The sequence below is a fragment of the Primorskyibacter flagellatus genome, from assembly GCF_048268605.1.
GTDB classification, from domain to species: Bacteria; Pseudomonadota; Alphaproteobacteria; order Rhodobacterales; family Rhodobacteraceae; genus Primorskyibacter; species Primorskyibacter flagellatus.
The window spans coordinates 625,594-681,491 of the sequence record NZ_JBLWVF010000001.1; the positions used below are offsets into that span (position 1 = coordinate 625,594).

Here is a 55,898-nt window from a genome sequence, read left to right on the forward strand (position 1 = left end):
CATTGCGCAGATTTGCTGACGCTGGCCGCCATGCAAAACGCCCCGCAGCGCAGGGCCACGGGGCGTTCAAATCGATTAGGTCGGGGCAGTTCAGGCTTTGGACAGCCGCTCTGCCACGTTATCCCAGTTTACAAGGTTCTCTAGGAAGTTGGACAGGTAAGCCGGACGCTTGTTGCGGAAGTCGATGTAGTAGGAATGCTCCCACACGTCACAGCCCAGAAGCGCTGTCTGGCCGAAGCAGACCGGATTCACGCCATTCTCTGTCTTGGTAACTTTCAGGCTGCCGTCACCATCGACGACCAGCCAAGCCCAGCCAGAGCCGAACTGACCTGCACCCGCAGCCGAGAAATCCTCTTTGAACTTCTCGACCGAGCCGAAAGCATCCTTGAGGCGCGATTCAAGCTCTCCGGGCATGTCACCCGAGCCTGGCCCCATCATTTCCCAGAACTGGGTGTGGTTCCAGTGCTGCGAAGCGTTGTTGAAGATACCGGACTGGGCGACGGCGTTGGCGTCATAGGTGCCCTTGATGATCTCTTCGAGAGATTTGTCCGCCCACTCGGTCCCGTCGATCAGCTTGTTGCCGTTGTCGACATAGGCCTTGTGGTGAATGTCGTGGTGATATTCCAGAGTCTCCTGCGACATGCCTTTGCTGGCAAGGGCGTCGTGGGCATATGGAAGATCGGGAAGTTCGAAAGCCATTTTGGGGTCCCCCTAAGTGTTGTGGCTGCTATATGATAACTGCGCATTCCGTTCAGTAAGGTCAACCCTTGGTGGGGCTTTCGGGTTCCATCCGATCCACGCCAAATCTTTAAAAAGGGACCGGGGCGCGCTGACTTACAGCGTTTGTCATATCTGTCAGTCGCCGTGAAGCCCAACCTCACTGCCGGTTGCTGCGGCGGTAGACAGCAAATCCATCATATAGGGGGCGACGGACCGGAAGCAGATCACCTCTGCGCGCGTGTCGGATCGCAACCAGAAGGCTGCCGCGACCTGTGCCAGCCGCGTGCGACGCAGCATACCGGGCCGAAACACGTCAGGCGACATGTCAACAGGCGCAAGCTTTGCCAGCACTTCGCGCAGGCCTGTGCCTTCCAGCGTGAACAAGGTGCGCGCGTCCGACACGTTCAGCGCAAGATGATGGGTGCCAGCCAAAGCGCTGTCCAACCGGGCGAGCGCACGGTCAGCCTCGGGGTATGGACACAGCAGCATTACCTCGTCCGGGGACATCCACAACAGGCCCTGGCGACCTTCCCAAAGCGCCTTGCGCTGTCCAGGCATCGGGACACCGGCAGCGTCGGACACGGCCCGCGTGAAGATGTCGGAATCGAAATCGCCCCGGATCTGGACCATGCCTTGCAGGCCCGCCTCTTCGACGGTGACAAATCCTTCATAGCGCGCGCGGCGCAATGCGCTGATCGGTTCAGACATTCTGCTTCTCCCCTTCAGGATCGTAGAACACCGGATCGACGATCCGGGCAGGCACGGTGAAGCCTTCGACATGGGTGAAATCGATCACCTCATCCATCCGCTCAGGCCCGTTCAGCACCAGCCCCATGGCGATGCCGCGGCCCAGCGTCGGTGAGAAATAGGTCGAGGTGACGCGGCCCTGCGTATTGCGCTGGTCATTGGCATTGGTGCCCCCTGCCACCGCATAAGCGCCCTCGGGCAGGACCGATCCATCCTCCGTCATCAAGCCCACCAGCTTCCAGCGCGCGGGATCGGTCATATGCGATCGGGCCTGCGCGCGCTTGCCCAGATAATCGTCCTTCTTCTTAGAGATGGCCCAGTTCAGCCCCAGATCCTGCGGGATTACCGTGCCGTCAGTCTCATCCCCGATCATGATGAACCCTTTTTCGGCGCGCAGAACATGCAGCGCTTCGGTGCCATAAGGTGTGATGTTCCATTCAGCGCCTTTGGCATAAAGCAGATCCCAAAGCGCGCGGCCATATCCGGCCGGCGTGGCGATCTCATAGGACAACTCGCCCGAAAAGCTGATCCGGAAGATCCGCACCGGGAAGCCACCAAGTGTGCCATCAGCCCAGGCCATGAAGGGCAGCGCCTCTTTCGAGACAGTCATGCCGCCGAGTTTCTCCAGCAGTTTCCGGGCATTGGGGCCGACCACGGCGATTTGGGCGTATTGTTCGGTCACGTTGGCGGTGTAGACCTGCCAGTCCCACCATTCAGTTTGCAGCCATTCTTCCATCTGGGCATGGATATGATCCGCGCCGCCCGTGGTGGTGTGGCACAGGAACGTGTCCTCATCCAGCCGCGCCACCACACCATCGTCGATCAGAAAGCCGTTTTCGCTGCACATCAGCCCGTAGCGGCATTTGCCGGGTTTCAGTGTCGACATCATATTGGTGTAGAGCATGTCGAGGAAACGCCCCGCATCCGGCCCCTTCACGATGATCTTTCCCAGCGTGGATGCGTCAAGCAAACCAAGGCTTTGGCGGACGGCGTTGACCTCCCGGATGACGGCCTGCGCATGATCTTCCTCGCCGCGCGGGTAGCAATAGGGGCGCCGCCAGTGGCCGACAGGTTCCCAATGCACGTCATGCCTTTCGTGCCACGCGTGGATCGGGGTCTGGCGGACAGGTTGAAACAGCGCGCCGCGTGCCTCGCCTGCAATGACGCCCATCGAGATCGGCGTATAAGGCGGGCGGAAGGTGGTGGTGCCAACCTGTGGAATGGCCTCACCCAATGCATTGGACAACGTCGCGAGGCCGTTGATGTTACTGAGTTTTCCCTGATCCGTTGCCATGCCCAACGTGGTGTAACGCTTGGTATGCTCAACACTTTCATAGCCTTCGCGCGCCGCCAGTTGCACATCCGAGACTTTGACGTCGTTCTGGTAATCCAGCCACGCCTTCATCCGCAGATCATAGCGCGCGCCCTGCGGCATCAGCCAGACAGGCTCCAGCGGTTTTTCCGGCACGTCTTCGGCATCCGGCGCGGATGTTTGTCCGGAAAAGCCGGCATTGTTTGCAGCGACAGCCCCTGTTTGTGCGGCGTCTTTCAACAGCGGGGCAAGCGCCATATGACCATCTGCGGCACCGGCGACGCTGACGAAGGACTTGCCGTCAGCCCCGGTCGGACCAGCATCTGCGCGCGGACGGAAGAAAGCCCCTGCCTCGTCCCAGTCCAGTTTGCCGCCGCAATGCGACCACAGGTGAACGACCGGGGACCAACCGCCGGACATGGCAACCGCGTCGCACTCGATCTCGTCCAGAATGGCACCCTCGCCCTGCTGGTTGCAGATTGCCACACCCGTCACGCGCTTGCCGCCCAGCACCTTGGCGATGGCGCGCCCCTGCTCGACGCGGATGCCAAGCGTCTGTGCCTCGGCCATCAGCGCGCCGCCGCCATACTTGCGCGCATCGATGATGGCGGGCACGTCCAGCCCGGCCTTTTTCAGGGCAATCGCAGTGCGATAGGCGTCATCGTTATTCGTGACGACCACGGTCCGGTCGCCGATGCTGACCCCCCAGTTGACCAGGAAATCGCGCACCGCCGATGCGAGCATCACACCCGGAATATCGTTGCCCGCGAACGAGATCGGGCGTTCGATGGCGCCCGTTGCGGTGACGATCTGCGCAGCACGGATGCGCCACAGACGATGGCGCGGACCGTCCAACTCGGGCGCATGATCGGTCAGCCGTTCGTAACCTAGCGCATAGCCATGATCGTAGACCCCTGCCCCCATGGTCCGGTTGCGCAGGGTGACATTCGGCATGGCGCGCAGCTCGTCCAGCACCGAATTGACCCATGCATCGGGCGTCTGGCCGTCAATCATGCCGCCATCGACCGGGGCGCGACCGCCCCAATGGGCGGTTTGTTCCAGCAGAAGGACCTTGGCACCGGTCTGACCCGCCGCCTTGGCCGCCATCAGGCCCGCGACACCGCCGCCGACCACCAGCACATCGGTGTAGTGGTAGAAATGCTCATAGCTGTCGGCGTCGCGCGCCTCGGCATCCGGTGCTTTGCCCAGACCGGCGGATTGGCGGATGAACGGTTCGTATACATGTTTCCAGAAGGCACGCGGATACATGAACATCTTGTAGTAGAAACCGGCGGGCAGCACCCGCGCCAGATGCGTGTTGATCGCGCCGATATCCATTTCAAGACTGGGCCAGTGGTTCTGACTGGTCGCTGTCAGCCCGTCGAAAAGCTCTGTCGTGGTGGCACGCTGATTGGGCTCAAACCGGTCGCCCTTGCCCAGATTGACCAGCGCGTTGGGTTCTTCCGCGCCAGAGGCCACGGGACCGCGCGGGCGGTGGTATTTGAACGACCGGCCCATCAGCAACTGATCATTGGCCAGAAGTGCCGAGGCCAGCGTATCCCCGGCATAGCCCGTCAGGCTCTTGCCGTTGAAGGTGAACTTGACGCGGTAGGTGCGGTCGGTCAGGCGTCCGCCGGTGGGAAGGCGTGTGCTCATGTCTCTGGCCCTGTCTTTGGTGGCGATGTCGGAGCGCTCCGCGCGGGAGTATTTTTGCCAAGAAGAAGCATCAGGAGAGATCTCTCCATGACCAGCCGGGTCGTTTGGCAGTGATCGCATCGAGGATGCCTTGCGGCGGCTCGGTCGTCTGCGCGGGGTATGTGCCGAACACCTCCATCGTCATGGTGCAGCGGGCGGCGTGGAACCACTTTCCGCAGCCGTGGGAGTGCCGCCAGCGTTCAAAATGCACCCCCTTGGGGTTTTCGCGGGTGAAGAGGTAGGACTCAAAACTGTCATCCGAGGAGTCCGGCCCGTACCGCGTCAGATGCGCCTCGCCGCCGGCATGGAGTTCGGTTTCCTCGGCGGTGACGCCGCAAGAGGGGCAGTGAAGGGTCAGCATTGCGCACATCCTAGTTTGAATGGAAGATCGCCAAATCCCCATACCATGGTTCCTATCGACAAGAGCGCCGCTTCAACGAGCCAAAATACCGCTTCCTCGGTGCTCATTTCGGAGCGGGCCGTCGAATAGCTGTTTTGGGCATGCGTTTGCGCCATGGCTTTTGCCTCCTCGGTTGAAAGTTCGGGCTTCTTCCTTCGGATTTTCATTTCGCCGAACCCGTTCACCAAAGCCTCGGAAAGCGCGATCCAACTCATTTGATTTCGATATATGATGCGCCATCTGAAAATCTGGACGATTGCAAGTAGGACGACCACGCTACCCGAGCGGGCAAACCAATCTTCGGCAGGACTAATCAGCGACGCGATCAATCCCACCAACAGGATAACGAGCATCAAAACGAGAGATTCCGCTGAAATCCGCGTGAGCTTTCGTGTAAACAGCCTGTCGCGTGCGCCTTTATCCATTTTTCGCCATTCCTACGATAGACATACCGGTCAATGCGCCACCCCTGCCGCCACCGACTCGTCAATGAAACGGCCTTCGCGGAAGCGGTTGAGGCCGAAGGCGTCCGTCAGCGGCGAGCGGCCGCGTGCCATCAGCTCTGCCATGGCCCAGCCGGATCCGGGGATCGCCTTGAAGCCGCCCGTGCCCCAGCCGCAATTGATGAAGCAGCCGCCAAGGGGCGTTTTCGACAGGATCGGCGAGCGGTCGCCGGTGATATCCACGATGCCGCCCCATTGGCGCAGCATTTTCAGGCGGGAGATCATCGGGAAGGTCTCGATCAGGGCGCGAACGGTTTCCTCGATATGGTGGAAGCTGCCGCGCTGGGTGTAGCTGTTGAACCCGTCGGTGCCGCCGCCGATGACCATCTCGCCCTTGTCGGACTGGCTGAGATAGCCGTGCACGGTGTTGGCCATGACGACCACATCCATGCAGGGTTTGATGGGTTCGCTGACCAGCGCCTGTAGGGCCACGCTTTCAATGGGCAGGCGGAAGCCCGCCATATCCGCCAGGGCGCCCGAATGGCCCGCGACGACGAGCCCGAGCTTGTCACAGGCAATGTCGCCTTGGGTGGTGGACACGCCCGTGACGCGCCCGTCTTCTGACTTAACGCCCGTGACCTCGCATTTCTGGATGATGTCCATGCCCATATCCGAACAAGCCCGCGCATAGCCCCAAGCCACCGCATCGTGGCGCGCCGTGCCAGCCCGTGCCTGCCAGAGCGCGCCAAGCACCGGGTAGCGCGGCCCGTCGATATTTATGATCGGCACCAGTTGCTTGACGCGGGCGGGCGATATGAACTCGGTCACAACGCCTTGCAGGGCATTGGCGTGTGCGGTGCGTTTGAAGCCGCGAACCTCGTGCTCGGTCTGGGCGAGCATCATCACGCCACGAGGCGAGAACATGACGTTGTAATTGAGGTCCTGGCTCATCGTCTCGTAGAGGCTGCGGGATTTTTCGTAGATCGCGGCAGAGGGATCTTGCAGGTAGTTCGACCGGATGATCGTGGTGTTGCGCCCGGTATTGCCGCCGCCCAGCCAGCCTTTTTCCAGTACCGCGACATTGGTGATGCCGAAATTCTTGCCAAGGTAATACGCGGTGGCAAGGCCATGCCCGCCTGCCCCCACGATCACCACATCGTAGCGCTTCTTCGGTGTGGCACGCCGCCAGGCGCGGTCCCAGCCTGTGTGGTCACGCAGGGCTTCTTTGGCGATGGCAAAGGCGGAATAGCGTTTCATGGGCGTCGAATCCGGCAATCTGTTCAAGTGTCCTGACTGAACCTTGGCCCGAACCGCCCCATGATCGCAACCGTCACGATCATGTGCAGTTGCGACATCGGCGCACCCCCGCGCGGTTTTGCCCTTTTGTGATGGCGCGCGGCGCTATACATGACCTGCATGATTGGCGCAGGAGCAAGCATGACGGTTTTCTGGTTCCTTACCGTGGCGTTGACCTGCGGCGTGGCCGCGCTTTTGACGCTGGCACTTGTGCGAGGACGCCGCGACACCGGCCCCGCCGAAGCGTTCGACCTGAAAGTCTATCGCGACCAGTTGGCCGAGATTGACAGGGACGCCGCCCGCGGCGTGATCGCGCCGGAAGATGCCGAACGGCTGCGCACCGAGGTGTCGCGGCGCATTCTGGCGGCGGACAGTCGCGTTCAGGAAGGGAAGGATGTTTCGCAGGTGCGCCGGGGCGGCATGGTTTTCCCGGCTGTTCTGACACTGGCGTTGCTTGGTGGCGGGATCGGGCTGTATTGGCAGTTGGGTGCGCCCGGTTACGGTGATCTTGGTCTTGAGCGCCGCAAGGAGATGGCCCGCGACGCCCGCGAAAGCCGCCCCTCGCAGGCAGAGGCGGAAGCAGAAATCGCCCGCGCCGGACCCGCCCCGCTGCTGGAAGAGCCGCCTGCTGAATATCTCGCACTGGTCAAGCGGTTGCGCGGTGCGGTGCAAGAGCGGCCCGATGATCTGCAAGGGCAGACGCTTTTGGCCGGTAGCGAGGCGGCGCTGGGCAACTATGTGGCTGCGTCCGAAGCACAGGCGCAGGTGGTTTCTCTGAGGGGCGAGGGTGCCACGGCGCGCGATTATGCAGACCTTGCCGATATGCGTATCCTTGCAGCAGGCGGCTATGTCTCGCCGGAAGCCGAGGACGCATTGAATGCCGCCCTGTCGCGCGATCCGGCCAATGGCGTCGCGCGCTACTATTACGGTTTGATGATGGCCCAGACCGGACGCCCGGATGCCGCCTTCCGTCTTTGGCAGGACCTGTTGCGTGACAGCACTGCGACCGATCCCTGGATCGTGCCGCTGCGCGCCCAGATCGAGGATATGGCGATGCGCGCGGGCGTTGACTATCAGCTGCCACCGCTTGTGGATGCGCCCGGCCCCAGCGCAGCCGATATAGACGCCGCGGGCGAGATGTCAGAGGCCGACCGGCAGGAAATGATCCGCGGCATGGTCGCGCGCCTGTCCAACCGGCTTGCCACAGAAGGCGGCCCGCCCGAGGACTGGGCGCGCCTGATCGGCGCGCACAGTGTGTTGGGCGATACCGCCCAGGCCCGCGCCATCCTGCAAAATGCCGAAGAGGTGTTCGTCGGCAACGCGGCGGCCCTGGAAACGATCCGGGCCGCCGCCCGCAGCGCGGGTATGCTGCCATGATCCGGCAATGCCCCGCCCTGCCCGACGTTGCGTTCAAGCGCGCCTATCTGCGTCTTGGCGTGGCGGCCATCCTCCCGCGCTGCGCGATGCGCGCGCAACAACCGCGCAAGGTGTCTTGATGATCTACGAAGAAACCAGCGATTTTGTCGCCGCCCTGCCCCGGCCCTGTCCGTTGATCGGCCTTGATTTCGGCACAAAGACCATCGGTGTTGCCGTCTCGGACGGGCTGATGTCCGTGGCCACACCGCTGGAGACGATCCGCCGCAAGAAATTTACCCTGGACGCCGCGCGCATTCAGGAAATCATCGCGCATCGCAACATCGGCGGGCTTGTGCTTGGCCTGCCGCGCAACATGGACGGCTCCGAAGGGCCGCGGTGCCAGTCGACACGCGCATTCGCGCGCAATCTGTCGCGACTTTGGGACGGACCGATTGCGTTTTGGGACGAGCGTCTATCCACCGTCGCCGCCGAAAGAGCGCTGTTGGAGGCGGATACGTCACGAAAACGTCGCGCCGAGGTCATAGATCATGTCGCGGCTTCATATATCCTGCAAGGGCTGCTTGACCGGGTTCGGCATCTCGCGGCGCAGTGAAAGGGCATGTTGTGAAAGACGATATCTGGAAGCGCGATGAGATCGCATCGCCCTGCGTTAATCTTTGCGTCGTTCACCCCGAGGTGCGCCTTTGCACGGGCTGCCTGCGCAGTATCGACGAAATCACCCGCTGGTCGAAAATGCCGGCGGAAGAACGGCAGCAGATCATGGACACCCTGCCCGCCCGCCGGTCCAAGCTGACCAAGCGCAGGGGCGGCCGTGCCGGACGGCTCGCGCGCAATGCCACCCCCCCATCACTGGCAGACTGAGGCGCTTTTCCTCTGGTGGCGCGCGGGGTCAGGTACCGCCGCGCAAACCGGAGACGACAATGCGACAAAGCAGCGTTGCGGCCGGACGCGCCGATCAGCCCGACTGATGTTCGAAAACACGGCGCGTTCACATAATCAAGGTTGTTCCTGCGCTGCCGCGCGTTTCGGATCCGCGATCACCCGCCTGTGCATCAAGCACCGCGCACAGTGCCTGTTCGATCAGCTCTGGCCCCGCCCCCAGCAGATGCGCCTGTTCCGACAGCACCCTTCGCCAGATGCGCGCTCCGGGACGTCCCGAAAACAGTCCCAGCATGTGGCGTGTGACCTGCGCCAGCTTCCCGCCCGACGCGATATGATCAGCTGCATAGGGCATCATCTGGCGCGCCACCCCGACCGGATCGGTGTCTGTTCCACTCCCAAATATCCGCCGATCAGCTTGCGTCAGGATCTCGGCCGGGGAATGATACGCGCTCCGTCCGATCATCACCCCGTCAAAGCCCTGCTCAAGGAACGCCTCGGCCTCATCCAGCGATCCGATGCCGCCATTCACCGACAGATGCAGCGCCGGAAACAGCCCCTTCATGCGCAACGGCAGCGCATAATCCAGCGGCGGCACGTCACGGTTCTGCTTCGGGCTGAGCCCCTGCAACCACGCCTTGCGCGCATGAATGGCAAAGCGCTGCACACCGGCCGCCGAAACGCGCGCCAGAAACTCCGGCAACACGGCTTCGGGATCCTGATCGTCCACGCCGATCCTGCATTTTACCGTCACTTCAACCGGGCTGGCCTCAATCATCGCGGCACAGCATTCCGCAACAAGGCCGGGATCTTTCATCAGCACCGCGCCGAACGTGCCTGATTGCACGCGGTCCGACGGGCAGCCGACATTGAGGTTGATCTCATCATAGCCCGCAGCCGCACCCAACCGGGCTGCCTCTGCCAACTCCACCGGGTCCGAGCCTCCCAGCTGCAACGCCACCGGATGCTCTTCAGCGTTAAAGGCAAGCAAATGCGTCGCCCCACCGCGAACCAACGCCGGAGCGGTAACCATCTCGGTGTAAAGCAGCGTGTCGCGGCTAAGCTTCCGATGCAGATAACGACAGTGACGGTCGGTCCAGTCCATCATCGGCGCGACCGCCAAAAGGGGCATATTGAAATTGTTGGTTTTTTTATATTTATCAGCCATTTATCGCTCAATCCTCAAGCCCGTTCCTGTCTTATTTGTTGTAAATCGCGCCCATTTCGGGTATGAATTACAACAAATGTTGTAACTTGGGCCAAATGTTGTAACCCCATGGGTACCATCATCAAGCGAAAGCGCAAAGACGGCACTGCCTCCTGGCTCGCCCAGATCGCCGTTCGGCGGGCTGGAAAAACCGTCTGGCGCGAAAACCGGACCTTCGAGCTGCGCTCGACCGCCGCGGCCTGGATCGAGAAGCGCGAGAAGGACCTCGCCAAGCCCGGCGCCCTCGACAACCTGCCCATCGGCGAGACCCGCCGCCGCGAAGTGACCCTCGGCGACGCCATCGACAAATATGTGGAAGACAGCGCGAAGGCAATCGGTCGGACCAAGGCGCAGGTGCTGAAAAGCATCAAGGAGTTCGACATCGCGAACAAGCTCTGTGCCCAGATCGACAGCGCCGACATCGTGGCCTTCGCCAAGGAGAAGCTGAATACCGGTGTCTCGCCGCAGACCGTGGCGAACTACCTTTCCCATCTCAGCGCGGTCTTCACATTGGCCGGCCCGGCCTGGAACTATCCGCTGGACGAGCGCGCGATGCGCAACGCGATGATCGTCGCTAAGAGGCTGGGCCTGACCCAGAAGAGCCGCCACCGCGACCGGCGGCCGACACTGGACGAGCTCGAGCAGTTGATGGCGCATTTCCTCGATCGCTCGATCCGCCGCCCCTCCTCTGTCCCGATGCATCGCGTCATCGCCTTTGCGATCTTCTCGACGCGGCGGCAGGAAGAGATCACCCGGATCAAATGGGCGGACCTCGACAAGGAGGGCAAACGGATCCTTGTGCGCGACATGAAGAACCCCGGCGAGAAGATTGGCAACGACGTCTGGTGCGACCTGCCCGATCCGGCGCTGGCGATCATCGAGGCGATGCCGAAACACGTGAGCCAGATTTTCCCCTACTCTACCGATGCGATCAGCGCGGCCTTTACACGGGCAACGCAGTTTCTGGGGATCGAGGATCTGCGCTTCCACGACCTGAGGCACGAAGGCGTCTCGCGTTTGTTCGAGATCGGCTACAACGTTCCACACGCGGCTGCTGTTTCCGGCCACCGATCATGGACGTCGCTCAAGCGCTACACCCACCTGCGCCAAACCGGCGACAAGTTCGCTGATTGGAGCTGGAATGCGGAAGTCACCACGCGGGATCCGAGGCAGCGCAAAAGAAACCCCACGCGGCCGGGTTCTACAGCCAAACTTCGAATAAAACGGGTTCGACACCCCGGAGATGACATATGAGCATCGTCCCTCAAATTTCTGTAATAAAATACAATTATTCGTCCGGATACTGCCGTCTATAGCGCTCATTCGGCGCGACCCACTGCTCCAGGAATTCCAGCGGATCGAGCGTTCCCACCATGGTCCACGCCAGATCAAGCCGAGAGGACAAGGCCTGGCGCCTATCGGTCTCGACGCCGGCAAGACGCTCCTCCGCCTCGCGAAAGAAGCTTTCAATCGACATGGCGGCGGACCATTTCTGGATCACTTCGGAAAGTTGTTCGCGGCTTTGGGCAAGGGCCTTGTCCGCGTTGCGTCGATCCTGTTCGCGCTTCCAGCGTTCCTGCTGTTCCTCCCATTCGCGTTGCTTGCGGATGGCCGCCGCCTCGGCTTCTGCAGTCTTGGACTTGAGGTCCGGCACGACGGCTTCCAGCTCCTTCACGATCCTCGGGAACATGGACGACAAGTTTCGCTTTGGCGTCTCTTGCCAGATCGCTGACCACTGCACGTCCCGTCGCGGTGCATACGCCACAAGCCGGAAGCGCCCGGACGGAACATCGTTCTCGGTCGTCCAGGAGTGGACCAGCTGGTGTGGTCTGGCGGCCTTCACGATCGCACTGTCGTCCCGCACATACTTGCCCTTAAAGTATCGGAGCGTGACCCGTTCGGACATTTCGACGAGCGCAAGACCGATGGGAACCTCGCCGATATAGGCGACGGTCGGGCGGTGCGGTGCCCAAATCCGTCCGCAGGAATAGCGCCCGTATTTCCGATCCTTCTCCGGAACCTCCCGCTCTTCGATCTGCCCCCGAAACAATGGTTGATCAGGCGGTGCGAAGGTCACGCGATACCCTTTCCGCTCGAACGCATCGTAGAGCCCATTCGCGAGGTCCAATGCGCGTAGCAGCTGCGCCTCGGACATCACGATGTCCGGCAGAAAGAGCTTGTAGGGTCGAAGAAACTCGTAGTCGTCAATCTTGCGCGTCTTGCGATAATGCGGCTCGACGCCGCGAAGGATCGGATGCCGGGCATCCTTGCGTTGCCTGCCACGACTAGGCGACGACAGCGAAGATCTGGCGGCTGGCGTCACGGGACGCGCGAGCGGCATATCCGCCGACCAGACAAGCTGATCGCCTGGCTTTGCTGGCGGGAGTGGAGGTCGTGGAGCGGCCTTTCCGACCGCCTTCTTCTGCCAATAGCCAGCGGGAGGCCGAGGCACAGCCAGAGACGTACAGACCCGGGCGAGATAGGAACCAGATACACCATACTCGGCCGCCAGGTGGCTGATGGGTGTCGACCAGACCTTTTGGTAAAGTTCTTCTCTCGTGACTTGTCTGGAGCGGGACACAGTGGTGGTGGTGTCGTCGGGCAACTCTTTATTCTCGTAAATTCGGCCCAATGGGACATTTGCTAATCAGCCCCATACGGTGCCGCCAACTCAGGTTACATCTGTCTGAAATACCGTCTATAATTCCGATATCCGAAGCTCAAGACGCGAAACATAATGATCACGATCGCAGACAAAATCATGAAGCGCATCCGCGCACGGGGTCGTGGAAAATGGGTGTGCGCTGCCCGAGACTTCCCTGATCTTGGCGGCCGGGCTGCGGTCGATCAGGCACTCTCGTGCCGTGCCAAGGCCGCAGACATGCGCCGTGCCTTGCCGAATGGCATCAAGAGCGACCTTGCCCGCAACAGTGCAAGCTTACCTGGCTTGGCCGTTCCCTTGGCCCGTAGCCTTATGGATCGCGGAGAGTTGGCAAGGTCATGACTGGGGGCTTCGAACGTTTTTTTCAGCCCCTGAATGTTGGGAATTTTGCCGACCAGCACATCCCCGTAGGATGCTGCACACAGATAAATAGTGAAGGGCCCTAATTTGAAGGATGAGAACGAATTCAAGGCGTGGCTGGAACAAGGGGGCGCACAAACCGAAGCGGGGCGAAACTCGCGGACCTATGCCGTTCGAACGATAGAGCGAAATCTCGCTGCACTTGGCATGCCCTATGAAAACCTAGAGGAAGCTTGGAAGGCCGATCAATTTTCGGGGCTCAGAGACCGTCTCAAAGCCATGCGTGACGATGCTCGTTCAGGGGGTGAAGACTATCGAATCCTGATGCCCGATTCAGAGAAGCCGCACAATCGGCTGTCGAATTGGAGCAGCTGGTTGGCGCAATACAGTCGGTTCATAGCGGGGGAGCCGCCGGGCGCAGCGAAGGATGCAGATCGCATTCGCCAGCACGTGCTGGAACAGTATATCGAACCGGCCCGTGAAGAAGGTGTATCCCATGTCGACGTGCTCGTTCGTGACGTCAACACGGCGCTCAATCTGAATGAAGGCTGGCCAAACATTTGTCAGGCTTTGGCGGGCAAGATTTTTCAGGACCTCGCACAGGTCAGCGCTCCGGAACGGATCGGGGCTGACCAAAGCTCGGCCACGGTGTTTCGTTTCAACTTGGAAACGACAAGCGTGAACCTTAGCGCACTTGAGAAGCTGCGAAGACGGTTCCTGGACCTGTGCCCAGATTTCGAAACCTTCGAAAACCCCGGCGAGGGTTGGGCGAAAGGTGAGAAGGCTTACAAACTGGCGGCAATCGAGCGGGTTCAAGAAGCGATTGCCACGGATACCCAAGATGAAACACTCGGGAAATCAGTGTTTGAGATCTTGAAGACCGCAGCGAAGGATGGGCCGTTCGTTCGCTGGCAAACGGAAGACGCCATCACAAAGAACGCTCCCGACACATCGGCGGATTTTTATGCCACGATAGGGAGGCTGCTTCGCACTGATGAACCAGCCGCCACCGCCCTCAACAAAGCATACGACAGTTTCGTTGACCTACGAGAGCGTGGGGCAACATCGCTGACATACGGTGAGCGCTTGAACATCGTGTTCTCATCCTTGGCGATGGTGCGTCCGACCGAAGCGGCACCGCTAAAGATCACCCGCATCAATGAAGCGTGGGAAGAGCTAACCGGCGAGAAACTCTTCGTGGAGTCGACTGCCAATATGCGTGTCGACTATGGGCGCTTCGCAAGTGTCTTCGCGGAGCTCTTTACTATCATGCGGGATAAGTGGGCATGGCGACCGCAAGACTGGCTCGACATTCAAGGGTTTCTTTGGATCGCGCTAGACAAGACCACTCAAAAACCATTTTCGAATGACCCTGACGTTGCTGGCGGTCAAATGACCGAAGGAGCCCGAAACATGCTTCCCGAAAATCTGATCCTGTTCGGCCCGCCTGGCACCGGAAAGACCTACCGTACGGCGGCCGAAGCCGTAGGGCTATGTGGGGAGGAAGTGCCGGAGGACCGCGACGTTCTCATGGCCGTCTACCAGGGCCTGCTGGCCGCGGGACGGATCGAATTCGTCACCTTCCACCAATCCATGGCCTATGAAGAGTTCGTCGAGGGCCGACAGCCGATGACCGGCGCGGATGATAGCGAGGACACATCCTCGGCCGGTTTCCGACTGGAGACGGTGCCCGGTATTTTCAGGCGCATCGCGAAACGTGCGGAGACCAGCCGTGGACATGTATCCGACGAGGAGATGGTACGTGTTGAAGGCCGCCAGGTCTTCAAGATGTCGATCGGCGAGGCGAACAACCCTGAGGACGCGCATCTCTTCGAGGAGGCGATCAAGGGCGGCTACGCCCTCCTTGGCTTCGAGGACATCGACTGGTCAGACGACAAGTTTGCGAACCGCGAAGCCATCATCGAAGCCTGCAAGGCGCAGGGCCACCACAACGCCAATGTGGATGCGCGGTCGGGTATGGTGCAGATGCCGTTCATTTTCCGGAACTGGGTCCGAGACGGTGACATCGTCATCGTCTCGAAAGGCAATGGCCTGCTTCGAGCCATAGGGGTGTTTAGCGGCGGCTATGAATTTGCCCCCCGCCCCGAAGGCGGGTATGCCCATCGCCGTGCTGTCCGCTGGCTCTGGATAGACCGTGAAGGGGTTCCGGTCGGCGAAATCTACTCCCGGAAATTCTCACAAAAGTCGATTTACGCGCTCTATGATGCCGAGCTCAACGTGCCGGCCCTGGAACGCTACATGAACAGCCAGCAGAACGAGGGGCCATCCGAACCCGAACCTTTCGTTCTGATCATCGACGAGATCAACCGCGCCAATATCTCCAAGGTGTTCGGCGAGTTGATCACTCTCTTGGAGCCGGACAAACGGCTCGGCCAACCGAACCAGCTGAAGGTGCGCCTTCCGTACTCCGGGGACGAGTTCGGTGTTCCGTCGAACCTGCATATTGTCGGGACGATGAACACGGCAGACCGCTCCATCGCCCTGCTCGATACGGCGCTGAGGCGGCGGTTCACATTCCGCGAAATCATGCCCAATCCGACAATTCTGACGGATGCTGCGGCCCGCACGGGGATCGATCTGCCGACCCTTCTGACGATCATCAATGAACGGATCGAGTACCTCTATGACCGTGACCACCAGATCGGTCATGCCTATTTCACCGGCTGCGACACCCGAGCGGATGTGGACGAGGTCATGCGGCACAAGGTGATCCCGCTGCTCGCCGAGTATTTCTTCGAAGACTGGGGCAAGATCGCCGCGGTGCTGGGCGATCTGGATACGCATGACGGGCCGATAGAGGGCGGCTTTCTGAATAGGTCCGTCCTGAAGGCACCGCCGGGGCTCGACAATGGCGAAGCGATGCCGCGCTTCCGGTGGGACGTGCGCGAAGACAGCTTCAATTACGCGCGGCTGCTCGGTTCATGATCCGCCGCACGCTCCGCGAATGGCAGCGCATCGGCTACGGGGATGACGACACGACCATCCCGCCCACCGAGGCTGATCGGATTGCCGCCGTTGCGGCGCGCTCGAGCTTCGCGGGTCGTGGCGGCGAAGGCGTGCTCGAACACGGCCGCAAAGGGTTGCGGGCGCGCGGCGTGGTCGGCGTGATTGCCGCCCCGGGCTGTCAGCTGGAGATCCTCCCGAAGATCGAGGGCCTGGGAGAACACGAGACCACAAACGAAGCCCTTCGCCGCCGCCTGATCCATATGCTGGCGGTTGTTCACGATCTGCGGATCGATGCAGGATCGTTGGCCCAGCTCGGATGGCAGAAGGACACCATTCTGGAGTTGTTGATCCGGCTGTTTTGTGCGCGCCTCATGGAAGCGGTGCGCATGGGACTGCCGCGCCGGTATGTGGATCACGCAGACGACCTCCCTGCCCTGCGCGGCAGGCTCGATGTCACCCGGCAGTTTTCACGCCATGCGGTGGCGCCGCAAAAGCTGGCCTGTCGCTATGATGACTTATCCTCTGACATTGCGCTCAACCAGGTGATGCGCGCCGCCGTGACCCGTTTGCAACGTGTGGCTCAGGCCCCCGACAATCAGCGTATCCTGCGCGAGTTGGGCTTCGCCTATGCGGACGTGACCGAGGTTCCTATCCCTGCGCTGCGATGGGAGCAAATCATACTGGATCGGACGAATCAGCGGTGGCGTGAGCTTCTTTCCTTCGCGCGGCTCCTGCTTGGGGATCGGCATCAGCAGACCAGTGCCGGGGCTACAGATGGTCATGCTCTCTTGTTCGAGATGAATGCCTTGTTCGAGCAATACGTTGCCAGACTGGTCACCCGTGCTCTGGCCGGAAGCGAATACCGTGTCGCAGCGCAGGGCGGGCACCGTGACTGCCTGTTCGAAGCGGGTGCGGGGCGGTTTCGGACCAAGCCGGACCTCATCATCCGGCAGGGGGATCGAACCGTCCTCGTCATCGACACGAAATGGAAACGGATGGCGCCGCACATCGACGACCCGAAGCAGGGTGTCAGTCAGGCCGATGTGTATCAATTGATGGCCTATAGCCAGCTCTACCGCTGCCCGGAGGTCATGCTGCTCTATCCGCACCACGGTGATTTGCCACCCGAGCCGATTTGTACCCGCTACGCAATCGCCAACGACGGCGCCGAAGAGACCCTCCAGGTTGCAACCCTGGATGTCACCGGCCCTGCACATACGCATATCGAAGCCTTGAAGCATCTGTTGGCGCGGACCTTGCCTGCCGCGGTCCCAGCCTGAGCGCTTGTCAGGCAAGATACGCGCGCGGCAGGGACGTCTGGTGCGACCTGCCCGACCCACCGCCGGAGATCACCAGGGCCACCAGACCTTTCATGTTAAATCGGACAGAAGTCCGTTTTGCGCATATTACGCCGGATTATATTCCGCCTTGTGGTGCATTTTGTTGACTTCCCATGTAAAGCGACCTAACACGGACAAAAGTACGGATACAGCAACACAAGGCGGAGTTTTCTCCGGTCAAAAATGTCATCATACCAGGTTCAGACCGCCCTGAAACGACTTGGCCATGACATCCGTGTGGCCAGGAAGAAGCGGCGCATGTCCGTCGCAGATTTCTGTGAGCGCCTGGGTGTGACCGACAAGACGCTTGCCAAACTCGAAATGGGCGATGGCGGTGTGCGGCTCGAGACAATGGCCATGGCACTCATGGTCCTTGGCGAGCTCCACCGACTCGGCGAAATTCTGGATCCGGCGAAAGACGATACCGGTCTGGTCCTCGATCAAGCCCGCCTGCCAGAGCGGATCGTCAATCGCCGCAGACCGTCCTCCGGCAGATCGGACACCACGCAAGAGAGGTCGGATGAGATCGATGACGAAGGGAGCGCTTTCTGATGGCCGTGGCGCGTGTCGCTCTCGGGGAAGGGCTGGTTCCGGTCGGCCGTCTGATCTTCGAGACGGATGGGCGGCGCGCGCATTCCACTTTCCTCTATGATCAGGACTGGATCGATAACCCGCGCGGCTTCGACCTCTGCCTGCAAATGCCGCGGGTGAACACGCCCTATCACGCCAGCACCGGCGGGCGCGACAGCCGGAAGCGTGATGTTATCGCCGGGCCCTTTGCGGATACGTCCCCGGACAGCTGGGGCCGCAAATTGATGCGTCGGGTTCTGGGCGAGGCAGCAACCGAGTTCGACTTCCTGACGGCATGCGACGATACCGCCCGCCAGGGCGCGCTGCGCCTGTTACAGGAAAACGGTGAGCCATTCCCGCGGATCGGAAGAGCCGTCCCGCGCCTTGCTGATATCGAGGACCTGCTCAAGATCGCGCAAAGGTTCGAACGAGACCCGGCAGGCGCGGAGCAGGATGCGCTGGATCTCGTAGGTGCCGCCGGTACGCCGGGCGGGGCGCGACCGAAAGCCAACGTGAGGGATGGGGAGCGGCTCTGGCTCGCCAAGTTCACCTCCATCAACGACACTTGGCCAGTGGAACGTCTCGAGGTGGCAACGATGAAGCTCGCCGGGCGTCTTGGTCTGCGTACACCGGAATGCAGGCTCGAGTTGCCCGGCAGCGCGCACCCTATCGGGCTCTTCCGCCGCTTTGATCGCCGAGGTGGCGGTCGGGTCCCCTATATCTCCGCGCGCACCGCCTTGGGCAAGCTTGGACATGCGAGCGGCTTCTACACGGATATTGCCGATACCATTCGCACCATTTCCGCCCGGCCCGGCGATGATCTGCGGGAAATCTGGCGCCGCATGGTGTTCGGGATCCTTGTCACCAACACGGATGACCACCTGAAGAACCACGGTTTCATCTATGCGGGTCAGAACCTGTGGCGTCTTTCACCGCTCTTCGATGTCAATCCGCAGCCCCGGCGGCATGCCCAGATGGAAACCGGGATCAGCCCGATCCATGGGCATGAGCCGGACATTGCTGCCGCAATCGACGCGGCTGAGTTTTTCGATATCAGTGCGCCGGAAGCCCGAGCCCTGGCCCGAGATATGGCACAAGTTGTCGGCAACACTTGGCGGGACGAATTGCGCCACCAGGGGCTTGCTGGCGCGGGGTTGAATGCCTGCGCTCCAGCCTTCGAACATGAACGGATGGATGCGGCACTCGGGCTGTAGCCCCTAGAATTTCTTGAGTCCCCTCGGATACATGGGCATCAAGACCGCTTGGAGGATGTGCCCGCCTTTTAATTGCAAGAGGACAACCCAAGAGGGCCATAAGCGCTTAACACTGCAAAATCGCTCTTTCTCTAATTGCGGCCGAAGCAATCAAGGAGGGTGTTCTTTGGCTCGGTTTCGGTCCTGACCTCCCCCGCGCCGCGCCTTCGCAAATCCGCGATCCGTTGCGATGAAGCGCTCGAGCATGGGAACCACCAGCTTCTTCGGTTCGATTGGTCCCTGCCCTGCTTCGCGCCCGAGGATTTCCCCATAGGCGATCAGGTCGCGATGGAGATCAGCTGGCAGTTCCACGGTCAGCTTCACCGGCTTGTCGTCCGGGATCGGTCCGAGTTTCAGCTTGGTCATGTCAGCCTCCGAACGGCGCGAAGACGAGATCGCGCGTCACGATCACGCGGACGGGGAAACCCGGGCGAATGTTGAGGGTCGGCGGGACCTCCAGCTGACGTTGAACGATGCGCTGACCGGCCTCGTTGATCGTGTCGAGGGCCCCGTCGCGGAGCGCGCGGGCAAGGCGGTCTTCCTCGTCGAGGGAAAGCTCCGCCCCGACGGCCAGCAAGGTGGAAAGTCCCGCGGCGTGCAGGATGCTGGCCCAGTGATTGTCGACGCGGTCCTCGAGACCGGCATAGCCCGCGGCATCTGCGCCGGGCTGCCGTTCGAGGACAAGAGAGCGCCCATCGGGGAAGATCAGCCGGGTCCAGACCAGGAGCACGCGACGCTGGCCGATGGTGACGCTGTCGTCATATGCGCCGATCAGTCGGGTTCCTTGCGGGATCAGGAGCAGGCTTCCCGTGGGGCTGTCATAGACGTTCTGGGTGACCTGCGCGGTGATCTGGCCCGGCAGATCGGAGCGAATGCCGGTGATCAGCGCGGCCGGGATGACGGAGCCGGCCTGCAGGAGATATGGCGAGGCCGGAGGTTGAACGCGGTCGGGTGCGACCGTTCGGCGGTCGGTCGGCGCGGTCAGGAAGGCCTGACGTGGATCGGTTTCTGGGGTCGTGGCCAAACCGCTCCCCGGTGCCGCAGGCGGCATCTGGAACCCGGTGGACGCGGGCGCCCCGGGGCGCGTCTGGAAGAAGAGATCGCTGACGCGGGCGGCCTCCAGTTCCGCAAGCCGCTGCTGATCCGCCGGGTCCATCGTCGGGGGCGCGAGGCTTGGAGCCGCGATGGGCTGGCCGCGTTGCTGCGCGTCGAGGATACCGCCGCCGAGATCGCCCGGCAGGGGCGGCCCGAGCCGCGGGATTGCGTCATAGCTGCCGGGCAGATCGCGGAGGCCATCGGCGGGCTGGCGGCGGTCGGTGGTGATCAGCTCTTCCGGGGCCGCAGTCCGGTCCGGACGTTGCAGCCCGTAGATCAGCGCGGCGCCGATGCCGAGCCCCGCAATGACGCCAAGGCCGACAATCACCTTTCGAGAAATCCGCGTCACCCGAGGGGAATCGGCGCGCAGGCGCATGGCGGCGGCGGTGTCTGTCGATGTCTCGCTCATGTCCCCTGCCCCGCGTTCTGCCGCCCCACTGACGCCTCGGTATGCGGCTCGATCCGCAGGATCCGCACCACCTCCTGCCGGGGACCGCGTCCGAGGCGCAGCTCGGCTGCGCCGAAGAGCCGGTCGACGATGAGAACGTTGCCGTGGATGCGGGAGTTCACGATCTCCAGCTCCCCATCAGAGCCCAGCACGAAGAGCGGTGGCATCTCGCCCTGAGCGATGCCGCGCGGGAAGACCACATAGACCCGGCGCCCGTCATCGAAGACCGAGACCGGCCGCCAGGGCGGGCTGTCACCCTGCAGCCCGTAGCGGTGATTGCGGGCGTTTGCGGGCGGGATTCGGGGTGTGGTCGGAGCGGCGCGCGGTGTCTCGGGCGCGCGCGGATAGGCCCAGGAGATGGCCGGCATCCAGGTCTCTTCGCTGGCGTTGAGCTCGATCAGATAGGTGCGCCGGTCGGTCGAGATCACGAGGTTGGTGCGGATATCGGGCCGGGTGGGTTTCACGAGGACGAGGACGCGGGTGTCGCGCCCCGCGCCGCTCTCGGTGTCGCCGATGATCCAGCGCGCCGTGTCGCCCGCCGCGATCGGGCCGGTGCCCGCGAGGCGTTCGCCGGGTTCTAGCGCGATGGTCGTGATCTGACCCGGGGCGGCATAGACCTGATAGAGCGCACCTTCTGACCAGGGGTAGATCTGGATCGCGTTGAAATACCCGGCCTGGCGCGGCTCGACACGCGCGGCCGCATTCGCATTGCCAACCTGGGCGATGGGTGTGGCGGCGGCCTCTCCGCCCCGGCTCGGGGTCCAGGCGGGCGGGACATGGAGCGGGCGCGGTCGGTCATCGGGAGCCGTGGCGGGCGGCGATGGCAAGGGCGGCACCGCGTCGTCATAGGCAAATGCGGGCGGGCGGTCACTGGCGCAGCCTGCCAGAAGCGTGGTTGCCAGAAGAACGGTGGGCAGGATCGGTCGGGTCATTGGCTCATCTCCCGCGACCAGTTGATCGCGTTCACGTAAATTCCGAGGGGGTTTGCCCGCAGGCGCTCCGCCGTGCGCGGCGGGTCGATCACGATCGTCAGGATCGCGGTCCAGCGTTCGGTGCGGGCGAGCTGACCGTTCTCGTAGTGCCGCTCGGACCAGGCCACCCGGAAGCTTTCCGGCGAGGCGCGGATCACGCTCGAGACCTCGACCGAGACCTGGTCCTCGCCCACCCGCGTGAAGGGATCGTTGGCACGGGCATGATCGTTCAGCGCCAGCGCGCCACGGTCGGTGGTGAACTCATAGGCGCGGAGCCAGTTCTGCCGGACGACGATGGGATCGGCGGGCAGGCCCCGGACCTCCTCGATGAAGCGGGCGAGATGCCAGGCGATCTGCGGATCGCTCGGTCGATACCCGGCGCTGGCCGCCTCGACGGCGCGCGCCTCGCCGTGGCGATCGATCTCGACGACGTAGGGCATCACAGTGCCACGCGCCGATTGCCAGACAAGGGCCGCCGCGAAGCCGCCCACGAGGATCAGGCAGCCGAAGGCCATGAGGCGCCAGTTCTTCGCCTGCACGCGGGCCGCGCCGATGCGCTCATCCCAGACCTGGGCGGCCTTCTGGTAAGGGGTGTCGGGTTCCGGGGTCTTGCCGTAATGCGCGGCGGCGCGTTTGAAGAGGCTCATGGGCGGTCGCTTTCGGATAGGGAAACGGAGGCGCCGGAGCCGGGGCTGTCCCCGGCGCGCAGCGCATGGGTGGCGGCGGAAACGCCGTGACTCATCGCCTGATTGCGGCGCATGGAGCGCGCCCAGGCGGGCGGGCCGCCTACAGGTCCGGCGGCAGCTAGATTGGCAGCACCGGCAATCGCGCCTGAGGATGAGGTGCTGCCCGTGGCGGCGAACCCGGCACGCGCGCCTTCGGCATGGCTTGTCCGCAGGCTTTCCGTGGCTGACGCCGCGGCCTTGCCTAGAGGGGAGACTGCGGCAGAGCCTGCAGAGCGCGCGACACCTCCCAAACCGGAGGTAACACCGGCGGCGCCGGTCCGGCCCATCGCCCCGAGGCTGTAGGCGGTCGAGGCGGCTCCCGTTGCCGAGGCTGCGCCGCGCGTGGCGGCGGCCCCACCCGAGGCGAGCGCCCCGGCCCCGCGGGCGCCGAGCAGGGCCCCGCCGCCCGCCGCGACGGTAGCGCCGCCCACGGCAAGCCCGGTGCCGACGGCGGCGCCTGCGCCCAGTTGCGGGCCACCGGAGACCAGGCCGGTGGCGATTCCCGGGCCGAAGATGCCGAGACCGAGGAGCGAGAGCGCGGCCAGCACGATCGCCATGGCCTCGTCGATGGTGGGGGTCACGCCCCCGAACCCGGCGGTGAACTGGCCGAAGAGCGTCGAGCCGATCCCGATGATCACCGCGAGAACCAGCACCTTGATGCCCGAGGAAACGACATTGCCCAGCACCCGCTCGGCCATGAAGGCGGTCTTGCCGAAAAGGCCGAAGGGGATCAGCACGAAGCCCGCGAGCGTCGTCAGCTTGAACTCGATCAGCGTCACGAAAAGCTGCACGGCGAGCAGGAAGAAGGCCAAGAGCACCAGCGCCCAGGCAAAGAGCAGGCAGGCGATCTGGATGAAGTTCTCGAAGAAGGCGACGAAGCCCATGAGATCGGCGGTGGAGTCCAAAAGGGGTCGCCCGGCATCGAGGCCGGTCTGCGCCACCCGGCCGGGACGCAGAAGATCGGCGGGCGAGAAGCCGGTGCCGGAGGCCAGCAGCCCCAGCCCCGCGAAACTGTCGAAGACGATGGCGGCGAGGCTGTTCCAGTTCGAGATGAGCCAGGCGAAGACGCCCACGAAAAGGGTCTTTTTCACGAGGCGGGCAATGATGTCGTCATCCGCACCCCAGGCCCAGAAGAGGGCCGCCAGCGTCACGTCGATCACGATCAGCGTGCTGGCGATGAAGGCGACCTCGCCGCCCAGAAGCCCGAAACCGCTGTCGATATAGGAGGTGAAGACCCCGAGGAAGGTGTCGATGACGCCGGTGCCGCCCATGGCTCACTCGCCTCCGGCCCGGTCGCGCCCGAGAAAGCGGTCGCGGGTTTCGGCCCAGACGGCGAGGCAGTCGGGATCGGAGACCGCGGCCTCGCCTAGTTCCTGGCAGCGCCGTTGTTCTGCCCGGAGCGGATCGACCTCCGGCGCGACCAGCGGTGCCGGACGCGCCGCCTGCCCCGCTTCGTCCCGGCCCATCTCCACCAGTGCCGCGGTGATCGCGATGGCGACGAAGACGATGGCGGCGATGCGGGCGAGGACCGATCCCTCCATGGGTCTGCTCCCCTCAGTTGTTGAACATTTGGGCGTTGCCGGGCTGATAGCCCGCGCCCGGCGTGAGGAACCGCTCGCGCTGGACCCGGCCCTGTTCGGCCGCGGCGGACCGCTCGGCCTCGACCAGCGCCGAAGCGCGGCCATTGGCGGCGACGACGGCGATCAGATCGGCGATCTGCTGGGATTGCAGCGCCAGGAGCTGGTTGCCCGCCTGGGTCGCCTGCAGGGCGCCGACGGCGGATTGGCTTTCGCCGACAAGGGCGGAGAGCTCGGCGCGCTGGCCGTCGAGATTGCCGACGACGCCGGCCTGGACGCGGAGCGCGTCCTGCAGCCCGCCGACGGTGTTTTCCCAGCGGGACCGGGCATCGGCCAGAAGCTGCGCCTCGGGTGCCGCCATCGGGATATTGGCATAGTCCTGCTGGAAGACCTGGTCGATCTGGGCGACATCGAAGGCGATGTTCTGCGCCTGGGACAGGAGCTGCCGGGTCCGGTCGACATTCTGCTGCAGCGCCTGCAGCGAGGAATGCGGCAGGCTCGCGAGGTTGCGGGCCTGGTTCATCAGCATCTGCGCCTCGTTCTGCAGCTGGGTGATCTGGTTGTTGATCTGCTCCAGCGCCCGGGCGGCGGAGAGGATGTTCTCGGCGTGATTGCGCGGGTCGTAGACGATGCGCCCGCCCCCGCCGAAGAGGAAGGCCTGGGCGGGCGTCGCGAAGATCGGCGAAAGGCCGATGGGGGCTGCGAGCGTCAGGGCGAGCGCAGAGGCGCTGGCGAGACGGGACAGGCGATGGGGGACTTGGGTCATGGGATGGTCTCCTTTGCGGGTTCGGGGGCTTGTGGGATCAGTGCGTCCGAGGCGTCGGGCTCCGACGCGAGATTGGTGAGGTCCGGGATCAGCTCGGCGGCCCACCCGACACCTCGGGCGTCCAGCCAGGCCGCGAGAAACCCGTCCCGCCCGTGTTCCGCGAAGATGTCGGAAATCCGCGTCTGGTCGGATTTGGACGAGGCGGCGCAGAACGCGAGACCCACCTCGGAGAGGCCCAGCTCGAAAAGCCGGTTGCCGCGCCGCGACTGGCAATAGTAGTCCCGCTTCGGGGTGGCGCGGGCGAGGATCTCAATCTGCCGGTCGTTGAGGCCGAAACGGCGGTAGATCGCGGTGATCTGGGGCTCGATGGCCCGTTCGTTGGGGAGGAGCAGCCGGGTCGGGCAGCTTTCGATGATGGCGGGCGCGATGGGGGAGGCGTCGATATCGGAGAGCGACTGGGTCGCGAAGATGACCGAGGCGTTTTTCTTCCTCAGCGTCTTCAGCCATTCGCGGAGCTGGCCCGCAAAGCCCTCGTCATCAAGCGCGAGCCAACCCTCGTCGATGATCAGGAGCGTTGGTCGCCCGTCGAGCCGGTCGCCGATCCGGTGGAAGAGATAGGAGAGGACCGCGGGCGCCGCGGCGGTGCCGACCAGCCCCTCGATCTCGAAGGCCTGCACCGAGGCGGCACCAAGCTCTTCGGTCTCGGCATCGAGCAGCCGCCCATGGGCGCCGCCGAGGCAATAGGGCCGCAGGGCCTGTTTCAGGTCGGAAGATTGCAGCAGGACCGCAAGACCGGTGATCGTGCGTTCGCCGACCGGGGCTGAGGCCAGCGAGGTCAGGGCGGACCAGAGATGCTCCTTCACCTCCGGCGTGATCGCGATGCCTTCGCGGGCGAGGATCGCCCCGATCCAGCCCGCGGCCCAGCTGCGTTCGGCGGGATCGTCGATGCGGGCCAGCGGCTGGAGGAAAACCGTCGCCTCCGCGCCTTCGGTCAGCTCGCCGCCCAGATCATGCCAATCGCCGCCCATGGCGAGCGTGGCGGCACGGATCGAGCCCCCGAAATCAAAGGCGAAAACCTGTGCGCCCGGGTAGCGGCGGAATTGCAGCGCCATGAGCGCGAGCAGCACGGATTTGCCCGCCCCGGTGGGACCCACGACCAGCGTATGGCCGACATCGCCCACATGGAGCGACAGCCGGAAGGGCGTCGCGCCCTCGGTCTTGCCGTAGAGCAGCGGCGGTCCGTCGAAATGTGTATCCCGCTCCTCCCCTGCCCAGACGGCGGAGAGTGGGATCATATGGGCGAGGTTGAGGGTGGAGATCGGCGGCTGGCGGACATTGGCGTAAGCCTGCCCCGGCAGCGAGCCGAGCCAGGCATCGACGGCATTGATCGTCTCGACCATGGCGGTGAAGTCCCGCCCCTGCACCACCTTCTCGACCAGGCGCAGTTTCTCGTCGGCGCGGCGCGGGTCTTCGTCCCAGACGATGAGGGTCGCCGTGACATAGGCCTCGCCTGCGATATCGGCACCGAGCTCCTGCAGGGCCATATCGGCATCGGCGGCCTTGTTGGCGGCGTCCGTGTCGACCAACGCCGATTGCTCGTTGGTCATGACCTCTTTCAGGATCGCGGCGATGGATTTGCGCTTGGCGAACCATTGACGGCGGATGCGGGCGACCATCCGCGCCGCCTCCCCCTTGTCCATCAGGATCGCGCGCGTCGCCCAGCGATAGGGAAAGGCCAGCCGGTTGAGATCGTCGAGGATCCCGGGCGTGGTGGCGGTCGGAAAGCCCGAGAGGGTGAGAACGCGCAAATGGGCGTCCCCCAGCCGAGGTTCGAGCCCGCCGGTCAGCGGCTGATCGGCCAGAAGCGCGTCGAGATAGGCCGGGGTATCCGGCACGCGGACGCGGTGGGCTTGAGTCGAGATGGTGGAATGCAGATAGGTCAGCGTCTCGCTGTCACTCATCCAGCGGCATTCGGGCATGATGCCGTCGAAGAGCGCCAGCACCCGGTCGGTCCGGTCGATGAAGCCACGCAGCACCTCGCCCGCATCCACGCCGGTCTTGTCGCGGCCTTCGTAGAGCCAGGTCTCGGCCCGCGCGGCCTCCTCGGCGGGCGGCAGGTAGAGGAAGGTCAGGAGATACTCCGACTGGAAATGCGCCCCCTGCTCGGCGAACCCTGCGCGACGCTCGGCATCGAGCAGCGCCGAGGCCGGATCGGGAAAGCGGCTGTCGGGATAATCGGCCGCCGCCACGCGCTGCGCCTCCACGAAGATCGCCCAGCCGGAGCCGAGACGGCGAAAGGCGTTGTTGATGCGTCCCGCCACGGCCACGAGTTCGGCGGCGACCGCGCTGTCGAGATCGGGGCCGCGGAACCGGGCCGAGCGCTGCAGGCTGCCATCCTTGTTCAGCACCACGCCGGGTGCGACCAGCGCCGCCCAAGGCAGGTAATCCGCCAGCCGCGTTCCTTTCCGGCGATATTCCGCGAGGTTCATCATGGCGCTGCCCTCAGACCTCGAGATGACCGGGAAGGCGCAGATGCCGGCGTCCGACCTCGACAAAAAGCGGATCGCGCCGCGCGGCCCAGACCGCCACCACATGGCCCAGAATGCCGATGACGATGCCCGCGACCCAGAGCTGCAGCCCGAGCCCGATGGCCCCGGCCAGCGTGCCGTTCAGGATCGCGAAGGCCCGCGGTACACCGGCCAACAGGATCGGCTCGGTGAGCGCGCGATGCACCGGGAGGGTGAAGCCCGGTACGTCCGCCAGCTGCTCGAAACCTGGCCATTCGCTACCGCTCATGGCGTTCCTCCCTCGCGGCTTTCCACTGGAAAGCCGCGTTCCCCTGCGGTGAACCGGTCGTCACCATCAGATCAGCGCCCCGCCGCCGAAGCTGAAGAAGCTCAGGAAGAAGGAACTGGCCGCGAAGGCGATGGAGATGCCGAAGACGATCTGGATGAGGCGGCGAAAGCCCCCGGAGGTGTCCCCGAAGGCCAACGTCAGCCCGGTGACGATGATGATGATCACCGCGATAATCTTGGCGACCGGCCCCTCGATCGACTCGAGGATCGATTGCAGCGGCGCCTCCCAGGGCATGGAAGAGCCCGCCGCCCGGGCGGGTCCGGCCAGCATCAGGGTGACAGTGGTGTAAGCAATGGCATGCGAAGCCTGTGCGCACAGCCGGTGAAGGGGTCGGGTCATGACGGGTCTCCTGTCGTGGTTTCCGTCCCGGTCGGCCGCGCCGCCGGGGTGATGCGGTAGTCGCCGTCCGGTCCCAGCCCCTCGACGCGGGCAAGCTCGGCGAGGTGCCGGTTGGCCCCACGCCCGGAGAGGACGGCGATGAGATCGATGGTTTCAGCGATGAGGGCGCGCGGCACGGTGACCACCGCCTCCTGGATGAGCTGCTCCATCCGGCGCAGCGCCCCCAGGGCAGAGCCCGCATGGATGGTCCCGATCCCGCCCGGATGACCGGTCCCCCAGGCCTTCAACAGGTCCAGCGCCTCGGCCCCGCGCACCTCGCCGATGGGAATGCGGTCGGGGCGCAGGCGGAGCGAAGAGCGGACGAGATCGGAAAGCGAGGCTACCCCGTCCTTGGTGCGCAGGGCGACCAAGTTCGGCGCGGCGCATTGTAGCTCGCGCGTGTCCTCGATGATGACGACGCGGTCCGACGATCCGGCCACTTCCGCCAGGAGCGCATTGGTCAGCGTCGTTTTACCGGTGGAGGTGCCGCCCGCCACGAGGATATTGGCGCGTTCGGCAACGCCATCCCGCAACAGCGCCGCCTGAGTCTCGGTCATGATCCCGGACGCGACGTAATCGGCGAGCGTGAAGACCGCGACGGCGGGCTTGCGGATCGCAAAACAAGGCGCGGTGACCACGGGCGGCAGGAGCCCCTCGAAACGCTCGCCGGTCTCTGGCAATTCGGCCGACACGCGCGGCCGCGCGGCATGCACCTCGGCCCCGACGTGATGGGCGACGAGCCGCACGATCCGCTCGCCATCGGCGGGCGAGAGCGTGGCCCCGGTATCGGAGAGCCCCTCGGAGAGCCGGTCGATCCAGAGCCGCCCGTCGGGATTGAGCATGACCTCGACGGTCATCGGGTCTTCCAGAAACCCGGCGATGGCGGGTCCAAGTGCCGTGCGCAACATCCGCGCGCCGCGGGCCATCACTTCCGGTTTCCGAGTTGCCTCTGCCATGTTGTCCCCGTTCCGTGAGTGGCCCCCAACGGGCGGCCCTGGATCGGGTCCATCAAGAAAACCGGAAACCGGCTGCGCTCAACAGGTCTTCAAGGGGCGTAGGGCTGTGGCGTGCAAAGACAGGGGAAAGGGTAAGTTGAAACCGAGTTATCAGTTGTCGAGAGTTGAAAAACTCAAGACGCTCCGTCGGTCATCCGACGCGAGCATCTCCGTCCCTTCAAGTTGAAGGTCAAAGCGCACGTTGGAGATTGGGTCCGCGCCGTCAACGGATGGTACAGGCAAAGTGCCAGCGTCAAAGATCGCGATGGATGCGCCGTCTGGCAATGTGCTCAGTCGCAACTCTGATCCATAGACATCCGCGCCGCCTTTGCGCAGACACTGGCGAAAGAAACTGGCGCGGCTGTTAGGATCGTCCATCGCAGCGTAGATTTCATCGATTAACTCGCACGCCGCTTCGCCCCCGGGCAACTCGGTCAGCAAGATAGAAGCGACATAGACCCGGATGTCCGCATTGGGGCGAAGCTGCTCAAGCGAAAAGCGATGCTGCCGGAGAGACTTCAGAGTCGTCTTCACCTCCAGCGCAAAGCGTTCGGTCATGAAGTCGTACCGGGCACGGGCGGACGATGACCACGCCCTTGCTGCTGCGCCCATATCTTGAGCGGTGCGGATGATGTGCAACTCACCCCAGAGGCCAACCACGTCTTTCAGATCATCGTTCAGCCGCGTGAAGAGGTCTGCAATCGACAGGATTTGGTCCCGTACCGCTGCTGCTGAGTGATCCGCGCCGGGAACCAGGAACGCTTCTTCCAAGAGGCGAAGGAAGACGCGGATAATGTCGGGATCGTCATTGGCAAGAGAAACCAGCGTGTAGATGCCGGAAAGAGCGCTTCCATCCTGAAGCTGAATATCGCAGGGGCACGCGAAGCGAACCTCGACGGATTTTAGCTTCAGATCAGGCTGGCCATCATCCTCGGCCATCTCGAAGAGCAAATAAGGCTGCCCTTGCGCATCCAGTGAAAGCCAAAGCCCTTGGGCACTATCGATCTTGCTCCCGAAGAGATGCTGGCAAGCATCCGGGAACCGGCGGGCAAGCTCCTGATACGCCTCAAACAGCATCGTCCTCTCGTTCCACCCAAACACGCTCTGCCAGATGCTCGGGAATGTGCACGGCGAGCACGGGCAAGTCTTCCAGGAGCACGCGGTTCTTGGCGGCGTTCTCTAGGTGGTAGCGATGTATCTGGAAGGTGATCGTATCATCGGCCCGGATTTGGCGCGCACCGGGATAGTTGGTGCGCGCGTTGCTACCCTGAAAGAGGTTTCTGATCTTGGGCGGGTCTTTGGTATCGAGACTACGGCGCGCTTCCACGCCCGACCAAGGGCCGGAAAAGGCAAAGACGCTGCACCGCATCTCAGGGTCTTCGCTGGCCAGCTTTTCGAGGCCAACCATGATGGCTGAGTGTTGCAAGCTATCGCTGGGGTTCTTGTAGCGTATTTGCCCGATGAAGGGGATTATCTCGCTGAGCGATATGTCGTCGCTGAACGCCGGAATGGTCTGCTGCTGGTTCCAGCCGTCTTGCTTGTATTCCCAGAAGTCGAACGCGCCGAGCAATTGGTTCACCGCTTCGCGGTTGTCGGCGACGAAGCCGGTATCCTCATAGGGATAGTCGGGGTAAATCCACCCTTCACGCCCCCGCGACTGGTACATGTCGAGCAAGATGACAGAGCGCCGTGTCGGTTGCAGCCTCTGGCTGAGGAACCAGGTGCGCCGCCAGTCTTTCAGGCCGCCACCATCCTTGATGTGCTTGGAAATCGATGAGCGAACTGATTCCTCGTGGGACACATAGTCTTGGAAAGCTTCGATGTTTTCTGTCGTGAGATAGATGCGGCAGAGGCCAAGATAGCGCTTCTTGTAGCCGAAGAAGCGCGCGCGCTGCTGTATATTGTCGGCGTTTCCGATCCCGATGGACCTTGGCATGTAGGAGACCGTCAGGCCTTCCACGGTAAAGCCACGGTCTAGGCCAATCCCGCCGACAAGTATCCAGCTATAGTCACCCTTCCAATCGATGGAGGGAATCTTGGTCTTCTCGCGCGTGTTGAGCTCGGCGATGGCGGTTTCCGACACAGCATCGAAGAGCAGCGCCTCGATCTGATCAAAGCCGTAGTTGACGGCGTAGGTCTCGCTCAACCGCTCGAAGGCAGCGCGAAAACCCGCCAGCAAGTCGTCATGGCCGTGATGATCCGGGTCGTCCAAAATGGCCGCCCATTCATCGCGCGTGTTCCGCGCCCATCTCGCAAACATGAGATGATCCGCCTTGGGGATGGCCGGGTGGATCATCATGGAGCGATTGCCGCCGCCCTGGTCATCTTCTTCACGCAGGCCAATTGCCACGCCGACGAAGAAGTCTTTCAAGGCCTCCAGCATGCTGGCAGGTGGGCTCGCGGGCGGATCGTCCCGGTCCGGCACATCGGTTTGCGGGATGAGTTCGATGTATTTGTCCGGCCCGTCCACAAAGAACTCTTTGCCGCCGACATAGGCGTCGCCGGGAGTCAGCACTGCGCCGAAGTCCGGCGAGAGTGTGTCGATGCGGCTGATCAGAAGCGGCGCTTGCGGCGTGGCGGTGTAGAGAAGATAGCTGTGATGCGGGAAGAGAGAGCGCAACGCGGTGATCCGCGCGTAGGTCGTGCTTTCTTCCTGTTGCAGGGCTTTGGTGTTCATCCCCGCCTGGTCGCCTTCATCATCGATGATAAGCGTGGGCACGTTCGTCAGATCAACCCCGGCGAGCAACGTGGCCAGATGATTGAGATGGCGATGCTCCTTCATGGAAACGATCAGCACGGTGCGCGAGCGGGTGCTCCCTTTGCGCCATTTCGCGAGCTCGCTCTTGACCCGTTCGACCTCGGCACCCTGGAAGCCTTTGTCTCTGGTCGAAAACAGCTTCCAGTTCCGGTTCTTTTCGACCTCCAAGTCCTTCCTGAGACGCTCGAAGGATTGCTCGACCAGGTTATTGGTCGTTCCAGCAAGAAGCAGGACAATCTGGTAGTCATTGTCGTGAGCGAGCGCGGACAAGCTGGTAAAAGAGAGCGTCTTGCCGCTCTGAACATAGCCGATGATCAGCCCGGTGTTGTGATCCCCCGGATTCTTTGGATCAGCGCATTGGCGCATGATCGATAAGGTTTCCGACACAAGCCGGGTCTTCTCAGTCTCGGAAAGCGATGTGTTTGACTGAAGAAGGCGCGTCAGGGCCGGACCTTGCGCCGGGTTCCACTTGCCGGACGTCTGGCGCTCGTGAATCTGGATAATGCCTTCGTCACTCATCGGGGACAGCCCTCGTCACAAGGTTCTTGAGGATTTCATTGCTGTATTGCCGGATTGCTTTGGGGTGATGCGAGGCAAGCTCCGTGGCGATGACTTCTGACAGCGCCATGGTGGCAGCAATATTCAGGACTGCCGCGAAGCCCTCCGAGTCGAGATTGGGAAACTGCGCCATAAATGGATGCAGCATGGCCACGCGGATCAGCACTTCACGCGGATCAGGGTCCGTGATGGCTGGTCTGCTCTGGATGGAAAGCCAATCGCTTTCCCGGTCGGCATAGGACAATTCGAGCTTCACGATCCAAGGCGTCCCCCGGAACAAAAACTCAAACTGAAAATCATCGCGCTCCCCTTCCGCAACCGCGTCGAGTTGCTCCCCAACATCGGGAAGGTTCTCGTCCGGCGATGGCTCAGGGCTCGGTGATACAACGCTGGGAAACGCCGGTTGCGATGTAATCAAGGCTCTGTGATCGAACTGCTTGGCCACGGCGGGCGCTGCACTGCGGGCAACCTTACGCGCGTTTCGAGCATCGTCCAATGCGCGATAGTTATTCGTTTGTCGTATAATGGGCAGGTCGTCTGATCTAAGGATTTTGTGCAGTTTCTTAAGGAATTCGTCTTCTGCCTCGCCCCATTGGACTCCGTCCTTGGTGTGTGAGACATTGAATCCCTTGAGGTGTATCTCCCCAAATACTCTCTGTGACTCATAGCTATTGGATCGTTTGAAGATATCTGGCGGTCGGTACGGTTCATCAGCGCTGCCGAATACAAGTCGCTGCCGTCGAAATAATGCGAGTCCAGCAAGCCGAGTATCTGCCTTTTCACGGATCGCAACAAATCCAGTCGCTGATTTGCCTGGGCCAAGATCAATGTCAATTTCCCGACGCCAAGAGATTTTTGGGCCGGTCGGCTTGTATGGTTCCTCAAAATAGGGTGCTACCAGTATTTTGGGTTCCTCAAATGTCAGTCGCTCACCGTCAACGCAGAGCTCCAGCGCGCCGGAGCGCAGGAAGATGCGATAGATGCTGGCCAAATGCTCCTTGATCTTGCCGATGGTCCGGCCTTTCGGAAAGCGACGAATGTCCTCCAGCCGGATTTCCGTATAGTGCTTGTCCTCGGACGCAACCGAAGTGACGACATTTAACTCTTCGATGCTGTCATGGACGATGCGTTCGATATCGAAGAAGACAGTGCGCTCGTCTCTTTCGCCAAGCGCGCTGGAGCGGACGCTCCATTTCGGCGCGAACCAGCATGCCGCGCTCTTCATCCCCATGCCGAACTCGGACAGGCCCGTTGCATCGGGCGGGATTTCGGCAGGCCGGAAGGCGCGCTGATAGTCGGATGAGGCAATTCCGGCAGCGTTGTCGAAAATCACGATCCGGCTGTCGTCCGCATCGAAGGTGATATCGACCCGCAGAACGTAGGAACCGCCCGAGGCGGCCTCCAAGTCCTTTCGGCGCGAGATACTGCTCTGGATCGAGTTATCAACGAACTCGGCCAAGGCGTACCACGCCTTATAGTTAAGGTGCGGGAGCACCGAAAGGACGTTTACACCGGGCCGGATATTGACCGTGTTCAATCGGCTCATATTACTCTGCGGCAACGGCCCGCTGTGCGGACTCCGCTGCATCTTCTCTGGTGACAAGGGCGGCGAAGATGCGCTTCACAACTTCAACATTAACGGCATTGCCAAAGGCTTTGTAGGCACCGTTCTTGGTGCTCGGCAAATGGGTGAGTTCAAGACTTTGCAGGCGGCTGCACTCGCGTGGCGTCATATAGCGCCGCTCCCATCCAATGATGGGAACCTGACTTGTTGTCATAGCAATGAGTGAGGGGGCAGTATCGGCCTTTTTGATGCGAATGCCGCTCGCCCGGAATTGGATGACATGTTTCCAGATATCTCGCACGCCGCCTTTCGTGTTCCATTCCAGCTTTTGGAAGCTCGGCGGGAAGGATTTTATCTGGTCAATCCAAGGATCAATGATTGATTTGTGCTCAGCATAGAAGGCGCGGTTCTTTTCGATGAAATCTATCTTCCATGCCGGAAATCGCTCCAGCTTAGTGCGCGCATACCCTGGAAGCGCAGCTTCAGTTTCTTCGGGCGACAAACCTTTCAAGGATTGCCCGAACGCGCCTTTATGGCGGCCCAGCCGTCGATATCCGCGCTCATACGGGGTGAGGCCATCAAGGGGATAGTCTGCGCCAAATTCCATTGCCCAGATAGGGAATGACGGAAGTTCCGTATTCTTCGGGAAAGCCGCCACGAATTCCTGCCAGATCGACAGATAATGGACATGGTTTGGGCTCAAATGAAGAGCATCATCCGGGTCTTCGTCCAAGACGGATGCAATAGATAGTTGTGCCCCGTCTTCCGGCATCGGCCAGGAAAAGCCGCCAAGCCCTTCGCGGTCGCCAATGATGAAGGCCCGCTCGCGCTTTTGCGGCACGCCGAACATGTGCGGGGACAAGCGCGCAAAATCGACATCATAGTCGAGCGCGCGTAGCCGGGTACAGATATTTTGCCACGTCCTGCCGCCGTCATGGCGGACAAGGTTTGGCACATTTTCGATGATGAAAAAGCGCGGCTCCTTCACACGTAAAATGTCGATCACGTAATCGATGAGGTCGCCCCATTGGGGGCATTGCAGGCCTTTCTGCTCGCCAGCCTTGGAAAACGGCTGGCAGGGAAAGCCTGCGCACAGGACATCATGATCTGGGATCGAGGGAATATCGACGCTTCGGATATCGCCGTGGGGCTTTGTGCCGTAGTTCTTCTCGTACAAAGCGGCCAAATCGCCGTTGATCTCCGAGGCGAACACGCACTCCCCGCCCGACGCGCTCAGCGCCTGATGAAATCCGCCCAGACCGGCGAAAAGATCGATGAATTTCATATGTGCCAAGGCTATTGGGCTCGTGATCTAAGCGTTTCGGTTGGGCGTTGGCAGTGTCCTTGAAGGGCCAAGCGTTAGTCTGACACACGATATAGACGCTCTCGACAACGTCAACGCAAAACCTGCCAATTTGAACTGGAGGCCATAATTTTCTTTGTGACTACCGGTTTTCCTTCTCATCACCCGGGATCTCATCCGTGAACCAACGCCCCTTCTGCACCCGCTTGCCCAGTGTCTCCACAAACCCATCAAACCGTTCGCGCCCTTTGGCCTGTGCCGCGGCCTGCTGCTCCGGCGCGACCGGCGGGGTGATGGTGAGCCAGAAGCGGACGAAGAGGGCGAGGGTCTCGGTTGTGATCCGCTGATCGCGTTCGAGACGGGCGACATGCCGTGAGAGGCGGTCGAGGCGGCGCGTCAGGGCGGCCTCCTGCATGTCGGCATGATCGGGGGACAGAAAGGATTCGACCGCTGCCTCCACGATAGCGGAGCGGGTCACCCGTTTCCGGTCAGCGATGTCGTTGATCCGCCCGATCAACTCGGCTGGCAGGGAGAGGTGGAGACGGTCGCGCATGGGTCAGTCCTCAAAGATCGATACCGTCATTGCGGTCCATCGAGGCCTGACGGGCCACCTGTACCATCTGCTTGCGCAGGGCTTGCCTTTGCCGCGCGGCCTCCTCCGGATCATCATCGAGCATCATCTCGAATTCGCGCGCGGGTTCCTTCGGCGTTTCCCGGGATGCAGCCACATGCTCGGGCAAGTCTGGCTCCCGGCGAAGGCCGGCGTTCGCGTCATCGGCGTTGGTCGACGTCGCGGATGCGCCCGCCGGAGTATCGGCTTCGATGGTCGGAAGCGATGACCATGGATCATCCTGCATCATCGGCATGCCTTGCTCCGGTTCTGGCGGCGCAACCACACGATCGACAAACCGCCTGTCCTCAAAATACCGCGCCTTCTTCGCGCGGATTGGCGGGGAGCCTGCGACCATGACGATTTCATCGTCGGGTGGCAGCTGCATGATCTCGCCCGGTGTCAGGAGTTGGCGCGCGGTCTCGGATCGCGAGACCATGAGGTGACCCAGCCAGGGCGCCAGTCGGTGACCGGCATAGTTCTTCATCGCCTTCATCTCGGTCGCCGTACCGAGCGCATCCGAGACACGTTTGGCGGTCCGTTCGTCGTTGGTGGCGAAGCTCACCCGGACATGGCAGTTGTCGAGAATGGCGTTGTTCTGGCCATAGGCCTTCTCGATCTGGTTCAAGGATTGGGCGATCAGAAAGCTCTTGATCCCGTAGCCCGCCATGAAGGCCAGTGCGCTTTCGAAGAAGTCGAGCCGTCCGAGCGCCGGGAATTCATCCAGCATCATCAGCACGCGATGGCGGCGACGCGTGTCCTTCAGGTCCTCGGTCAAGCGGCGGCCGATCTGGTTCAGCACCAGCCGGATCAGCGGCTTGGTACGGGAGATGTCCGAGGGCGGCACGACGAGGTAGAGGGTCGTCGGCTGGTCCGCGCCGATCAGGTCGTCGATCCGCCAATCGCAGCGTCGGGTCACATGGGCGACAACCGGGTCGCGGTAGAGGCCGAGGAAGGACATGGCCGTCGAGAGGACGCCCGAGCGTTCATTGTCGGACTTATTCAGAAGTTCTCGCGCCGTCGAGGCGATGACAGGATGTGGGCCGGTCTCCCCCAGATGGCGCGCCGCCATCATCGCTTCGAGGGTCTGCTCGATCGGGCGGCGCGGGTCGGACAGGAAGGCGGCGACGCCGGCCAGGGTCTTGTCTCGTTCGGCGTAGAGCACATGCAGGATCGCACCCACCAGCAGCGAGTGCGAAGTTTTTTCCCAATGGTTGCGTTTTTCCAGCGAGCCTTCTGGATCGACCAGCACGTCGGCCACGTTCTGGACGTCACGCACCTCCCATTCGCCGCGTCGCACCTCGAGCAACGGGTTATAGGCAGACGACGACATACTGGTCGGATCGAAACGCAGCACCCGTCCATGGCGCGCGCGGAACCCGGCAGTGAGGTCCCAATTCTCGCCCTTGATGTCATGGACGATGGCGGAGCCCGGCCAGGTCAGGAGTGAAGGGACCACGAGACCAACCCCCTTGCCCGACCGGGTCGGCGCGAAGCAGAGCACATGCTCCGGCCCGTCATGGCGCAGGTAGTCCTGATCCAGCTTGCCGAGCACGACACCATCGGAACCCAGCAGCCCGGCTGCTTCCACCTCGGACCTTTTCGCCCAGCGGGCCGAACCATAGGTATCGACGTCGGCGGCCTCGCGCGCCCGGATCACGGACATGGTGATGGCCACGGCGATGGAGATGAACCCGCCCGAGGCCGCGATCGCCCCGCCCTCCCAGAAGACCGTGCGCGCATAGGCGTCGTAGAAATACCACCACCAGAAGAAGGCGGGTGGCGGGTAGATCGGCGTGCCGAAGGCCTCGAACCACGGGCTGCCCAGCTGCGCCTGAAACCCCAGTCGCCAGGCGACCCATTGCGTCGCGCCCCAGGTCGTGGTGAGGACGATCAGGAAGACAGCGAGGATCTGGCCCCAGAGGATTTTCGTGGCGGTCATGGTGCGGCATGGTTGGGGCGCCGGGTGTAAGGTCAAGCGGTGACCGAGAGCTTGCGCAGAATCGGCGGGAGTAGCGTGCGGATCGGATCCTTGGGCGTCGGCGTCTGGGAAGTCAGCGCACAGATTGACTGCCATGTCGGTGTGAACTTTCGTTCCGCTGCAGTGGGGCTATTATGACCGCATGTACAAACTGAAGCCGGGCATCAAGCAAGACCGGCAGCGCCGATGGCAGCTGTCTGATCGCATATTCTTCGGACACGGCGCATGTCACATCTTGGCGGGCATTTATCTTGAGGTCGCGCCTCTGGCTGGTTTTCACGCCGAAAGGATCATTCCGGGCGAAGGCTATGCTGGCAACCACATTTTTGTGACCAATGGCGTCCTTGCCTTTGATTTCCGTGGGTATTCCTGCAGGAGAAACCTCCTAATTCATCACACTTTGGGTTGGTCAAAGGTTTCGCCCCCCGGTTGGCACTGCAAAATCGTCCACGTGGACTTCGATCTTCTTGAAACCCAAGATTTGAATGCGAGGAGGATGCTTGGTCCAGACCAGTACCTAATGGACCCGAGACCACGTGCGCGCTCATTTCTCGACCGCTTCAATCACATGGCTTCAGCTTTAAAGTCGAGCAGTTTCCTCGGTTGAGCAGTGCATGCTAAGGGCTCTTCACCTCTCCCCTATAACCCCAACCCGCGCTTGCGCCCGAGGCTCCAGTCGATCCCGCCTCCACTGCGCGCAATTCCGGTGATGTGCTGGCCAAGGCGCGGCTCGATTTCGCGGGACCAGGGAACGAGCTGGAAACTGCGCCCGCAGTCCGGGCCGATGCCCTCGACCATCGCATAGCGGCCGGAGGACAGGCGCAGCTGGCGGGTATAGCTGCCGGACACATGGTCGCCGGATTTTGCCGGGCGATGTGGCAGGCCGATCTCGGTCTCGAGCGCCATGCCTACGGCTTCGAGTTCGCGCTGCCGCAGGGTGTCGAGTAGGTTGCGCTGCAGGATGATCCGCTGTCCCTGCCTTTGCGCCAGCCCTTCGTCTGCCAGATGCTCGGCGCGGGCATCGAGAGCGTCCCGCACCTCTGCCCCGAAGCCTCCGATTGCAAGCGGCATGCGGGAACGTTCGACCAGCCGGTGATCGAGCCAGGTCGCGCCCGGCGCATCGATCTGGGATTGCAGGTCGAGATCCGACCGGTTTGCCAAAACAAGCGTCGGGCGCCGATCGTCCGGACCGCCGAAGCGGCGCACCTCGACGATGCCGCCCGGCGCAGGCGCGTGTTCGAAGGCGTCGAGGCCCCGAAAACGTACATGATGCGCGCGCCCATCCGTGCCGTCGATCACGGCATAGGCGGTTCCGGAATGCTCGTCATGCAATCCGGTTGCTACCAGTCGTCCGATGATCGGGCCCCCCGCCCCGCCTCCGTCGATAGCGAAGTCGGAGAAGCCGCGGTCCTGCCCGCGCTCGGCGAAGGCGCGGTGCATCGTCTTGATGATGTCGCCGCGCTCGCCCAGGTCGCGGAGCGTGCGTTCCGCCTCGAGCCCGAGCATCCATTCGCCCGGGCGCCCCTCCGAGGCCAACCCTAGTTTCCGAAGATGCTGCATCCGGCCGATCATCAACCGGCGGATTTGCGGATCCTCGGGTCCGGGCGCGGACGGCCGTAGATCGATGAGGCCGAGGTCGTCGGCGTGGAAGCGCAACTCGCGGTCAAGACGAGTCCATCGTTCCGCCGTCACCTCGCGTTCCAGCGCATGCCGGATGTCGTGCTCCGGTTTGGGACCAAGTTCCAGCGCGACCAGGTCCTCGGCACGGGACCGCAGCCCACTGCTGATGTAGTCGCGCGCGATGACGAGGTCGCCACCCCGATCATCCACGCCGCGCACGATCAGATGCACATGCGGGTTGTCGGTGTTCCAGTGATCAACCGCGACCCAGTCGAGCCGCGTGCCGAGATCGGCCTCCATCCGGCGCGCGAGATCGCGGGTGAACCCGCGCAGGTCCTCCATCTCGGCGGCGTCCTCGGGCGAGATGATGAAGCGGAAATGGTGCCGGTCGTCCTCGCATCGTGCCACGAAATCCGAGCCGTCCAGACCGTCGGTTTCGGCATCGAAAAGCAGTCCCTTCTCGCCCTCTCGGCTGACGCCCTCGCGACGTAGATAAGCGAGATGGGTTTTGAGTGGGGCCGCGCGATAGGCCCGGCCGTTGTGGCGCGCAATGCGTGCTTTGACGACAACGCGGCGCGCCGGCGAGAACAGTCGGCTGCGCCCGAACCGGCCATGGCCGCGCCCGAAGGTCGAGCGCCTTGGTCGACCCGGACTGCGAGACGGCCCGGTGTGACCGGCCTTCTGAGCCGCGCGAAGCACTTGGTCCACGAAGCCTTTGGAACGCGGCGTCCGGGTGCTACGGGGCTTGCCGGGCCTGATCCGGAAGTCGTGCTCGGGTTCGGTCATGCGCAGCCCCATCCGAGGCTGGAAATTCCCCTGTGCATGCCGGAGCATTGAAATCGCGGGAAAAATTCCCGAAACCTGCACACGACCGACCGCCATGCACGCGAAAACGCCAGTCCTGTCAGGGACTTGCGGCATTCGTGGCATGCCCTTTTATCTCGCCCATCCCCCTTCCCGCCCGTTGTCCGAGCCCGCCTTTCCGCCGCCTCTGCGACACAGCCCGCCAGAGCCCGCAAACCCGCGATCACGCTCATGGCCGTAGCTCCCCGGCGGGCCGGGCAACGAAAATGCCGGGATTGGGGGCGGCTGGACCCGTTTCGCGGGACGTTCGATCTGCATCCGGGCTGCCGCCATTTTGCGGTGGATGCGCCGCCGATCTGTCGGTGAACAGCGCCGCCTCGCGCCAATCGGGAACGGGTACAGGGGTCGGGAGCGGTATCGAACCGTCCAGGCGCGGGGCCAGCATCGCGACATAGACGCGGGTTTCGGCGGGCAGCGGACGGCCTTCCGAGAGGTATTCATCGTACCGCCCCGGCCCCGCATTATAGGCCGCGAGCATGCCGCCGACGGTGCCATAGCGATCGAGCATGGCGCGCAGATAAGCCGTGCCCGTGAGGATGTTGTCCCGCGGATCGAAAGGATCAGCGCCGAGACCATTTTCCTCCCGCAAGACGGTCCATGTTCCGGGCATGACCTGCATCAGTCCCATGGCCCCGGCATGGCTGACCGCACGCGGATCGCTCGCGCTTTCGGCCTGAATTACGGCACGGATCCAGTGTTCCGGGATCACGAAGCGAGCAGAGGCTTCGGCGATAGCGGCTGCATGAGGATCACGCATCGGATCTATTTGGATGGTCGGTGCTTCGGCGAACGCCGGGGCGCTGACTGGTCCCGTCATGGCAAGGCCGGAAAGAAGGAAGATGGCGCAGACTTGGGCGATGCGTTGTCGCTCAACCGTGATGCGGCTGCTGCGTTTGCGGAAGATCGGGAGCATCGCTCACGCCGCCCCGTTGCGCTTCGGCGGACGGGTCCATTGCATCGACCAGACCGAACTTTCACCATTGCGGAAGAGGTTCGCGCGGATCGGTTGCACCAGCATTGGGTCGTCGATCAACACCGAGAAATATTCACCGGCCTTCTCCCCGGTGCGCGCCCAGGCGGCCCCGATTTCGCGGGCGAGCTCCCCGTCTCCGTGAAAGAGGCGGTAGTCCGGGCCGTTCTCGGCCTCGGTCGCCTGAGCCTTGGTCAGTGACACCTCGAGGTCGAGCGTCAACGTTCGAAGGTAGCCGGCAAAGCCGGATTTCGTGCGGGTGAATTCACCGATCTGGGGCATGGCGTGCCTCCTTTCTGTGGCGGTGGGTTGTGGGATCCGGATGCTCCGACACTGCGGTGGTTCCAGCGGAAACGATCCAAAGCGGCGTCAGCCGGGCGGTGATCGCGGTTCGCGGCAGATGCCCGAAGTACCGCCCGTCGAGGCTGTCGGGCGCATCAGGGTTCATGAGAAAGACTTCACCGGCACCGAGCCAGTGACAGCCCTGCCAGATGGGCAAATCGCGGCCGTTGCGGTCCTGCGCATGGGCTTGGCCAAGAACGCGGTGGTCGACGGTGATCCTGTCGCCAGAGCGGCAGACCAACGCGCCCTCCAGCGCCACGACATGCTTGAGCAAAGGCACGCCGCGCGGCAGGTAACCGCGCGCATCGAGAAAATCCGAGAGCGCCGCGGGCGGCTGAACGGCGACCAAATCACCGATGGAGACGTTGCCGATGGGGTCCAGTTGATAGAGCCCCAGCGGGGCACTCGCGCTGGCATTCCACAATACGCGCGGCGACCAGGAGACAATGGTGGGCAGGACGATCAGGGTGACCGACAGAGCTGCCGCCCAGACGAGGATGTGCCGCGCGGTCATAGCCAGAGGCTCCGCCGCTTGAGCCAAGCCCGGTGCTGGAGACGCGTATAGAAATGGGCCGGTTGCGCGGTGGTCAGGCGATTGTGCAGGTGCCGCCAATACTCCGGGGACGCATCTGCCGGATCGATGCCGAGCGCCTCGATGGTGTCGATCGCCTGCAACACACGTTCGACTTTGGGCCAGCCGTGGGTGGAGAGCAGCAGCGTGCCCCCCGGGCGCAGATATGGCAGCGTCTGGATGGCAGTTCCGGGCCGTGCCGCCTGCACGATATCGAAGCGCGAGAGGACCGTGCCATAGGTGTTGGCCGCCCAACGATTGACCCCGAAGATCGCGCCACGCGCGAAGCCGAAACGGCGGCGGTGAGGATCAAGGCGTTCTTCGCAGACCGGATCACCGAACCGGATCCACTGCTCGACCCGGCCTTCCTTCCACGTCAGTTCGACAAAGGTTAGGTTAGGATCGCGTCCGTCTGTCTGCGTATCAAACTGGCGCGGTTCGGAGCGGACCGGGCTCATGTCTTCGCCCCCCTCGGCACGCCGAGAGGCAGCTCAGGCACGTCCTCGCATGGGCCGGTTTTGAGGGGCTGAAAGCGTGCGCCTGCGGACTTGTCCCCAGCGAGCTGCGCGCAACAAGAGTTAGATTCTTTGTTAGACTCAAGGTTAGGAGCACGAATTCTGCCGGTATTTGAAGAGGATGCGCCCGGTTGGGGTTCCCGATAGCACGAGGGTCCGGTTCCCGATGGCACGATACCGGGGGTTCCCGATGGCACGAGCCCGTCCACAGCTTGTCCACAGGGCTCGAAGGCGAGCAGTCGTCGCCCCCGCGCCTCGATCTCGAGCGCCAGGCGATAGCCCGGTAGGGGCTGGCGGCGGATGATCTGCCGCAGTTCGAAGGCGAACCGTTTGAAGGGTGACAGGCTGCCGGATTTGACGTGGAGGTGCCGGATCTCGAACCGCCACCCTGCCCTTTGACGGCCACCATGCTTGCGCACCAGCCGATAGAGCCAGCGGTCGAGACCACCCGTCAGGTCGAAGTACGCGCGGTCGATGGTGAGGATCAGCGCGTCATCGAGGACAGCCCGGTAGAACCAGTCCGGCACGATCAACTCGATCCCGTCGGGGCGTCCGCTGGCATCGGTCCGCTCTTGCCACTCGTTAATCCAGGAGAACCGGTGGCGACGTCCTTCGGCGGGCTGGCGGATCGAGGTGCAGACCGTCGTCGATTGCAACCTGTCCAGCGCGGCCTTCAACCGGTGATAATCCCGGGCGGAAGTGCCTCGTCCGATGAAGGTGAGGATCTGGTATGGCGTCGCCGCCATGAGCCGCGACGTGCGCAGCCCTGAATCGCGCGCCTCGACGATCTGGCTCGCCGCCCAGATCAGGATATCGGCATCCCAGATCGTGGCCATGCCATGGTCGGCCACGGCTTCGACGCGGATGTCTATGCCGCCCGCCGCAAATTCGATGGGCTGCGTGCGATGGCTCTTGGAGAGGGAAAAGAACGGATAGGACATCAGATCCTGGGCGTCCCGCACGGCGAACTCGCCCGGGAGGGCGTGGAACAGATCGAGTTGTCCGCGTTCTGATGCGTTGCGGGGCATGGGAAGTGCCTCGACCGGATCAGCGGAAAGCCCGGCCCGCGGGCGGGGTCGCGGTCAGGACATGGCGCTTGGCAGGCAACACTCGGCCCCCGCGAGGGTCGGACGTCGAGGTCACGGCACCGCGCTGGACCCAAGCTTCGAGATCCTCAATCGAATAGACGACTCGCCCGCCGAGCTTGTGATAGGCTGGACCGGTGCCATAGGTGCGGTGCTTTTCGAGGGTCCGCGCAGACAGGCTGAGAAACTGCGCGGCCTCCTTGGTCCGCAGATAGCGCGGCGGCAGGGGAACGTGATCGGGTCGCATGGAAAGCCTCCGTGGGGTCCGTGAGGCCGCCGGACATGGGCGGCTGATTGGGGACACGATGGCGAAGTGCGACGGGAGAGATGGAGTGCGAAGATGGGGGTGCGGGAATCGCACACCACAGGGTGTGATCGGGTCGATGGTCGATGTGGTCGGGTGCGGCGGTCGACCGCGGATTGTCAGGTGACGGTACTTGCTCCGGCCTTCCTCAATTTCGTATGGTTTGTGCTTGCAGATGCAAAAATGCCGGGCGGAAGGCGGTTATGAGTGGGCGCTCACAGCGCATTCTGCGCGTGCGAGGTCCACAGCCCAAATTCATTGGAAGTCATCCAGGCGAATGATGAAAAATATGTCCTGGTCGTTTGCTAAATTGATGATCGTTGGTAGTACTTCTTTGTGATCGAAATTCTTCCAATCTAATAAACTAATTGGCCGATTTAACATCGAACGACTCGACAGCGATAAAATACGGTTAGCAGAGGCGGGTGAACCATGGCAGCAGAGCCGATCGACGATATCGAAGCGTGGTCAGAAAAACTTTCGCCATGGCGGCAAGATGCCTTGCGCCGCCTCGCGGTCAGCAATGAACTGACAGATACCGATATCGACGAACTGCTCGCAATGATCAAGCAAGTAGCCGGGTTAGAGCTGCCCGCGCCAGCGCCAAAACCCGTGCCGTTCGCCAAAGCTCATTTTGGTGGAGGAAAGCAGCCGCCGATCGTGCTCAAAGGCATCGCCAATGTAGAGAATGTAAATCGGCTGGTCGCTAAGGCTGGACTCGATTTTTGCCCAAAGGCGTTGACTGTCATCTACGGCCGCAATGGCAGCGGCAAGAGCGGTTTTGTACGCATCTTGCGCACAGCTTGCCGGACACGCGTTGAAAATCCCGCCAAACTCAAAGTTCTCTCGGATGTTTACGGCGGCGGGACCGAGCCGCAATCGGCCGATATCATCATTGATGCAGGCAAAGGCGACACACCGATGCCTTGGACCACGGGGATGACAGCAGCACCCGAACTCTTGCAGATCGCAGTATTCGATACACTTTCTGCGCAGCTCTATGTCGATAGTGGCAACCAGATTCGCTATCTACCCTTCGGCCTAGCCCTGCCCCACAGACTCAACGGAGTCTGCCTAAAGCTCAAAGAATCCCTCGATGCCGAGCGAGAGGCAACGGTTGGAAACAAGGTCAGCCTAACGACGATCATCTTTCCCAACCAAAGAGAAACAAAGGCCCAGTTGTTTGACCGCACGCTCGATAAAGGCACAGCCGACGAGAAGATCGAAGAGGCGGCCACATTTCCGACCAAAGATCAGGAGCGGCTCGACGAGGTCACGGCGATCTTATCGGCAGGTGCCGCAGCCGTCGCAGACCTGACCGCACTAATAAGCTGGGTCCAGGCGATCGCAGGGGAATGCGAAATCGCTGCGACTGCCTTTTCGGATGCGGCCCTGTCTGGGTTCACGGCCTTGCACAACAGCGCCGTTACCGCACGCCAGACAGCGCAGGTGTCTGCAGGCGCTCTTTTCACCGATGAGCCCCTTCCCGGCGTGGGAAGCGAGAGCTGGCGCGCGTTATGGGCGGCAGCACGCGACTATTCTGTGAAAGAGGCGTATATTGGTGCCGACTTCCCAGTCACTGAAACAGCGGCGTGCGTATTTTGCCAGCAACCGCTGCTTCCCGACGGTGCCGAGCGGATGCAAAGATTCCAGAAATACATGGACGATACGCTCGATGTCGCCGCCACAAAGGCAGAGAAGGCGGTCACAGATGCTATCGGAACACTAGCGGCGCTGACGCAGCTGGGCGCGGACGGCTTCTCTGAACGAGTCGAGCAGATCCGGCAGCGCAATCCTGAACTGGCGGCTGCCTTGTCGAGCTTCCAGGTGTCGGCAACGCAGCGGCGCAAAGATGCCGCTGCGCGGTTAGCAGGCGAAGACAGTGCGCCCGTTTCGACGCTTGCCTCACCGCATATCGAGCTGAAGGAACTAGCGAAGAAGCTCAGCGACGAAAAGGGCGGGCTTGCCAAGGCTGGCGAAGCGCAGGAGCGCGAGAAGCTGACAAATGAAAAGGCCGAACTTGAAGACAAAAAGATCCTTGCGGCCAACCGGACAAAGCTGGTCACCCGGCGGGATCTGCTCGTAACCGACGCGGCCTATTCAAAAGCGTTAGCCGAAGTACAGACTAGGGGGATCACGCAGCGCGCAAACGAGTTGGTCGACTCGCACCTCACAACGGCCGTGGTGACGCGTTTCGACGCCGAGCGTGAGCGGTTCGACATCATGCACCTCAAAGTCGGCCTTTCGCGCAAGAGCGGTCAGACCAAAGCCGAATTCGAAGTCGATCCGCAGACAAAACTTACCAAAGTCACTTCGGAAATTCTCAGCGAAGGCGAGCAGCGGGCACTTGCGCTTGCGGGCTTTCTCACGGAAGTAGCTCTGACCGATGGGTCCGGGCCGATCATCGTCGACGATCCGGTATCATCACTCGACCGCGACAGGAGCGCGAAGGTTGCCGAACGCCTCGCCGAGGAGGCTTGCCAACGGCAAGTGATCGTGTTCACTCACGATATAATCTTTTTCAACGAATTGTGTGGCGCTGCCGAGAACAAGGGCATCGAGCCGGTGACGATCGCGCTTTTTGGGGATAAAGACGCAGCAGGAAAGATAGATGCCGCCGGCATGATTTGGAAGGGTCTCAACGTTTCCAAGCGCATCGGCAAGATCAAGAACGACTTTGCGCCACTGCCCAAATTGCTCGCCAAAAGTCCGGCCGATTATGAATATCGAGTGAAAAACCTTTATGGTCGGCTGCGCGATACCTACGAGCGCGTTGTCGAAGAGGTCATTTTCAGGGATATCGTTCGCCGAGGTACCGATGTCATCAAGACGCAGGAACTCCGCTATGTCACCTTGTCGGATGCGCTCGCGATCCGGTTCCACGAGGGCATGACGCGCGCGAACACCTACAGCCATGACAATCCTGCCTCCGATACCGTAGGGACCCCCAAACCGGAAGAATTTAAGTCCGATATCGATGCGCTGGAGAAGCTCGTTGCAGAACTTAAGGCCGAAAGCCAGACCGCCGAGACAGCTAGGCCACAGATGAAGCCAAAGAAGTAGGGATGCAGTGGAATGCGTTGGCGACAAAATGTATGGCGTGAAAAGTTGCCCTCCGGACCCTAATTGATCAGATCAAGAAACTAAGATGATGGTGCGAGCAGAGCTTAACTTTGATGTCTGCAATAATATGGCCAAACGCGGAAACTCACGTCGAGAAAAAGCGACATCAAGGGAAACGACTGGTAAGTGATTGTATTAATGCACAAGCCGCTTCTTTCGCGGGAATACGGATAGAATTAAATGCGCCTTCTTGTTTCAGCTGACATTCACCTTGGTTCACCAATTCGATCCGTTGCGCTGCGCAACCCCGATCTTGGCGAGCGTTTGAAACAGGCCAGCCGCGACACCTTCGTCAACATCGTAGATATGACGATTTCGGAACAGATTGATGCATTGGTTCTGGCGGGCGACATCTTTGACAATGGTTACCCGGACCTGAAATCCCGCGCCTTCCTGATTGCGCAGTTGGCGCGTGCCTCGGACGCTGGCGTGCCCACAGTGCTAATCAGGGGAAACCACGATGCGCTGTTAGATCACAAGGCACATGGAGACTTGGGGCCTAACATCCACCTGCTGCACAAAGGCGCACCCACGGTCGAAATCGGCGATACTGCGTTCCATGGTCTGTCATTCGATGCGGCGCATGTGACGAAGAGCTTTCTGCCCGAGTATCCGCAGCCAGTGCCGGACAAGCGCAACGTCGGGCTGATGCATACATCGCTCGACGGCGCGCCCGGTCATGATCCTTATGCTCCTTGCTCCGAACGGGACCTGATGGCGCATGGCTTCGACCTCTGGTGTCTCGGGCACATTCATGCACCATTTGAGCGGCTTGACGGACCGGTCTTGGCTATCATGCCCGGCATACCGCAGCCGCGTCACTTTGGTGAGAGCAAGGGTGGCACGGTCACCTTGGTGTCCTTGGGCGACGGCAGCCCGGAATTCGACCGCCGCGCCATTGGCCGCCTTGGCTTCTCCGAATGTTCGTTAGACTTGAGCGCCTGTTCTGATCAACAGGAGGTTCTGCGAAATCTGCGCGACACGTTTTTGGCCGTGCAAGTGCCGGGCCGCGATATAGCGGTTCGTCTGCAAGTCACCTCGGATAGACACGGCGCGGACCTTGTGACGGAACTGGCGACAGAAGTGCTGGACAGCATTGACGGCGTGTTCCTCGACAAGGTCAAATGCGCCCCGCTGCCCAGCAAACTCGGGGCCGAGACTGACGATCTGGTTCGTCTTATGCGGGATGAGTTGGCCGAGGAAGGCTTTCGACAGGCCGCCCTGCAAGAGCTCGAAGAACTGCGTCTCGCCATGCCGTCCGAAATCATGGACGAGTTGGATGATGACAGTCTGGATGCGCTTCTTGAGGAAGCGATTGCCGAGGTCTCACTGACAATGCACGCGGGGGCCTCGAAATGAGGCTGAACCGGTTGGACCTGATCCGCTATGGGCGTTTTAAAGACGCCCACATTACTTTCCCAAAACCAACCGAGGGCGTGCCCGACGTGACGGTGATCTTTGGCCGGAATGAAGCCGGCAAATCCACCGCGTTCAACGCATTTCTGGAGTTGCTTTTCGGTTTCAAGGGTGGTGCGCATCCCTATGCCTTCCGGTTTGATCGAAGTGATCTTGTGGTGGGGACTGAGCTTGATTTGCCTGGGCGTGGGCCCGTGGTCTTGCGCCGCAACAGCAAGAGGACCCAATCGCTCTTGGACGCGAATGACCGCCCAATAAACGAGGCGATCCTATCAGGTGCTTTGCACGGCCTGACGCGAGATACCTATGAGGAACGGTTCTCACTCAACGAGAAGGGTTTACGCGAAGGCGGCGAACGGATTGCCGGAGCGCAGGGGGACCTTGGCCAACTTCTGCATGCGGGTCTCTCCGGGCTGACAGGCATGGCTCAAACGCTGGACTCGTTGGCAGAGCGGGCCGACCGATTCTATAAGAAACGTGGCCGGGGCACAGCGTTGAAGACCGGCAGCGATCGCCTGAAGGAGATTGGCCGCGAATTGCGAGCTGATCGTTTGACGACTGATCGAGAGCGCGCCCTTCGTCATGATCGCGACCGGACATCAGCCGAGTTCGAAACTGCCGATGCCGAGCTCAAATTGGCTAATCAAAGACAAGCTGCGTCGAAAGCTGCGGCGGTCTGGTACGACCGTACCGAGAAGATAACGCAACTGACAGAGGCCTTGGCCAATTTCCCGGACGGCCCTAACCTCCTTCACGATGCGGCAGAGCGTGTTGCAGGCCTTGTCGAAAAACTCGCAGCTCGGGTAATCCGGATCAAGGAGGCAGAGGAAGAGATCGCCAAACAAGATCAGATTATCGCAGACCATCCGGCCGACACGCTGGCCCAGCCTTTGGCGGCAGAGTTGGAGCGGCTTGATCAACTGTCTATCGATGGAGCGCCGATGATGGGGCGGGCCAGCACCGCGCATGCTGATCTGGACCGTCGCCGCGAAGAGCGGGAGAAACTCGGAAAAAAGATCTCTGAAGCTCTGGGGCTTCTCCAGGTGCCAGATGCGCTGGCATCCACAATTGCATTGGAGCAAAGCGATCTTGAGGGGCTCGAGACTGCGGTGCAGGACTGCTTGACCTCGAGTCTTTCAGCCGACGCCGCACGGAAGGCCGTCGAAGCAGCTCGCGCCCAACAAGGCGAACCGCCCACCGAACCGCAAGATCTGACTGCGCTGCGTGCCGCCTTCGATAAGTGGAAGACTGTGGCGGATGTCTCCGCCGCCGAGGCAAGCCAAAACCAAGCTTTGGCGCGCCTGACGAAAGTTATCGCTGACCTGCCAAGTACTTGGAAAGACCGTGTTGAGGCAGGCTTGCCTGCGCCGGAAACGCTCGGTGAAGTCAGTCGCGAATGGGCGACTCTGACCGCAGATCTTGCATCGGCTCGTGCAGACCTTGACGCCCGCGCAGCAGAAGTGGCCGAGGCGCGAGCAGATCTCTCCATGCAGGAGGACGCACCCGATACCGTTGATATCGTAAAGACCGAAGAGACCCGGCGTCAGCGTGACATCAAATGGCAGCAGCATCGGGGCAAACTTACGATCGAGACAGCCGATCACTTCGAAGCGGCAATGTACGCTGATGACGGCGCCCGTGCACATTATCTGACCGGGGCCGAGGCCCGGCAGCGGCTGATGGCAGCACAAGTGCAAGTGCGGAGCGCCGAAGCCCGGCATGAAACCGCAAAGACCCGTCACGACGATTTGATTGCGCAGCGTGACCGCCTGACGGAGCGCAGTTCCGGATTGGCACATGCACTGGGATTGGAGGACGGCGCGCATCCCTCCGCCTTCAGCGCGCGCCAACAGGCTCTGAGAACAGCGGCAGACGCTGCTGCCGATCTGTCCAATGCTGAAAAGGCGCTGCACGATCGTCTTGCCTATCGGGACGCGGCTCGCAATGCGTTGGCTGATGCAGCGCGACCCCTCGGGCTTGGATCTGCAAAGAGCGATCTGCCCAATGAGGTACAACGCGCATTGACGCTGGAAGAGGGCGATCGCAAGGCGTGGGCCAAATGGCAGGATGGCAAGAAGACCATCGCCGAATTGGACAAGAGCGCGGAGCAATGTCTCAGCGACTTCGAAAAGGCGCAGGAAAAGCTCGACCAGTTAACGGCGTCGCTGCCTTTGCCGGATCGTTCGATCCAAGCAATCCGTTCGGCCTTGCCGCAGCTGCGCAGCTTACATCGGCTCCATAGCGATCATCAAAGGCTCTCGGATCGGATCGAGGCCTTGGAGCAGGCGATTGCCGCGCTTGCAGATGGCGCGCAGCGTTTGGCTCAAATCATGGATGGTCCCGAGGACGAAACAAATATCGACCCTATCCTAATTGTCGACCGTGCACGTTCGCGCGTATCGCTGGCAACGCGGGCAGACGAAAAACGTGCCGAGGCCACCTCGAGAAGGGACGAAACCGAAAAGTTGAAACGCCGCACAGAGACCGAGCGTCGGGATGCCAACGATGAATTGGACGCTTGTTTCGAGGGGCAAGGCGGGCAAGACCTCGCACCGCGCGAGCGTATCGCAAAGCTGGTTGAACGTGATCGTCTGCGAACGGAAAGAGCAACAACGGACCATGATCGTCAGAAGGCCCGTGTTGGCGTCGAAGATGTCCTCTTTGTCGAGGAACTGGCCCAGATGCCTGACGCCACGCGCGCGCCAGAGCTGGAACAAGCGCTGCAAGACGCACAGCTCGCCCGCGACACCGCCCGCGACGCACAAATCGAGGCTCATCGTTTGTACCGTGAAGCCTTTGAGGCCGCCGACCGCAGCGATCTCGCGACAGAACAGGCAACATTGCTCGAAGAATTGCGGAGTGGCGCACGTCAGGCTGCGGTGGCTCGGCTCGGAGTGCTGGCGGCACGCGGGGCGTTGCGTCGGCTAGCGGCAGAGCGGCGCAGCAGCATGTTGCGTGACGTCGAAGAGGCCTTTGTGGCTATGACTGCCCCCGCCTGGACAGGAGTCGATGTCTGGACCCAGGCCGAAGGCGAAAAGCTCGTCGGTATCCGGCCTGACGGTGGCACCGTTCCTGTGGAACAGATGTCAACGGGTACGATGGGTCAATTGTACTTTGCGCTGCGCCTTGCTGGATATCGAAGCTTTGCGCGCGAACCCGGGCCGCTGCCGATGATCCTGGATGACATCATGGAAACCTTCGACGATACGCGCGCCCGGGCGGCGCTGAAGCTTTGCGCGGAGATCGGTGGGAACGGACAGGCAATTCTCTTCACTCATCACGCCCATCTGGTCGAATTGGCAAGAGACAGCATCAAGGGGGTGGCTGTTGTGAACATGCCGGACTGACGACCGTCAATGCGCCGGTCAGGCGCCCTTACCGGCGAAACGGAATGACGTTTTCATCACCCCTGACGAATGCAACCGGGCCTTCCTTCTGGATGGTTGCCAGCGCTTCCTCGAATGCAGCCCTGTCATCGTCGAACAGATCGTCCCAAACGATGGAGGTGCCGTCCTCGGTCACCACTTCGAGTGACCAGCCTTCGCCGCCTTCCAGCTTGTAGATGTCCACCTTGAACGGGACGTTTTCGACAATGACCCGTTGTGAAGCGCTTGAGATGACCAGATTGGGTTCGGGTTCCATTTGCAGACCTTGCCTTGTTTTTTGCATCCTAGACGCCTCAGGGATTGTTGCCAATGCCGGCGATTCGCACTCTGTTGCGCGCTTGCACGAAAGCGAGAAGTGACATCAGCGCCGGTTTCACAAAAGCTGCTGCAAGATGTTTCGGCTTGCGCTGCGGGTGACCAAGCACACAAGGAGTTCTGGTCCGGATGTCATCGACGCACACTCCTCGACCGCAGCAGCGCGCGATACCCGCCGTCAACCATCTTTCGCGCGTCGCGCAGCAAGGCCATGACCGCGAAGCGCTCCGGCGCGCTTTGCCACTCGTCCCGGCTGACCCGGGGTAGCCGAAAGACCACTTCGGCTATCTCGCGCTGCGACGCTCCGGCCATGCGGCCGTCATATGCCTGCAACATGCGCCTGGCGCGCAGTCGCTTCTGGCGGGTGAGGCGTTTGTCGGTAGGAATCGCTCTGCCGTTCAGCTGTGCGAGCAACCTGTAGATGGCATCGAGACGTGCGAAGCTTTCTTGATCGAGAGGGACGATCGCCACAAGTGCCTTGGCGTCAGGATCCTCTTGAACAATCTGGAGGCGACGTTGCCCACCGGCGTCAAGAAGATGGTGGAGGCCGTCTTGGGCGTTTCTGGTTGTCCCTGTGGGCAGGATCGTCGGTGAGGCCACGTTGTTCAGGACTTCCGGAACCTTCTGCAACACGACCACCGACGGATCGAGCCGGGGGTCCCAGAGCGCGCAAGCCTTTGGAGCTGGAAGCTTTGGATCGGCCGCGAAATCGTAACCCCCATTTGTCGAGGAGCGCTTGCTTCAGAGACGCGTCGTCCGGTGCGGCCTTGGAGAGGGTCGCGTAGTCCTTTGCGTAGTGCTTGTTTCGGCGCAGCCATTCCCATGCCAGATCAGATGCGCCAAGGCGCTCGACGTAGTCGTAATCGGCCGTGGAACGCCAGCCGGACCGATCCGACGGCATGACAAATCCCGTTCGCCAACATCTCTGAAACGCTGGAAACTATACACGTATTGATTGAGTTTCAGGAGTCCGGCCCAGCCGGTATCGGCGGGTTTCGGCGTGACTCAGCCGTTCGGGCCGTCGTCCCCCTGCCGAAGCAGTTCCCGATAGCCGTGCTCCGTCATCCAACGGGCTCGCGCGAGGTGACTATCATAGACGCCCCTGCAGCGCTGGGGTTCCGCTTTCGGATCAAGACCGAAGAGGATTTCGACCACTTCCCGCCAATCAGCACCTTCCTCGGCAGCATCGAACAGGCGGAGGTATAGGACCATGTGTGAACGATCGTACTTGGTCAGCGTGTCGCTGTCCGGTGGCGCATCCAGAAATGTCGTCTCGCCCTGTGCCATGTACCTACAGGATCGCAGAAACGACCCCCCTCCCGAAGTTGCCTTTTCGTACAGGCGCACCACCAAAACCTGCGCCAACTGGTTACGATGACTTGGCCTTTTCCGCCTTGGTCACATCGATCAAGACGCCTTCACCCTTGTCCGAACGCAGAAAGGTGATGCCCGCATCCTCGAACACCCGGCGCACCTGATCCTCTGTCGACTCGTAGACACGAAGATCCTTCTCGGACTCGAGCCTTTTCAGTGCGGTCAGTGATACCAGGGCCTTATCGGCTAGCTCCTGCTGCGTCCATCCCAGCAATGCGCGCGCGGCCCGTGATTGTCGGGCGGTGATCATGATGATCACCTCCCACCCAGCCATTCACACATGCCAGAACTACGACTATTTTAGTCGCATTCCCGGTGGCTTGCCAGTCTTCATCACTGTCAGCGAGCGTTTCGGGCGCGGGATCCCGTGGGGGCTGACCGAAGCGCGACTCACTGCCTATCCGGCCGCTGCGCGCGGCGGGATGTCGCCGAATGATACGAATTGTGATCGGGGGCGGACAGAGCCATCGGAGAAACCCGGCGGCTTGCGCCGCCGGGTTTCATTGCGGGGTCAGGACTGGTCGTCCTCATCGTCGATGAAGGAGGGCTCCTCATCCTCGGCCTGCTTGGCCTTGGTCAGGAAGTCGACCGTCTCGGCGATGATCTCGCAGCCGTAGCGGTCGACCCCGGCGGCGTCGGTCCACTTGGTGTAGTGGATGCGGCCGCGGACCAGGAGCTTCATCCCCTTCTCGCAATACTGCTGGACCGTTTTGCCGAGGCCGTTGAAGCAGGTGATGCGGTGCCATTCGGTGTCCTGGACGCGGTAGCCGTTCTCGTCGCGGACGACCCGGCCTTCGGAATAACGCGGGCGGGAAGTGGCAAGGGTGAAGGAGGTGATCGAGGTGCCGCCCTGGGTGGTGCGGGTCTCGGGGGTCTGGCCGATGTTGCCGGCGAGGATGACGATGTTCTGCATGATATGTCTCCGTTGCTTCATCCGGAGGGACCGTCCCTCCGATGAGGCCCGTCAAAGACCGCTGGACGTGGCCTGCACGGACGCCCCCGGCGTCCGCCTGACCCCCAAAGGCGGGACGTGGCGCGGGCAGGCGTGGCACACGCCAACACGGGTCCCGCCGCGCGGGGTTGCCGGCCTCGGACGGACGGGCTTAGGGGATCAATCAGGAGGAGGGACAGGTCTTTTCGGAGGAGCGGGGACGGGAACCAAGTGCAAAACCATCATCCTCGCTCAAGGCAACCACAGACCGCAGATCGCGCAACCAACGGCGATGACACTCTCACATACCCTGATTCCTGCCACCATTGCGCGTATCCGAAGGTCAAAGACCGCGGGCAGACCCAAGCGCATCCGGCACCGTTCGCCGCGTCACCTGCTACAAGAGTTCGACGCGTAAGAGGCCCTGCCACGAGAGAGGGATGTTTTTGGGCCTCGGCCTGCGCGCACCCAAGGACCGCCGAAGCACAGGTCAGAACCGCCCCTGCGACGACACGACGAGGTTCGACGGCAACCAAGATCTACGGGTCAAGAAGCCCCTGCCCCAACGCATTGAGGTTGATCATCGCCGCAACCGCGACGACCGCGCCGCAGCCGCTGCAGAGAAGCGTCAGCATGACACCCGGCTCGAGCGCATGTTTCGCGACGCCATGGGCCAACGCGTAGCCGGCCACGGCGGCGGGCACCGCAAAGAGGCCGAGCGCCCCGAGGCGGAGGAACGGGTTCCTAGCAAAGCCGAGAATGGCAATGACGAACGCGACAGAGAGCGCCGCCGCCGCCAAGCCGGCAAGGAAGGACAGGCCGAAACCGGCACCGCCACCATGAACCTGCAGGAACGCGGCGATCCCGGCCATGACCGGCAGTGCGAAGATCGCGAAGCGAAAGGCCAGCAGGCCAAGAGCGATGGACAGAGAAATAGCCAGAAGAACAAGCGACATGGACGCCTCCAGGGGTCGGTGACTGTGGGGTTCACGACAGGCTGCCCGAATGTGCGCACCGCCTGCGACTATGCTGCTTCGCCGGTTCTGCTGTTTGGATTATGCCCCAATTCCATGTGCTGCCCAAGCCGAGCATCATACAGAAGCGGACCTTCGCGCATGATCCAGCCAAGGACGGCAGTGCGGACAAAGCGCCATTTTGCTGCGGCTGCGCAAATGGCTGCTTTAGGCCTGGCGCACCAATAGAACATTGCAGCAGGACACGTCGGTTAATCCGTATAGCTTCGGCAGGCATCGACCCCTACGGCTGTCG

General features: G+C 62.1%; 53 protein-coding genes. 14 read left to right on the forward strand and 39 right to left on the reverse strand.

Features of this window, described 5'->3' with window-relative positions; all coding sequences use genetic code 11:
* Positions 1-90 precede the first annotated feature (90 nt).
* From ACN0WV_RS02975 to ACN0WV_RS03000, 6 genes are all read right to left on the reverse strand, one after another.
* Complete coding sequence (locus ACN0WV_RS02975; protein WP_084350040.1) at positions 91-699, reverse strand: superoxide dismutase; 609 nt, start codon at positions 697-699, stop codon at positions 91-93.
* A 156-nt stretch (positions 700-855) separates the two neighbouring features.
* Positions 856-1,428 (reverse strand): sarcosine oxidase subunit gamma, encoded by a 573-nt coding sequence (locus tag ACN0WV_RS02980; RefSeq protein ID WP_084350041.1) that lies wholly within the window; start codon positions 1,426-1,428, stop codon positions 856-858.
* Positions 1,421-4,435, reverse strand: coding sequence for a sarcosine oxidase subunit alpha family protein (locus ACN0WV_RS02985; protein ID WP_417603711.1), 3,015 nt, complete (start codon positions 4,433-4,435; stop codon positions 1,421-1,423). The genes ACN0WV_RS02980 and ACN0WV_RS02985 overlap by 8 nt, the downstream gene beginning before the upstream one ends.
* A 70-nt stretch (positions 4,436-4,505) precedes the next feature.
* Positions 4,506-4,835, reverse strand: a complete 330-nt coding sequence (locus ACN0WV_RS02990) for a sarcosine oxidase subunit delta (protein WP_417603713.1) — start codon at positions 4,833-4,835, stop codon at positions 4,506-4,508.
* Positions 4,829-5,299, reverse strand: coding sequence for a hypothetical protein (locus ACN0WV_RS02995; protein ID WP_417603715.1), 471 nt, complete (start codon positions 5,297-5,299; stop codon positions 4,829-4,831). Before ACN0WV_RS02995 ends, ACN0WV_RS02990 begins: the two co-directional genes overlap by 7 nt.
* A gap of 30 nt (positions 5,300-5,329) precedes the next feature.
* On the reverse strand, positions 5,330-6,574 hold the full coding sequence (locus ACN0WV_RS03000; protein ID WP_417603717.1) for a sarcosine oxidase subunit beta family protein: 1,245 nt from the start codon (positions 6,572-6,574) through the stop codon (positions 5,330-5,332).
* A 180-nt stretch (positions 6,575-6,754) separates the two neighbouring features.
* On the opposite strand from ACN0WV_RS03000, the gene ccmI reads away from it, so the two are divergent.
* From ccmI to ACN0WV_RS03020, 4 genes are read left to right on the forward strand one after another with little or no spacing between them, the layout of a single operon-like run.
* On the forward strand, positions 6,755-7,990 hold the full coding sequence (gene ccmI / locus ACN0WV_RS03005) for a c-type cytochrome biogenesis protein CcmI (protein WP_417603719.1): 1,236 nt from the start codon (positions 6,755-6,757) through the stop codon (positions 7,988-7,990).
* On the forward strand, positions 7,987-8,109 hold the full coding sequence (locus tag ACN0WV_RS03010; protein WP_417603721.1) for a hypothetical protein: 123 nt from the start codon (positions 7,987-7,989) through the stop codon (positions 8,107-8,109). Before ccmI ends, ACN0WV_RS03010 begins: the two co-directional genes overlap by 4 nt.
* The gene (gene ruvX / locus ACN0WV_RS03015; RefSeq protein ID WP_417603723.1) at positions 8,109-8,582 is read left to right on the forward strand and encodes a Holliday junction resolvase RuvX; all 474 of its coding nucleotides are present in this window, start codon (positions 8,109-8,111) and stop codon (positions 8,580-8,582) included. The genes ACN0WV_RS03010 and ruvX overlap by 1 nt, the downstream gene beginning before the upstream one ends.
* A gap of 11 nt (positions 8,583-8,593) precedes the next feature.
* The gene (locus ACN0WV_RS03020) at positions 8,594-8,851 is read left to right on the forward strand and encodes a DUF1289 domain-containing protein (RefSeq protein ID WP_417603725.1); all 258 of its coding nucleotides are present in this window, start codon (positions 8,594-8,596) and stop codon (positions 8,849-8,851) included.
* Positions 8,852-8,978: 127 nt separating this feature from the next.
* Here the strand turns inward: ACN0WV_RS03020 and dusA are convergent, their stop codons facing one another.
* Positions 8,979-10,037 (reverse strand): tRNA dihydrouridine(20/20a) synthase DusA, encoded by a 1,059-nt coding sequence (dusA, locus tag ACN0WV_RS03025; RefSeq protein WP_417603728.1) that lies wholly within the window; start codon positions 10,035-10,037, stop codon positions 8,979-8,981.
* A 108-nt stretch (positions 10,038-10,145) separates the two neighbouring features.
* Between dusA and ACN0WV_RS03030 the strand changes: the two genes are divergently transcribed.
* A complete protein-coding gene (locus ACN0WV_RS03030; RefSeq protein WP_417603731.1) occupies positions 10,146-11,330 on the forward strand; it encodes a tyrosine-type recombinase/integrase in 1,185 nt (394 codons plus the stop codon).
* Positions 11,331-11,364: 34 nt separating this feature from the next.
* Here the strand turns inward: ACN0WV_RS03030 and ACN0WV_RS03035 are convergent, their stop codons facing one another.
* Complete coding sequence (locus ACN0WV_RS03035) at positions 11,365-12,399, reverse strand: hypothetical protein (RefSeq protein ID WP_417603734.1); 1,035 nt, start codon at positions 12,397-12,399, stop codon at positions 11,365-11,367.
* Between the two features lie 414 nt (positions 12,400-12,813).
* Here ACN0WV_RS03035 and ACN0WV_RS03040 point away from each other — a divergent pair, with 414 nt between their 5' ends.
* From ACN0WV_RS03040 to ACN0WV_RS03060, 5 genes are all read left to right on the forward strand, one after another.
* Positions 12,814-13,080, forward strand: a complete 267-nt coding sequence (locus ACN0WV_RS03040; RefSeq protein ID WP_417603736.1) for a hypothetical protein — start codon at positions 12,814-12,816, stop codon at positions 13,078-13,080.
* Between the two features lie 105 nt (positions 13,081-13,185).
* Positions 13,186-16,044 (forward strand): AAA family ATPase, encoded by a 2,859-nt coding sequence (locus ACN0WV_RS03045; protein ID WP_417603738.1) that lies wholly within the window; start codon positions 13,186-13,188, stop codon positions 16,042-16,044.
* Positions 16,041-17,345 carry an McrC family protein gene (locus tag ACN0WV_RS03050; RefSeq protein ID WP_417603740.1) on the forward strand — a complete coding sequence of 435 codons (1,305 nt, stop codon included), beginning with the start codon at positions 16,041-16,043 and terminating at the stop codon, positions 17,343-17,345. Before ACN0WV_RS03045 ends, ACN0WV_RS03050 begins: the two co-directional genes overlap by 4 nt.
* Before the next feature lie 243 nt (positions 17,346-17,588).
* Complete coding sequence (locus ACN0WV_RS03055) at positions 17,589-17,957, forward strand: helix-turn-helix domain-containing protein (protein WP_299560049.1); 369 nt, start codon at positions 17,589-17,591, stop codon at positions 17,955-17,957.
* On the forward strand, positions 17,957-19,189 hold the full coding sequence (locus ACN0WV_RS03060; protein WP_417603742.1) for a type II toxin-antitoxin system HipA family toxin: 1,233 nt from the start codon (positions 17,957-17,959) through the stop codon (positions 19,187-19,189). Before ACN0WV_RS03055 ends, ACN0WV_RS03060 begins: the two co-directional genes overlap by 1 nt.
* A 150-nt stretch (positions 19,190-19,339) precedes the next feature.
* Here ACN0WV_RS03060 and ACN0WV_RS03065 read toward each other — a convergent pair whose 3' ends face one another.
* From ACN0WV_RS03065 to ACN0WV_RS03145, 17 genes are all read right to left on the reverse strand, one after another.
* Positions 19,340-19,594: a DUF2274 domain-containing protein gene (locus ACN0WV_RS03065; protein WP_417603744.1), complete on the reverse strand. Its 255-nt coding sequence runs from the start codon at positions 19,592-19,594 to the stop codon at positions 19,340-19,342.
* A 1-nt stretch (position 19,595) separates the two neighbouring features.
* Positions 19,596-20,732: a TraB/TrbI/VirB10 family type IV secretion system protein gene (locus ACN0WV_RS03070; protein ID WP_417603746.1), complete on the reverse strand. Its 1,137-nt coding sequence runs from the start codon at positions 20,730-20,732 to the stop codon at positions 19,596-19,598.
* Entirely contained in the window at positions 20,729-21,703 is a 975-nt protein-coding gene (gene trbG, locus ACN0WV_RS03075) for a P-type conjugative transfer protein TrbG (RefSeq protein WP_417603748.1), read from the reverse strand. The genes ACN0WV_RS03070 and trbG overlap by 4 nt, the downstream gene beginning before the upstream one ends.
* Entirely contained in the window at positions 21,700-22,389 is a 690-nt protein-coding gene (gene trbF, locus ACN0WV_RS03080) for a conjugal transfer protein TrbF (RefSeq protein WP_417603750.1), read from the reverse strand. Before trbF ends, trbG begins: the two co-directional genes overlap by 4 nt.
* Positions 22,386-23,738, reverse strand: coding sequence for a P-type conjugative transfer protein TrbL (trbL, locus tag ACN0WV_RS03085; RefSeq protein WP_417603752.1), 1,353 nt, complete (start codon positions 23,736-23,738; stop codon positions 22,386-22,388). The genes trbF and trbL overlap by 4 nt, the downstream gene beginning before the upstream one ends.
* Before the next feature lie 3 nt (positions 23,739-23,741).
* Positions 23,742-24,008, reverse strand: a complete 267-nt coding sequence (trbK-alt, locus tag ACN0WV_RS03090; protein ID WP_417603754.1) for a putative entry exclusion protein TrbK-alt — start codon at positions 24,006-24,008, stop codon at positions 23,742-23,744.
* A 13-nt stretch (positions 24,009-24,021) separates the two neighbouring features.
* Entirely contained in the window at positions 24,022-24,810 is a 789-nt protein-coding gene (trbJ, locus tag ACN0WV_RS03095) for a P-type conjugative transfer protein TrbJ (protein ID WP_417603756.1), read from the reverse strand.
* On the reverse strand, positions 24,807-27,302 hold the full coding sequence (trbE, locus tag ACN0WV_RS03100) for a conjugal transfer protein TrbE (RefSeq protein WP_417603758.1): 2,496 nt from the start codon (positions 27,300-27,302) through the stop codon (positions 24,807-24,809). The genes trbJ and trbE overlap by 4 nt, the downstream gene beginning before the upstream one ends.
* Positions 27,303-27,312: 10 nt before the next feature.
* The gene (locus ACN0WV_RS03105) at positions 27,313-27,606 is read right to left on the reverse strand and encodes a VirB3 family type IV secretion system protein (protein WP_417603760.1); all 294 of its coding nucleotides are present in this window, start codon (positions 27,604-27,606) and stop codon (positions 27,313-27,315) included.
* A gap of 66 nt (positions 27,607-27,672) precedes the next feature.
* On the reverse strand, positions 27,673-28,005 hold the full coding sequence (locus tag ACN0WV_RS03110; protein ID WP_417603762.1) for a TrbC/VirB2 family type IV secretion system protein: 333 nt from the start codon (positions 28,003-28,005) through the stop codon (positions 27,673-27,675).
* Complete coding sequence (gene trbB / locus ACN0WV_RS03115) at positions 28,002-28,952, reverse strand: P-type conjugative transfer ATPase TrbB (protein ID WP_471869400.1); 951 nt, start codon at positions 28,950-28,952, stop codon at positions 28,002-28,004. Before trbB ends, ACN0WV_RS03110 begins: the two co-directional genes overlap by 4 nt.
* Positions 28,953-29,150: 198 nt before the next feature.
* Positions 29,151-30,116: a PD-(D/E)XK motif protein gene (locus ACN0WV_RS03120; protein ID WP_417603766.1), complete on the reverse strand. Its 966-nt coding sequence runs from the start codon at positions 30,114-30,116 to the stop codon at positions 29,151-29,153.
* Positions 30,106-32,316, reverse strand: a complete 2,211-nt coding sequence (locus ACN0WV_RS03125) for a Z1 domain-containing protein (protein WP_259913552.1) — start codon at positions 32,314-32,316, stop codon at positions 30,106-30,108. The genes ACN0WV_RS03120 and ACN0WV_RS03125 overlap by 11 nt, the downstream gene beginning before the upstream one ends.
* Positions 32,309-33,901 (reverse strand): ATP-binding protein, encoded by a 1,593-nt coding sequence (locus ACN0WV_RS03130; RefSeq protein ID WP_417603768.1) that lies wholly within the window; start codon positions 33,899-33,901, stop codon positions 32,309-32,311. The genes ACN0WV_RS03125 and ACN0WV_RS03130 overlap by 8 nt, the downstream gene beginning before the upstream one ends.
* 1 nt (position 33,902) lies before the next feature.
* Positions 33,903-35,204: a DNA cytosine methyltransferase gene (gene dcm / locus ACN0WV_RS03135; RefSeq protein ID WP_417603770.1), complete on the reverse strand. Its 1,302-nt coding sequence runs from the start codon at positions 35,202-35,204 to the stop codon at positions 33,903-33,905.
* Positions 35,205-35,364: 160 nt separating this feature from the next.
* Positions 35,365-35,775 (reverse strand): CopG family transcriptional regulator, encoded by a 411-nt coding sequence (locus ACN0WV_RS03140; RefSeq protein ID WP_259913545.1) that lies wholly within the window; start codon positions 35,773-35,775, stop codon positions 35,365-35,367.
* Between the two features lie 10 nt (positions 35,776-35,785).
* Positions 35,786-37,774 (reverse strand): conjugal transfer protein TraG, encoded by a 1,989-nt coding sequence (locus ACN0WV_RS03145; protein ID WP_417603772.1) that lies wholly within the window; start codon positions 37,772-37,774, stop codon positions 35,786-35,788.
* Positions 37,775-37,955: 181 nt separating this feature from the next.
* On the opposite strand from ACN0WV_RS03145, the gene ACN0WV_RS03150 reads away from it, so the two are divergent.
* Complete coding sequence (locus ACN0WV_RS03150) at positions 37,956-38,420, forward strand: hypothetical protein (protein WP_417603774.1); 465 nt, start codon at positions 37,956-37,958, stop codon at positions 38,418-38,420.
* Positions 38,421-38,452: 32 nt separating this feature from the next.
* Here ACN0WV_RS03150 and ACN0WV_RS03155 read toward each other — a convergent pair whose 3' ends face one another.
* The 7 genes from ACN0WV_RS03155 to ACN0WV_RS03185 form a co-directional block, all read right to left on the reverse strand.
* Positions 38,453-40,219, reverse strand: coding sequence for a relaxase/mobilization nuclease domain-containing protein (locus ACN0WV_RS03155; protein WP_417603776.1), 1,767 nt, complete (start codon positions 40,217-40,219; stop codon positions 38,453-38,455).
* Positions 40,220-40,466: 247 nt separating this feature from the next.
* Positions 40,467-41,114, reverse strand: a complete 648-nt coding sequence (locus ACN0WV_RS03160; RefSeq protein WP_417603778.1) for a lytic transglycosylase domain-containing protein — start codon at positions 41,112-41,114, stop codon at positions 40,467-40,469.
* Between the two features lie 99 nt (positions 41,115-41,213).
* Entirely contained in the window at positions 41,214-41,549 is a 336-nt protein-coding gene (locus ACN0WV_RS03165) for a DUF736 domain-containing protein (protein WP_417603780.1), read from the reverse strand.
* A complete protein-coding gene (locus ACN0WV_RS03170) occupies positions 41,533-42,123 on the reverse strand; it encodes a S26 family signal peptidase (protein ID WP_417603782.1) in 591 nt (196 codons plus the stop codon). The genes ACN0WV_RS03165 and ACN0WV_RS03170 overlap by 17 nt, the downstream gene beginning before the upstream one ends.
* Positions 42,120-42,638 (reverse strand): DUF2840 domain-containing protein, encoded by a 519-nt coding sequence (locus tag ACN0WV_RS03175; protein WP_417603784.1) that lies wholly within the window; start codon positions 42,636-42,638, stop codon positions 42,120-42,122. The genes ACN0WV_RS03170 and ACN0WV_RS03175 overlap by 4 nt, the downstream gene beginning before the upstream one ends.
* The gene (locus ACN0WV_RS03180) at positions 42,635-43,723 is read right to left on the reverse strand and encodes a replication initiator protein A (RefSeq protein WP_417603786.1); all 1,089 of its coding nucleotides are present in this window, start codon (positions 43,721-43,723) and stop codon (positions 42,635-42,637) included. Before ACN0WV_RS03180 ends, ACN0WV_RS03175 begins: the two co-directional genes overlap by 4 nt.
* A 19-nt stretch (positions 43,724-43,742) precedes the next feature.
* Positions 43,743-44,027, reverse strand: coding sequence for a helix-turn-helix transcriptional regulator (locus tag ACN0WV_RS03185; protein WP_417603788.1), 285 nt, complete (start codon positions 44,025-44,027; stop codon positions 43,743-43,745).
* Positions 44,028-44,516: 489 nt separating this feature from the next.
* Between ACN0WV_RS03185 and ACN0WV_RS03190 the strand changes: the two genes are divergently transcribed.
* The 3 genes from ACN0WV_RS03190 to ACN0WV_RS03200 all read left to right on the forward strand — a co-directional run bounded on the left by ACN0WV_RS03190 (position 44,517) and on the right by ACN0WV_RS03200 (position 51,970).
* Positions 44,517-47,147, forward strand: a complete 2,631-nt coding sequence (locus ACN0WV_RS03190) for an AAA family ATPase (protein WP_417603790.1) — start codon at positions 44,517-44,519, stop codon at positions 47,145-47,147.
* Positions 47,148-47,387: 240 nt separating this feature from the next.
* Positions 47,388-48,566, forward strand: coding sequence for a metallophosphoesterase family protein (locus tag ACN0WV_RS03195; RefSeq protein WP_417603792.1), 1,179 nt, complete (start codon positions 47,388-47,390; stop codon positions 48,564-48,566).
* Complete coding sequence (locus ACN0WV_RS03200) at positions 48,563-51,970, forward strand: AAA family ATPase (RefSeq protein WP_417603794.1); 3,408 nt, start codon at positions 48,563-48,565, stop codon at positions 51,968-51,970. The genes ACN0WV_RS03195 and ACN0WV_RS03200 overlap by 4 nt, the downstream gene beginning before the upstream one ends.
* Before the next feature lie 28 nt (positions 51,971-51,998).
* On the opposite strand, the gene ACN0WV_RS03205 is transcribed toward ACN0WV_RS03200, so the two are convergent.
* The 7 genes from ACN0WV_RS03205 to ACN0WV_RS03235 form a co-directional block, all read right to left on the reverse strand.
* On the reverse strand, positions 51,999-52,265 hold the full coding sequence (locus tag ACN0WV_RS03205) for a hypothetical protein (RefSeq protein WP_417603796.1): 267 nt from the start codon (positions 52,263-52,265) through the stop codon (positions 51,999-52,001).
* Between the two features lie 191 nt (positions 52,266-52,456).
* Complete coding sequence (locus tag ACN0WV_RS03210; RefSeq protein WP_417603798.1) at positions 52,457-52,954, reverse strand: DUF2285 domain-containing protein; 498 nt, start codon at positions 52,952-52,954, stop codon at positions 52,457-52,459.
* A complete protein-coding gene (locus ACN0WV_RS03215) occupies positions 52,854-53,225 on the reverse strand; it encodes a transcriptional regulator domain-containing protein (RefSeq protein ID WP_417603800.1) in 372 nt (123 codons plus the stop codon). The genes ACN0WV_RS03210 and ACN0WV_RS03215 overlap by 101 nt, the downstream gene beginning before the upstream one ends.
* A 104-nt stretch (positions 53,226-53,329) precedes the next feature.
* A complete protein-coding gene (locus ACN0WV_RS03220; RefSeq protein WP_417603802.1) occupies positions 53,330-53,611 on the reverse strand; it encodes a DNA -binding domain-containing protein in 282 nt (93 codons plus the stop codon).
* Between the two features lie 82 nt (positions 53,612-53,693).
* Positions 53,694-53,948 (reverse strand): helix-turn-helix domain-containing protein, encoded by a 255-nt coding sequence (locus ACN0WV_RS03225; protein ID WP_417603804.1) that lies wholly within the window; start codon positions 53,946-53,948, stop codon positions 53,694-53,696.
* Positions 53,949-54,209: 261 nt separating this feature from the next.
* Positions 54,210-54,611, reverse strand: coding sequence for a single-stranded DNA-binding protein (locus ACN0WV_RS03230; protein ID WP_234145871.1), 402 nt, complete (start codon positions 54,609-54,611; stop codon positions 54,210-54,212).
* Between the two features lie 557 nt (positions 54,612-55,168).
* Positions 55,169-55,585, reverse strand: a complete 417-nt coding sequence (locus ACN0WV_RS03235; RefSeq protein WP_417603805.1) for a hypothetical protein — start codon at positions 55,583-55,585, stop codon at positions 55,169-55,171.
* Between the last annotated feature and the right edge of the window lie 313 nt (positions 55,586-55,898).

Bases quoted from the DNA above. Each gene is read 5' to 3' on its own strand.
- ACN0WV_RS03125 (WP_259913552.1), bottom strand. From the start codon at position 32,316: ATGAGTGACGAAGGCATTATCCAGATTCACGAGCGCCAGACGTCCGGC.
- ACN0WV_RS03230 (WP_234145871.1), bottom strand. From the start codon at position 54,611: ATGCAGAACATCGTCATCCTCGCCGGCAACATCGGCCAGACCCCCGAG.
- ACN0WV_RS03205 (WP_417603796.1), bottom strand. From the start codon at position 52,265: ATGGAACCCGAACCCAATCTGGTCATCTCAAGCGCTTCACAACGGGTC.
- ACN0WV_RS03050 (WP_417603740.1), top strand. From the start codon at position 16,041: ATGATCCGCCGCACGCTCCGCGAATGGCAGCGCATCGGCTACGGGGAT.
- ACN0WV_RS03110 (WP_417603762.1), bottom strand. From the start codon at position 28,005: ATGACCCGACCCCTTCACCGGCTGTGCGCACAGGCTTCGCATGCCATT.
- ACN0WV_RS03040 (WP_417603736.1), top strand. From the start codon at position 12,814: ATGATCACGATCGCAGACAAAATCATGAAGCGCATCCGCGCACGGGGT.
- ACN0WV_RS03150 (WP_417603774.1), top strand. From the start codon at position 37,956: ATGTACAAACTGAAGCCGGGCATCAAGCAAGACCGGCAGCGCCGATGG.
- trbF (WP_417603750.1), bottom strand. From the start codon at position 22,389: ATGAGCCTCTTCAAACGCGCCGCCGCGCATTACGGCAAGACCCCGGAA.
- ACN0WV_RS03130 (WP_417603768.1), bottom strand. From the start codon at position 33,901: ATGAGCCGATTGAACACGGTCAATATCCGGCCCGGTGTAAACGTCCTT.
- ACN0WV_RS03060 (WP_417603742.1), top strand. From the start codon at position 17,957: ATGGCCGTGGCGCGTGTCGCTCTCGGGGAAGGGCTGGTTCCGGTCGGC.
- ACN0WV_RS03185 (WP_417603788.1), bottom strand. From the start codon at position 44,027: ATGCGACCCGATCACGTTCCCCTGCCGCCGCGCTATCTGCGGACCAAG.
- ACN0WV_RS03030 (WP_417603731.1), top strand. From the start codon at position 10,146: ATGGGTACCATCATCAAGCGAAAGCGCAAAGACGGCACTGCCTCCTGG.
- ACN0WV_RS02985 (WP_417603711.1), bottom strand. From the start codon at position 4,435: ATGAGCACACGCCTTCCCACCGGCGGACGCCTGACCGACCGCACCTAC.
- ACN0WV_RS03120 (WP_417603766.1), bottom strand. From the start codon at position 30,116: ATGCTGTTTGAGGCGTATCAGGAGCTTGCCCGCCGGTTCCCGGATGCT.
- ACN0WV_RS03200 (WP_417603794.1), top strand. From the start codon at position 48,563: ATGAGGCTGAACCGGTTGGACCTGATCCGCTATGGGCGTTTTAAAGAC.
- ACN0WV_RS03225 (WP_417603804.1), bottom strand. From the start codon at position 53,948: ATGATCACCGCCCGACAATCACGGGCCGCGCGCGCATTGCTGGGATGG.
- ACN0WV_RS03160 (WP_417603778.1), bottom strand. From the start codon at position 41,114: ATGACGGGACCAGTCAGCGCCCCGGCGTTCGCCGAAGCACCGACCATC.
- ruvX (WP_417603723.1), top strand. From the start codon at position 8,109: ATGATCTACGAAGAAACCAGCGATTTTGTCGCCGCCCTGCCCCGGCCC.
- ACN0WV_RS03010 (WP_417603721.1), top strand. From the start codon at position 7,987: ATGATCCGGCAATGCCCCGCCCTGCCCGACGTTGCGTTCAAGCGCGCC.
- ccmI (WP_417603719.1), top strand. From the start codon at position 6,755: ATGACGGTTTTCTGGTTCCTTACCGTGGCGTTGACCTGCGGCGTGGCC.
- dcm (WP_417603770.1), bottom strand. From the start codon at position 35,204: ATGAAATTCATCGATCTTTTCGCCGGTCTGGGCGGATTTCATCAGGCG.
- ACN0WV_RS03145 (WP_417603772.1), bottom strand. From the start codon at position 37,774: ATGACCGCCACGAAAATCCTCTGGGGCCAGATCCTCGCTGTCTTCCTG.
- ACN0WV_RS03070 (WP_417603746.1), bottom strand. From the start codon at position 20,732: ATGAGCGAGACATCGACAGACACCGCCGCCGCCATGCGCCTGCGCGCC.
- trbL (WP_417603752.1), bottom strand. From the start codon at position 23,738: ATGGGCGGCACCGGCGTCATCGACACCTTCCTCGGGGTCTTCACCTCC.
- ACN0WV_RS03065 (WP_417603744.1), bottom strand. From the start codon at position 19,594: ATGACCAAGCTGAAACTCGGACCGATCCCGGACGACAAGCCGGTGAAG.
- trbB (WP_471869400.1), bottom strand. From the start codon at position 28,952: ATGTTGCGCACGGCACTTGGACCCGCCATCGCCGGGTTTCTGGAAGAC.
- ACN0WV_RS03215 (WP_417603800.1), bottom strand. From the start codon at position 53,225: ATGCCGTCGGATCGGTCCGGCTGGCGTTCCACGGCCGATTACGACTAC.
- ACN0WV_RS02990 (WP_417603713.1), bottom strand. From the start codon at position 4,835: ATGCTGACCCTTCACTGCCCCTCTTGCGGCGTCACCGCCGAGGAAACC.
- ACN0WV_RS03235 (WP_417603805.1), bottom strand. From the start codon at position 55,585: ATGTCGCTTGTTCTTCTGGCTATTTCTCTGTCCATCGCTCTTGGCCTG.
- trbK-alt (WP_417603754.1), bottom strand. From the start codon at position 24,008: ATGGAGGGATCGGTCCTCGCCCGCATCGCCGCCATCGTCTTCGTCGCC.
- ACN0WV_RS03220 (WP_417603802.1), bottom strand. From the start codon at position 53,611: ATGGCACAGGGCGAGACGACATTTCTGGATGCGCCACCGGACAGCGAC.
- dusA (WP_417603728.1), bottom strand. From the start codon at position 10,037: ATGGCTGATAAATATAAAAAAACCAACAATTTCAATATGCCCCTTTTG.
- ACN0WV_RS03105 (WP_417603760.1), bottom strand. From the start codon at position 27,606: ATGAGCGGTAGCGAATGGCCAGGTTTCGAGCAGCTGGCGGACGTACCG.
- ACN0WV_RS03175 (WP_417603784.1), bottom strand. From the start codon at position 42,638: ATGAGCCCGGTCCGCTCCGAACCGCGCCAGTTTGATACGCAGACAGAC.
- ACN0WV_RS02995 (WP_417603715.1), bottom strand. From the start codon at position 5,299: ATGGATAAAGGCGCACGCGACAGGCTGTTTACACGAAAGCTCACGCGG.
- ACN0WV_RS02975 (WP_084350040.1), bottom strand. From the start codon at position 699: ATGGCTTTCGAACTTCCCGATCTTCCATATGCCCACGACGCCCTTGCC.
- ACN0WV_RS03165 (WP_417603780.1), bottom strand. From the start codon at position 41,549: ATGCCCCAGATCGGTGAATTCACCCGCACGAAATCCGGCTTTGCCGGC.
- ACN0WV_RS03000 (WP_417603717.1), bottom strand. From the start codon at position 6,574: ATGAAACGCTATTCCGCCTTTGCCATCGCCAAAGAAGCCCTGCGTGAC.
- ACN0WV_RS03180 (WP_417603786.1), bottom strand. From the start codon at position 43,723: ATGCCCCGCAACGCATCAGAACGCGGACAACTCGATCTGTTCCACGCC.
- trbE (WP_417603758.1), bottom strand. From the start codon at position 27,302: ATGATGAACCTCGCGGAATATCGCCGGAAAGGAACGCGGCTGGCGGAT.
- ACN0WV_RS03055 (WP_299560049.1), top strand. From the start codon at position 17,589: ATGTCATCATACCAGGTTCAGACCGCCCTGAAACGACTTGGCCATGAC.
- ACN0WV_RS03195 (WP_417603792.1), top strand. From the start codon at position 47,388: ATGCGCCTTCTTGTTTCAGCTGACATTCACCTTGGTTCACCAATTCGA.
- ACN0WV_RS02980 (WP_084350041.1), bottom strand. From the start codon at position 1,428: ATGTCTGAACCGATCAGCGCATTGCGCCGCGCGCGCTATGAAGGATTT.
- ACN0WV_RS03190 (WP_417603790.1), top strand. From the start codon at position 44,517: ATGGCAGCAGAGCCGATCGACGATATCGAAGCGTGGTCAGAAAAACTT.
- ACN0WV_RS03140 (WP_259913545.1), bottom strand. From the start codon at position 35,775: ATGCGCGACCGTCTCCACCTCTCCCTGCCAGCCGAGTTGATCGGGCGG.
- ACN0WV_RS03155 (WP_417603776.1), bottom strand. From the start codon at position 40,219: ATGACCGAACCCGAGCACGACTTCCGGATCAGGCCCGGCAAGCCCCGT.
- trbG (WP_417603748.1), bottom strand. From the start codon at position 21,703: ATGACCCGACCGATCCTGCCCACCGTTCTTCTGGCAACCACGCTTCTG.
- ACN0WV_RS03170 (WP_417603782.1), bottom strand. From the start codon at position 42,123: ATGACCGCGCGGCACATCCTCGTCTGGGCGGCAGCTCTGTCGGTCACC.
- trbJ (WP_417603756.1), bottom strand. From the start codon at position 24,810: ATGACCCAAGTCCCCCATCGCCTGTCCCGTCTCGCCAGCGCCTCTGCG.